The sequence below is a fragment of the Dyadobacter crusticola DSM 16708 genome, assembly GCF_000701505.1.
Lineage (GTDB): Bacteria > Bacteroidota > Bacteroidia > Cytophagales > Spirosomataceae > Dyadobacter > Dyadobacter crusticola.
In genome coordinates this window covers 172,590-230,260 of the sequence record NZ_JNJB01000008.1, presented here as the reverse complement: position 1 = coordinate 230,260, position 57,671 = coordinate 172,590, and the positions used below count along the sequence as shown (strand labels likewise).

49 protein-coding genes and 5 tRNA genes (2 of these 54 cut by a window edge) are annotated in these 57,671 nt (G+C 44.4%); 51 read left to right on the top strand and 3 right to left on the bottom strand.

The features are described 5' to 3' along the window. The 7 genes in view from murD to ftsZ are tightly spaced (at most 42 nt apart) and all read left to right on the top strand, a layout consistent with a single transcriptional unit that may run on beyond the window. Positions 1-1,067 carry the 3' portion of a UDP-N-acetylmuramoyl-L-alanine--D-glutamate ligase gene (gene murD / locus Q369_RS0113640; RefSeq protein WP_374754353.1) on the top strand. 277 nt of this gene lie to the left of the window's left edge, so only the last 1,067 of its 1,344 coding nucleotides appear in the window; its start codon lies beyond the left edge, outside the window; its stop codon occupies positions 1,065-1,067. A gap of 19 nt (positions 1,068-1,086) precedes the next feature. Continuing rightward, positions 1,087-2,256 carry an FtsW/RodA/SpoVE family cell cycle protein gene (locus Q369_RS0113635; protein WP_229206833.1) on the top strand — a complete coding sequence of 390 codons (1,170 nt, stop codon included), beginning with the start codon at positions 1,087-1,089 and terminating at the stop codon, positions 2,254-2,256. Between the two features lies 1 nt (position 2,257). Further along, on the top strand, positions 2,258-3,358 hold the full coding sequence (gene murG, locus Q369_RS0113630; RefSeq protein ID WP_031528357.1) for an undecaprenyldiphospho-muramoylpentapeptide beta-N-acetylglucosaminyltransferase: 1,101 nt from the start codon (positions 2,258-2,260) through the stop codon (positions 3,356-3,358). Positions 3,359-3,390: 32 nt separating this feature from the next. Further along, positions 3,391-4,782: a UDP-N-acetylmuramate--L-alanine ligase gene (gene murC, locus Q369_RS0113625; protein ID WP_031528356.1), complete on the top strand. Its 1,392-nt coding sequence runs from the start codon at positions 3,391-3,393 to the stop codon at positions 4,780-4,782. A gap of 25 nt (positions 4,783-4,807) precedes the next feature. Further along, the gene (locus Q369_RS0113620; RefSeq protein WP_031528355.1) at positions 4,808-5,584 is read left to right on the top strand and encodes a cell division protein FtsQ/DivIB; all 777 of its coding nucleotides are present in this window, start codon (positions 4,808-4,810) and stop codon (positions 5,582-5,584) included. A gap of 15 nt (positions 5,585-5,599) precedes the next feature. After that, positions 5,600-6,952 carry a cell division protein FtsA gene (ftsA, locus tag Q369_RS0113615; RefSeq protein WP_031528354.1) on the top strand — a complete coding sequence of 451 codons (1,353 nt, stop codon included), beginning with the start codon at positions 5,600-5,602 and terminating at the stop codon, positions 6,950-6,952. 42 nt (positions 6,953-6,994) lie between these two features. Then, entirely contained in the window at positions 6,995-8,425 is a 1,431-nt protein-coding gene (gene ftsZ, locus Q369_RS0113610; protein WP_031528353.1) for a cell division protein FtsZ, read from the top strand. Between the two features lie 40 nt (positions 8,426-8,465). Here ftsZ and Q369_RS0113605 read toward each other — a convergent pair whose 3' ends face one another. Next, positions 8,466-9,008 (bottom strand): NADPH-dependent FMN reductase, encoded by a 543-nt coding sequence (locus Q369_RS0113605; RefSeq protein ID WP_031528352.1) that lies wholly within the window; start codon positions 9,006-9,008, stop codon positions 8,466-8,468. A gap of 224 nt (positions 9,009-9,232) precedes the next feature. Here Q369_RS0113605 and accD point away from each other — a divergent pair, with 224 nt between their 5' ends. Then, positions 9,233-10,075, top strand: coding sequence for an acetyl-CoA carboxylase, carboxyltransferase subunit beta (accD, locus tag Q369_RS0113600; RefSeq protein ID WP_031528351.1), 843 nt, complete (start codon positions 9,233-9,235; stop codon positions 10,073-10,075). 1 nt (position 10,076) lies between these two features. Next, positions 10,077-11,054, top strand: coding sequence for a radical SAM protein (locus Q369_RS0113595; protein WP_031528350.1), 978 nt, complete (start codon positions 10,077-10,079; stop codon positions 11,052-11,054). 2 nt (positions 11,055-11,056) lie between these two features. Here Q369_RS0113595 and Q369_RS0113590 read toward each other — a convergent pair whose 3' ends face one another. Further along, positions 11,057-11,530: a nuclear transport factor 2 family protein gene (locus Q369_RS0113590; RefSeq protein WP_229206832.1), complete on the bottom strand. Its 474-nt coding sequence runs from the start codon at positions 11,528-11,530 to the stop codon at positions 11,057-11,059. Between the two features lie 54 nt (positions 11,531-11,584). Here Q369_RS0113590 and smpB point away from each other — a divergent pair, with 54 nt between their 5' ends. The 21 genes from smpB to Q369_RS0113485 all read left to right on the top strand — a co-directional run bounded on the left by smpB (position 11,585) and on the right by Q369_RS0113485 (position 34,406). After that, positions 11,585-12,043 carry an SsrA-binding protein SmpB gene (gene smpB, locus Q369_RS0113585; protein ID WP_031528348.1) on the top strand — a complete coding sequence of 153 codons (459 nt, stop codon included), beginning with the start codon at positions 11,585-11,587 and terminating at the stop codon, positions 12,041-12,043. A gap of 88 nt (positions 12,044-12,131) precedes the next feature. Next, a complete protein-coding gene (locus Q369_RS0113580) occupies positions 12,132-12,641 on the top strand; it encodes an HNH endonuclease (protein ID WP_031528347.1) in 510 nt (169 codons plus the stop codon). Between the two features lie 202 nt (positions 12,642-12,843). After that, a complete protein-coding gene (gene rpsA / locus Q369_RS0113575; protein WP_031528346.1) occupies positions 12,844-14,655 on the top strand; it encodes a 30S ribosomal protein S1 in 1,812 nt (603 codons plus the stop codon). A gap of 85 nt (positions 14,656-14,740) precedes the next feature. After that, positions 14,741-14,811 (top strand) — tRNA-Cys (locus tag Q369_RS0113570). 277 nt (positions 14,812-15,088) lie between these two features. Next, positions 15,089-16,378: a c-type cytochrome gene (locus Q369_RS0113565; protein WP_051664061.1), complete on the top strand. Its 1,290-nt coding sequence runs from the start codon at positions 15,089-15,091 to the stop codon at positions 16,376-16,378. A 51-nt stretch (positions 16,379-16,429) separates the two neighbouring features. After that, positions 16,430-19,528 (top strand): TAT-variant-translocated molybdopterin oxidoreductase, encoded by a 3,099-nt coding sequence (locus Q369_RS0113560; protein ID WP_031528344.1) that lies wholly within the window; start codon positions 16,430-16,432, stop codon positions 19,526-19,528. Between the two features lie 46 nt (positions 19,529-19,574). Further along, complete coding sequence (gene nrfD, locus Q369_RS0113555) at positions 19,575-21,008, top strand: NrfD/PsrC family molybdoenzyme membrane anchor subunit (RefSeq protein ID WP_031528343.1); 1,434 nt, start codon at positions 19,575-19,577, stop codon at positions 21,006-21,008. Between the two features lie 33 nt (positions 21,009-21,041). Then, positions 21,042-21,572 (top strand): DUF3341 domain-containing protein, encoded by a 531-nt coding sequence (locus tag Q369_RS0113550; RefSeq protein WP_031528342.1) that lies wholly within the window; start codon positions 21,042-21,044, stop codon positions 21,570-21,572. Continuing rightward, complete coding sequence (locus Q369_RS0113545; protein WP_031528341.1) at positions 21,572-22,195, top strand: c-type cytochrome; 624 nt, start codon at positions 21,572-21,574, stop codon at positions 22,193-22,195. Before Q369_RS0113550 ends, Q369_RS0113545 begins: the two co-directional genes overlap by 1 nt. A 33-nt stretch (positions 22,196-22,228) precedes the next feature. Then, positions 22,229-23,596 carry a hypothetical protein gene (locus tag Q369_RS0113540; protein WP_031528340.1) on the top strand — a complete coding sequence of 456 codons (1,368 nt, stop codon included), beginning with the start codon at positions 22,229-22,231 and terminating at the stop codon, positions 23,594-23,596. A gap of 21 nt (positions 23,597-23,617) precedes the next feature. After that, on the top strand, positions 23,618-24,730 hold the full coding sequence (locus Q369_RS0113535; RefSeq protein ID WP_031528339.1) for a cytochrome c oxidase subunit II: 1,113 nt from the start codon (positions 23,618-23,620) through the stop codon (positions 24,728-24,730). A gap of 28 nt (positions 24,731-24,758) precedes the next feature. After that, positions 24,759-26,642 (top strand): cytochrome c oxidase subunit I, encoded by a 1,884-nt coding sequence (locus tag Q369_RS0113530; RefSeq protein ID WP_031528338.1) that lies wholly within the window; start codon positions 24,759-24,761, stop codon positions 26,640-26,642. Next, on the top strand, positions 26,617-27,663 hold the full coding sequence (locus tag Q369_RS0113525) for a COX15/CtaA family protein (RefSeq protein ID WP_031528337.1): 1,047 nt from the start codon (positions 26,617-26,619) through the stop codon (positions 27,661-27,663). Before Q369_RS0113530 ends, Q369_RS0113525 begins: the two co-directional genes overlap by 26 nt. Continuing rightward, the gene (gene cyoE / locus Q369_RS0113520) at positions 27,660-28,553 is read left to right on the top strand and encodes a heme o synthase (RefSeq protein ID WP_031528336.1); all 894 of its coding nucleotides are present in this window, start codon (positions 27,660-27,662) and stop codon (positions 28,551-28,553) included. The genes Q369_RS0113525 and cyoE overlap by 4 nt, the downstream gene beginning before the upstream one ends. A gap of 21 nt (positions 28,554-28,574) precedes the next feature. Beyond that, positions 28,575-29,162: a cytochrome c oxidase subunit 3 gene (locus tag Q369_RS0113515; RefSeq protein WP_031528335.1), complete on the top strand. Its 588-nt coding sequence runs from the start codon at positions 28,575-28,577 to the stop codon at positions 29,160-29,162. A gap of 15 nt (positions 29,163-29,177) precedes the next feature. Then, the gene (locus Q369_RS0113510; protein WP_031528334.1) at positions 29,178-29,948 is read left to right on the top strand and encodes a cytochrome c oxidase subunit 3; all 771 of its coding nucleotides are present in this window, start codon (positions 29,178-29,180) and stop codon (positions 29,946-29,948) included. Positions 29,949-29,980: 32 nt separating this feature from the next. Beyond that, entirely contained in the window at positions 29,981-30,310 is a 330-nt protein-coding gene (locus Q369_RS0113505; protein WP_031528333.1) for a cytochrome C oxidase subunit IV family protein, read from the top strand. 9 nt (positions 30,311-30,319) lie between these two features. Then, on the top strand, positions 30,320-30,934 hold the full coding sequence (locus tag Q369_RS0113500; protein WP_031528332.1) for a hypothetical protein: 615 nt from the start codon (positions 30,320-30,322) through the stop codon (positions 30,932-30,934). 1 nt (position 30,935) lies between these two features. After that, a complete protein-coding gene (locus Q369_RS0113495; RefSeq protein ID WP_031528331.1) occupies positions 30,936-31,475 on the top strand; it encodes a DUF420 domain-containing protein in 540 nt (179 codons plus the stop codon). After that, positions 31,472-31,750: a CAMCR motif-containing small membrane protein gene (locus Q369_RS0113490; RefSeq protein ID WP_031528330.1), complete on the top strand. Its 279-nt coding sequence runs from the start codon at positions 31,472-31,474 to the stop codon at positions 31,748-31,750. The genes Q369_RS0113495 and Q369_RS0113490 overlap by 4 nt, the downstream gene beginning before the upstream one ends. Positions 31,751-31,883: 133 nt before the next feature. Continuing rightward, positions 31,884-34,406: a glycosyl hydrolase gene (locus tag Q369_RS0113485; protein ID WP_031528329.1), complete on the top strand. Its 2,523-nt coding sequence runs from the start codon at positions 31,884-31,886 to the stop codon at positions 34,404-34,406. 2 nt (positions 34,407-34,408) lie between these two features. Here the strand turns inward: Q369_RS0113485 and murI are convergent, their stop codons facing one another. Next, positions 34,409-35,218: a glutamate racemase gene (gene murI, locus Q369_RS0113480; RefSeq protein WP_031528328.1), complete on the bottom strand. Its 810-nt coding sequence runs from the start codon at positions 35,216-35,218 to the stop codon at positions 34,409-34,411. Positions 35,219-35,360: 142 nt separating this feature from the next. Between murI and Q369_RS0113475 the strand changes: the two genes are divergently transcribed. The 21 genes from Q369_RS0113475 to Q369_RS0113375 form a co-directional block, all read left to right on the top strand. Continuing rightward, positions 35,361-35,951 (top strand): RNA polymerase sigma factor, encoded by a 591-nt coding sequence (locus tag Q369_RS0113475; protein WP_031528327.1) that lies wholly within the window; start codon positions 35,361-35,363, stop codon positions 35,949-35,951. Then, on the top strand, positions 35,932-36,741 hold the full coding sequence (locus Q369_RS0113470; protein ID WP_031528326.1) for a hypothetical protein: 810 nt from the start codon (positions 35,932-35,934) through the stop codon (positions 36,739-36,741). Before Q369_RS0113475 ends, Q369_RS0113470 begins: the two co-directional genes overlap by 20 nt. An 11-nt stretch (positions 36,742-36,752) precedes the next feature. Continuing rightward, positions 36,753-37,853, top strand: a complete 1,101-nt coding sequence (locus tag Q369_RS0113465; protein ID WP_031528325.1) for a hypothetical protein — start codon at positions 36,753-36,755, stop codon at positions 37,851-37,853. A 163-nt stretch (positions 37,854-38,016) separates the two neighbouring features. Continuing rightward, positions 38,017-38,099, top strand: a tRNA-Tyr gene (locus Q369_RS0113460). Between the two features lie 56 nt (positions 38,100-38,155). Continuing rightward, positions 38,156-38,228, top strand: a tRNA-Gly gene (locus Q369_RS0113455). Between the two features lie 86 nt (positions 38,229-38,314). Continuing rightward, positions 38,315-38,386 (top strand) — tRNA-Thr (locus tag Q369_RS0113450). Positions 38,387-38,593: 207 nt separating this feature from the next. Then, entirely contained in the window at positions 38,594-39,781 is a 1,188-nt protein-coding gene (tuf, locus tag Q369_RS0113445) for an elongation factor Tu (protein WP_031528324.1), read from the top strand. 102 nt (positions 39,782-39,883) lie between these two features. Beyond that, a tRNA-Trp gene (locus Q369_RS0113440) sits at positions 39,884-39,954 on the top strand. A 17-nt stretch (positions 39,955-39,971) separates the two neighbouring features. Continuing rightward, positions 39,972-40,163: a preprotein translocase subunit SecE gene (gene secE / locus Q369_RS0113435; RefSeq protein WP_031528323.1), complete on the top strand. Its 192-nt coding sequence runs from the start codon at positions 39,972-39,974 to the stop codon at positions 40,161-40,163. A 23-nt stretch (positions 40,164-40,186) separates the two neighbouring features. Continuing rightward, positions 40,187-40,741 (top strand): transcription termination/antitermination protein NusG, encoded by a 555-nt coding sequence (gene nusG / locus Q369_RS0113430; RefSeq protein WP_031528322.1) that lies wholly within the window; start codon positions 40,187-40,189, stop codon positions 40,739-40,741. A gap of 73 nt (positions 40,742-40,814) precedes the next feature. After that, on the top strand, positions 40,815-41,264 hold the full coding sequence (gene rplK / locus Q369_RS0113425; RefSeq protein WP_026631777.1) for a 50S ribosomal protein L11: 450 nt from the start codon (positions 40,815-40,817) through the stop codon (positions 41,262-41,264). A 36-nt stretch (positions 41,265-41,300) separates the two neighbouring features. Next, entirely contained in the window at positions 41,301-41,999 is a 699-nt protein-coding gene (gene rplA / locus Q369_RS0113420) for a 50S ribosomal protein L1 (protein WP_031528321.1), read from the top strand. A gap of 1 nt (position 42,000) precedes the next feature. Then, positions 42,001-42,531, top strand: a complete 531-nt coding sequence (gene rplJ / locus Q369_RS0113415) for a 50S ribosomal protein L10 (RefSeq protein ID WP_031528320.1) — start codon at positions 42,001-42,003, stop codon at positions 42,529-42,531. An 83-nt stretch (positions 42,532-42,614) separates the two neighbouring features. Continuing rightward, on the top strand, positions 42,615-43,001 hold the full coding sequence (gene rplL, locus Q369_RS0113410) for a 50S ribosomal protein L7/L12 (protein ID WP_031528319.1): 387 nt from the start codon (positions 42,615-42,617) through the stop codon (positions 42,999-43,001). 314 nt (positions 43,002-43,315) lie between these two features. Continuing rightward, positions 43,316-47,182, top strand: a complete 3,867-nt coding sequence (rpoB, locus tag Q369_RS0113405; RefSeq protein ID WP_031528318.1) for a DNA-directed RNA polymerase subunit beta — start codon at positions 43,316-43,318, stop codon at positions 47,180-47,182. Positions 47,183-47,259: 77 nt separating this feature from the next. Continuing rightward, positions 47,260-51,582, top strand: coding sequence for a DNA-directed RNA polymerase subunit beta' (rpoC, locus tag Q369_RS0113400; RefSeq protein WP_031528317.1), 4,323 nt, complete (start codon positions 47,260-47,262; stop codon positions 51,580-51,582). Between the two features lie 122 nt (positions 51,583-51,704). Then, on the top strand, positions 51,705-52,031 hold the full coding sequence (locus Q369_RS0113395; RefSeq protein ID WP_031528316.1) for a DUF3467 domain-containing protein: 327 nt from the start codon (positions 51,705-51,707) through the stop codon (positions 52,029-52,031). 106 nt (positions 52,032-52,137) lie between these two features. Continuing rightward, entirely contained in the window at positions 52,138-52,605 is a 468-nt protein-coding gene (locus tag Q369_RS0113390) for a (2Fe-2S)-binding protein (protein WP_031528315.1), read from the top strand. Next, positions 52,602-54,746 (top strand): xanthine dehydrogenase family protein molybdopterin-binding subunit, encoded by a 2,145-nt coding sequence (locus Q369_RS0113385; RefSeq protein WP_031528314.1) that lies wholly within the window; start codon positions 52,602-52,604, stop codon positions 54,744-54,746. The genes Q369_RS0113390 and Q369_RS0113385 overlap by 4 nt, the downstream gene beginning before the upstream one ends. Positions 54,747-54,914: 168 nt before the next feature. Continuing rightward, a complete protein-coding gene (locus Q369_RS0113380) occupies positions 54,915-55,841 on the top strand; it encodes a hypothetical protein (protein WP_310588996.1) in 927 nt (308 codons plus the stop codon). Between the two features lie 44 nt (positions 55,842-55,885). Beyond that, a protein-coding gene (locus tag Q369_RS0113375; protein WP_031528312.1) for a KUP/HAK/KT family potassium transporter crosses the window boundary here: on the top strand, positions 55,886-57,671 show its 5' portion. The gene runs 155 nt beyond the window's last position; the window shows 1,786 of its 1,941 coding nt (coding positions 1-1,786); it begins with the start codon at positions 55,886-55,888; its stop codon lies off the right edge, out of view.

Genomic DNA, 57,671 nt, shown 5'->3' with positions numbered 1-57,671 from the left:
AAATTGAATTTGCGTCTCGTTACACCAATGCAAAACTGATAGCAATTACAGGAAGCAATGGGAAAACAACGACCACTTTATTAACCTACCATTTATTAAAGAATGCAGGCTTGAATGTTGGCCTGGCCGGGAATATCGGAGATAGTTTTGCCTGGCAGGTTGCGACGCGGGATTTTGATTATTATGTATTGGAAATCAGTAGTTTTCAATTAGATAATATCGTCAGTTTCCATCCTGCTGTTTCTGTATTGCTGAATATCACTCCCGATCATCTGGACCGCTACGGCTACGATTTCCAAAACTATATCGATTCCAAATTCAATATTATCCGTAATCAAACTAAGGAAGATTACTTGATCTTTTTTGAGGATAGCGAGGTAATCCAAACTGAGCTGACCAAGAGAAACCCGCTGGTTAAAAGAGCAGGAATTTCATTAAGCCGGCCGGTAAGCCCGGGTTCCTGGCTGCGTGATCACGTGATTGTTTCCCAGGTAAATGATAAAATATACGAGACCGATTTTAAGCAGTTACCGTTGAAAGGCCCGCATAATGCAGTCAATGCAATGGTGGCAATTACAGTTGCGCAGCTGTTGAACATTGATTCTGATAAAATTACAGAAGGACTTAAATCCTTCAAAAATGCGCCGCACAGACTGGAAGTCGTGGAAGTGATTGATGGCGTGACTTACGTTAATGATTCCAAAGCAACCAACGTTGATTCTGTTTTTTATGCCTTAGGCAGCTACAATCAGCCTGTGATCCTGATCGCCGGAGGTGTTGATAAAGGGAATGATTACAGTCAAATCGAAGCCCTGGTAAGTAATAAAGTGAAGGGTTTGATAGTTCTGGGTAAAGACCGCGAGAAACTTGTGAAGTATTTCTCGGGGATAGTTCCTGCAATTTTCGAAACCGGAGATATCCAGGAAGGAGTTGAAAAAGCCCGTGAATGGGCGGTGGATCAGGATATCGTGTTGTTGTCACCCGCTTGTGCCAGTTTTGATTTGTTTAAAAATTATGAAGATCGCGGGGAGCAATTCAAGGCTGCTGTAAGAAATTTGATCCGTTAACAAAAACCTGATTTATTCAATGGCATCAACCAGTATTGATATGCTGAACAAAACCAGGGAGGATACGCAAGCCTGGTTTACTAAAAATCTAAAAGGTGATCCCTGGATCTGGGGCATTTGCATTATAATGCTTCTGTGGAGCATCGTCGTAGTTTATAGTGCCAGTGTCAAGGATGCTTACAGCCAAATGGGTGGGAATACGGAATATTATCTGTATAAACATGTAGTACTCTGCGTTTTATCACTTGTAGTGATGTATTTTGTACATCGCATTCCCTACATCAAGTTTGTGTACGTGACCAGGCTGGCAGTATGGAGCTCCATTTTGCTGCTGGTTTTCACGATGTTCTTCGGGACTTCGGTCAATGATGCCTCACGGTGGATTGAAATACCTGTGATCGGTCAGCGTTTTCAGCCTTCGGAATGGGCGAAAGTGGCCTTGATCGCGCATCTGTCGCTTATCCTTGCACGACATATCAAAGGGGGCTGGAATACACGTGAGCTTTTTATGGAGCCGCTCTCATTGGTAGGCGTAGTTTGCGGACTGATTTTTACAAGCAATGTTTCCACGGCTGTTATGCTCGCCGGGATTTGCTTTTTGCTCATGTTTGTAGGTAAAGTTCCTTTGCATTATCTCGCTTTTACAGCCCTGGGATTGGTATTCTTCGCGACAATCGCCATTTTATTGAACTCTACCCAGCGCGCGGGAACCGCTCAAAACCGGATTTCTGCATTCTTTGACAAAGATGTGGTGGTGTACCAATCGCAGCAATCTTATATGGCAATGGCGCGAGGCGGATTGTATGGCGAAGGTGTCGCGAAAAGCCGGCAGCGCAGGTTTTTGCCCGAACCTCAGAAAGACTTCATTTTTGCCGTAACTGTTGAAGAATATGGCACAGTTGGCGGGACGCTGCTTATCATTTTTTACCTGATTTTACTTTACCGTGGCCTCAAAGCAATTGAAGCTACAAAGCGCCCGTTTGGTGGGCTGCTTTCCGCCGGACTTACATTTGTGGTCGTTAGTCAGGCATTTTCGGCAATGGCGGTAACCGTCGGCCTGGTGCCAGTAACGGGACAAACGCTCCCGTTTTTCAGTCAGGGCGGAACTTCTCTGTTGTTTACCGGGATGGCAATGGGCATGATCCTGAGCGTAAGCCGCGGTGAGATACTGGAAGAGAAACGCATTTAGTATGTCGAAAAAAGTAATTATTAGCGGCGGTGGCACCGGCGGACATATTTATCCGGCGATTGCGATAGCCGACGCTTTACGCAGGAAAGAGCCTGACCTGGAAGTGCTTTTCGTAGGCGCATTAGGGAAAATGGAGATGGAGAAAGTGCCACGTGCGGGCTACGAAATCGTGGGATTACCCATTGCAGGTATCAAGCGCGCAGTTTCTTTCGATAATCTTGCCTTACCATTTAAGCTGATCAACAGTTTAAGTAAAGCCAGGTCAATTATCCGCGACTTCAAACCTGATATTGCTGTGGGCGTGGGCGGCTTCGCAAGCGGACCATTGTTAATGATGGCCTCTTTACAGGGTATACCTACATTGATCCAGGAGCAAAATTCCTATGCAGGAATTACCAATAAGCTGCTGGCTAAAAGAGCGTCAAAGATCTGCGTTGCATATCCCGGAATGGAAAGCTTTTTCCCAAAAGAGAAAATTGCAATACTGGGAAATCCTGTCAGAAGCGATATTGTTGATGTTTCCTCAAAAAAGCGTGAGGCCTTCGTCCATTTTGGTCTTAATCCTGATAAGAAAACCCTTTTTGTAATGGGAGGCAGCCTTGGCGCCAGGTCCATTAACGAGAGCATTGAGGCTGGGCTTGCAAGATTCCTGGAACAAGGGTACCAAATTTTGTGGCAAACGGGCAAAAATTATATCGATACAGCAAGGACAACGATTGAGAGTTTGGGTACGAATTCGGTTAAGGCGTTTGATTTTATCTATACAATGGACCTCGCTTATGCGATCGCGGATGTGGTGGTTTCAAGAGCGGGCGCCCTTTCAGTATCAGAGTTGTGCCTGGCTGCAAAACCTTCCATTCTGGTGCCATTTCCGGCCGCCTCGGAAGACCACCAAACAAAGAATGCGCTGGCGCTGGTTGAAAAGGATGCCGCATGGATGGTAAAGGATTCGAATGCGAAAGAAGAACTCGTGGTCAATGCGCTGACATTAATGAATGATTTTCCGCAACAGGAAAACCTGAAGGCAAATATCCGGAAGCTTGCAAGGCCAACCGCAGCAGACGATATTGCTGCAGAAGTATTGAAATTAATCAGAACATAACCATTTGTCCCGTTATCAAAATGTCATCTTCAATGACCGATTGGAAGTTTATTTATTTTGTCGGAATTGGCGGAATAGGAATGAGTGCGCTGGCGCGCTGGTTTAAGGCAAATGGCTTTGAAGTAGCAGGTTATGATAAAACCAGGACAACGCTGCTTGAGAAACTGGAACAGGAAGGAATTACGATAACGCTTGAAGACTCCATTGACACAATCCCTGCTGCATTTATTCAGGATTCCGAAAAGACGCTGGTAATCTACACGCCGGCTGTACCTGTGCAGCACCAGCAGATGCTGTATTTTCGCGACAATAATTTTTTGATCCTGAAACGATCGCAGGTACTCGGCATTTTAACCAAAAATCTCAGAACAATCGGGGTAGCGGGTACGCACGGAAAAACGACCACATCTTCGTTAGTAGCACACATCCTCCGGTACGCCGGTGTAAACAGCACCGCATTTCTGGGCGGCATTACCCAGAACTACGGTACTAACCTGCTTCTAAATGAGCCAACTGACAATCTGGAAGTAGTTTTCTGCGTGGTCGAAGCAGATGAATTTGACCGTTCATTTTTGACATTATTCCCGGAGATAGCAATCGTTACTTCTACTGACGCGGACCATCTTGACATTTACGGCAAGCACGAGGCAGTACTGGAATCGTTCAGAGAATACGTTGGGCAGATTGACGAAAAAGGGGTGCTTTTCATGCGGACCGGGCTTGAACTTTCTGGTAGCACGAAAGCAGAAGTACTGTCCTACTCACTTGATTCGGGCGTTTTCCATTCCAGGAATATCGAGATCAGGAATGGAAGATTCGTATTCGACTTTGTTTATCCTGACGGGGTAATCGAAGGTATTGCGATGAAGATACCGGGTTATCATAATATTGAAAATTCCATTGCGGCAAGCGCGGTGGCTCTGCACGTCGGCGTAGCGCCGGAAAAAATTAAGGAGGCACTCGAAAGTTACGGCGGTGTCAAGAGGCGATTTGAATATCAGGTAGAAGAGGAAGGAAATGTGTACATTGACGATTATGCACACCACCCGGCAGAAATCCAGGCATTTCTTTCGTCCGTGAAAGGATTATATCCCGGCCGGCACGTAACAGCTATTTTTCAGCCTCACCTTTTTAGCAGAACGAGGGATTTTGCAGATGGTTTTGCGGAAAGCCTGTCGCTTGCCGACCGTTTACTGCTGCTTGAAATTTATCCGGCAAGAGAGTTACCGATTGAGGGAGTTAACTCAGAAATGATCCTCGAAAAAGTGACATCAGCAGATAAAAATCTGGTTCATAAAGACAAAGTACTTAGCATTTTACGTGATTTAGATACGGATATTGTGGTTACAATTGGCGCCGGAGACATCGATACTTTGGTGGATCCGATACGTAACCAGCTCAAAAATCCCTTTGCGAATAATTAATAAAAGCATTGTTAATATTACTGAGATGTTACGTAAATTTGACTATTCATGGCTTTTGTTGAAACGTAGTTTGTGGCTTCTTCTGCCTATTGCCGGAATTGGTATGGCAGAAAGCAGGCTGGGCCAACAGCGTTGTACCAACCTGACCATTTCCATTCTGGGAGATTCAGGAACACGTTTTCTCGATCAAATGGATGTCCGGATGTTACTAACCGAAAACGGTGGAGATCCTCTGCTGGGCAGTAGGCTAAGTGATGTGGCGTTGAACGATTTAGAGAACCGTGTGAAGCGGAACAAGTTGATCAAGAAGTGCCAGGTATTTCGTGACCTTAAAGGTAATATAGTTGTTGAAGTAGAACAAGAGAAGCCGTTAGCGCGCTGGATTAACACTTCTGAAAATGGAGAAACGCGGAATACGTCGGGATACTATATTAGCGATGAGGGCGTTTTTTTTCCTCTATCAGAAAGTTATTCAGCAAGAACGTTATTGGTTTCAGGCTCATTTTTCAATGATGCTAAGAAGTTACAGAGCGCAAAAGGGGCTTCTGTAATGGATTTGTTGCATTTTCTGAATTCTGATCCATTCTGGAAAGCGCAGGTTACACAGCTGGAAGCAGATAATGACGGAGAGATCAGCCTGATGACCGTGGTTGGCGATCAGCAGATTGAACTAGGAAGCGCCGAGGATTATCAGTCGAAATTCAGGAAACTCAGAATATTTTACGATAAAGTACTGAGTCAGGATTGGAGCAGATATAAAAAAATTAGTGTTAAGTTTCAAGATCAAATAGTTTGTGAATAATAATTCACCTTTAGCATGGCACACGAGAAAATTGTAGTTGGAGTTGATATTGGAAGTACTAAAATAGCCGTGATCGCAGCGCAGGGAAGTTCTTCCGGTTCACGTCAGAGCAACATAGAAATTCTGGGTTTTAGTGAAGTTCCAGTGCCTGCAGGAGCAGTTGTTAACGGTTCAGTAGAAAATATAAAACAGGTGGGCGGAGCGATTAGAGAAGCTTTGCAAGAAGCATCACTGCGCTCAGACCTGGATATCGGTATTGTGAATGTCAGCTTCAGCGGAACCCACGTAAAAGTGAGTGCGCACAGCGACGGGGTGATCAGGCCGTCTGCATCGTCGGGTGAAGAAGTAACTCAGCGTGACGTGGATCAGCTGGTGGACGATATGTACCGCGCCAAGATCGAGCCAAACTACGATGTACTCCATGTACTGCCGATGGATTTCGTGGTGGATAATTCAATCGGAGTAAAGGAGCCGGTGGGACGGACTGGTATCAAGCTAGGCGGTAACTTCCTGATCGTTTCTGCCAATAACCAATCCATTCAGCGGACAAAGAAAAGCCTTGCCGACGCAGACCAGAATTTAAGATGCGATAAGATGGTACTGGGGCCTCTGGCTACCAGTCTTGCTGTTTTGACAGATAACGAAATTAAGGCCGGAATTGCATTGGTAGATATCGGCGACCATACTACGGACCTCGTTATTTATCAGGACCGCATTATCAGGCACATTGCCACTTTCCCGGTGGGTGGAAGACATATTACAAATGATTTGGCGGTAGGCTGCGGTATTCAATACGAAAACGCAGAGCAGCTTAAAAAACAATACGGAGCGGCCATCTCCGCAGACATACCGCTCAACATTGAGATCCTGATCAATTACCTGAGCGGAAGACAACCAAAACCAGTCTTAAAGAAAAACGTAGCGCTGATCATTGAAGCAAGATTGAAGGAGATAGCAGCAATGGTATACGCTGAAATTATCAAATCCGGATATCTTGACAAACTGATCGGTGGCATTGTATTAACAGGCGGATCGGCAAATATCGACGACATTGAGCTGCTGTTTGAAAAAGTAACAGATATGTCGGTAAGGGTAGGTTACCCTGAAAATCTGGAAAGAACTGCCAAGGCAGACGCGGTAAGTAACTCGACATTCAGTACCGCAATCGGACTGGCCTGGGCTGGTCTTAAATCCATTGATCCTCGGGTGAAGTCGGTTTGTAAGCCGGCGACTGCATTCAATACGGGAGTTGTGCAAAAGGAAAAGCCGAAGGAAGTTAAAGAGCCGGTCAAAAAGACGGGTGGCACATTTTGGGATAACATCAATAATATTATCGGAAAAAAGGACGATAGTTTAGGCGACTATTGATAATCAGTAGAAATTATGACCAAATCAACCCCGGAAAAGACATTGAACAAGAGCTTGTTGCAAGCATTAGATCAGGATTATATTGTGAACGAAATCGTAAAGGATTTTCCAGTCGACGAGCAGGAGGAACCTGCCATTATTAAGGTAATCGGCGTAGGCGGTGGCGGTAGCAATGCTGTCAACTACATGTTTGAACGCAAAATCAAGGATGTAGAATTTGCGGTTTGTAATACCGACAGACAAGCGCTTGCTAATAGCCCGGTACCTGTAAAAATTCAGCTTGGCGCCACATTGACCCAGGGACTTGGAGCTGGTACAGATGCAACGAAAGGTAAAGAAGCTGCCCTCGAAACCATCGAAGAGATCAAAGGACTTTTAGGGGGATCAACGCAAATGGTATTTATCACTGCCGGTATGGGTGGTGGAACCGGAACAGGCGCAGCGCCGGTAATCGCGCAGCTTGCCAGGGAAATGGGCAAGCTTACCGTGGCGGTTGTAACTGCACCTTATACATGGGAAGGATTTGACAAGAAAGAGCAGGCGCTTGAAGGTATCGAGCAACTCAAAAAGTACTGTGACACGGTACTGGTTGTTTTGAATGATAAACTGGAAGAGCTGTTTGAAGATATGACCATCACGCAGGCATTTGCCGAAGCTGATGGAATTCTTTTGAATGCAGTAAAAAGTATTTCCGAGATCATTACGACAAACGGAAATATCAACACGGATTTTAAAGATGTTGAGAAAGTACTAAAAAAGGCAGGGCAGTCCGTAATGGGAACCTCCGAAGCAACAGGTACAGATCGCGCGCAAGTTGCCATTAAGGAAGCATTGGATTCTCCGCTTTTGAACGACAGAGATATCCGCGGGGCAAAACGTATCCTGGTAACACTTGCTACCAGCAAGAAAAAGGAGGCTACGATGAAAGAGCAGCGCGAAATTTGGAGTTACGTATTGTCCCAGGTGGGCGGCGAAGCCCGGATGTTCAAGCTGGGTACCATTATCGACGATTCGCTTGTTGATAAATTGCGCGTAACGATTGTAGCAGCAGGTTTTGACAGTATTGAGTCTCCGATCCCCGGCATCAAGTTATCACACAAATTTCCTGGAACTGTTGAAACAGCAGTCAATGGATTTGATGCAAAAGAAGAAATCTCTGCTGAACAGGAAGAGATCGTAATGACGGAAGATGTTTTCGAAAATACGCCAACCAGTTCAGTGGATTTGGTAATTGAGAAAGAAGCAATATCAACAGGTTTCGAGCCTGTTAATATATCACTGACCGAAGTCGAAGAAAATGACGATTGGTCAGAGGAAAATAATGAGGACTTAAGGATTATGATCGAGTCGTTTAAAGACGGACTTGTCAAGTTTGCTGATCTGGAAGGACCTGCATTCAGAAGAAGCCGCGCTGAACTTTGGAAAAGACCAGCGATTCCGGCTTACGAAATGGAACAGCACTGGCTGAAATAGTTGAGAAGGGAGCTAAAAGCTCCCTTTTTTATTTAGCACGTCAAAAGTGGATAATCTGACCGGCCTGCATTTCCAGCAGCTCTTTGTATAATGCATTTGACATTGCATTTTCATGAAAATGGGAGCGGATTTGTGCCAGCTTTACTCGTAATGCGAGCGTATTCATTCCGAGATAGCTGAATACATCGTTGAGATGGCTTAATGCAATTGCGGCTCCCTGCATATTAGAAGATAACCCGACCAATGCGGCTTTCTTATTTGCAAAACTGTTTGGATAAGGCAATCCGTCGATAAATGCCTTTAAAACACCGGGATAGGATCCATTGTATTCCGGAACGATAAACACGAATTTATCAGTTTGTTCCAAAAGCGATCTCAGGTTATTAAAGTCTTCATTCTTGCCTGAATTACCATACAAAGCAGAAACTGTAAAATCATCAGGCAGATTTACCAGATCCAGGATAATGCTCGGAGTGCCCAGGTGATTCAGAATGGACTGATAATAATCCGCAATTTGCCGCGACATTGAGTTGGGCCTGTTGGTTCCAACAATAATCACGATTGGTGAAGGAGCTGTACTCATTTAAATTTTAAATAAACCGTAAAACCGACCGGTTTTATAGTAACAAATAACTTTAAAAATTGTTCATACCAAGCTGGGTGCTACATCCTTCGGCTTCAGGTATAAAACTGGATACCCGCATAAAAAAACATTTATTGTTATATTTGAGTCAATTATTCAACATGAAATTAATATAAGCTGCTCGAAACGAAGCATTTATATTTAATAATCAACCCACAAGAAATATGTCCTGGTTCATTCGGAAAGAGAAAGGTATCAATACACCAACAGAAATGAAGCGCGAGGCGCCTGATGGTTTGTGGTATCAGTGTTCAAATTGCAAAAAGATTACTCCTACCAGAGAACATAAGCAAAACGCTTTCACTTGCCCGCATTGTAATTACCACGAGAAAGTAGGGTCCGATGTTTACTTCAATCTGCTTTTTGACGATAACGAATTCATTGAACTGGATGCCGATCTTACTTCCGGCGATCCATTGCATTTTGTAGATACCAAAGCTTATCCCGACCGGATCAAGTCGACCATGCAGAAAACAGGATTGAAGGATGCGGTCAGAACAGGTCACGGTAAGATGAATGAAATGGACGTTGTTATTGCCTGTATGGATTTTAATTTCATAGGCGGATCAATGGGTTCAGTAGTGGGTGAGAAAATTGCCCGGGCTATTTTCTATGCGCTTGAACATAAATTTCCGTTTTTGATGATTTCAAAATCGGGAGGTGCCAGGATGATGGAGGCGGGATTCTCATTAATGCAAATGGCAAAAACCTCCGCCCGCCTGGCTCAGCTGTCAGAAGCCAAGGTGCCTTATATTTCTTTACTCACCGATCCGACTACTGGTGGCGTTACAGCTTCCTACGCAATGCTCGGCGATTTTAATATTTCCGAGCCCGAAGCTTTGATCGGATTTGCCGGCCCGCGTGTAATCCGCGAAACAATTGGTAAAGATTTGCCAAAAGGATTTCAAAGTGCTGAATTCGTTCTGGAACATGGTTTCCTCGATTTCATCGTGGACAGAAAGGATCTGAAAGATAAATTAACAAGTCTTCTCTCTATGCTGAAATAATATGCGACTGGTCTCCCACCCGGTACTTTGCAATTATTATGTAACCTATCGTTGCAATGCTTCCTGCGGCTTTTGCGATATCTGGGAGAAGCCCTCGCCGTATATTACAGTTGAAAATCTTCGCGAGAATTTGCGGGATTTGAAGAAGCTGGGTGTCAAAGTGATTGATTTCACTGGCGGCGAGCCTTTGCTGCACAGGCAGCTTGACGTGCTTTTGAAAGAAGCAAAAGATCATGGAATGATCACGACCGTGACAAGCAATGGTCTGCTTTATCCGAAACAGGCAGAAAAGCTTCGCGGCCTGGTGGATATGCTGCACTTCTCCCTGGATTCTCCCGATCGCGACGAGCACGATAAATCCAGGGGTGTAAAGTGTTTTGACAAGGTGATGGAATCCATTGCCATTGCTAAATCCCTTGGAGAACGTCCGGATATCATCTTTACGGTGTTCGAAGATAATATCAGCAAGATCCGGCAGCTGTGGGAAGATGTTTGCATTCCCAACGATCTTGTATTAATTCTGAACCCTGTATTTGAATACGACAAAGTAGGCTCAAATCTTTCTGAAGCAGCATTGAAAGAGTTGTTGTGGTGGGCAAAGCAAAAGAATGTTTATCTAAACGAAGCTTTTGTGCAGTTGCGGCTCGATGGGGGTAATCACGTGGAAGTTCCTGTTTGCAAGGCCGCCAGTACAACAATCGTCATTTCGCCGGAAAACAAACTGGTGCTGCCTTGTTACCATTTGGGATTGAAAGATTTTGCAATCGACGGCAACTTGTTTGAGCTTTATCATTCTGATGAAGTTCAGAAACTGGTTGCGTTGGAGGGGCGCCTACCGGCTTGTGAAGGTTGCGTGATCAATTGCTATATGCAACCTTCATTTGCAGTCGAGATGAATAAATACTGGTGGAAAGCGCTGCCAAGTACAATTAAATATAACCGGCTTAAAGGTACCTGGCGGCAAATGGTCAAGTTTTAGGGTCAGGGGCAATTTTCTTTCCTTCTCGTATCGGTAATTGCATTTATTTTCCAGCCCGTTTTGGTATGTGTCAATGTAAAAACGTTGACGCCGCAGTGAGAGAAGGTTTCTCCCAGATAAAATTGATATGGGGCCCAAACGATTGCCATTGGTTCATCTATACTCACTTTTACATCGTAGATTTTCTCATCCCATTTCTCCTTATGAGGCGTGCCCACTGCCTTTATAAATCCTTGCATGCTGCTTGTGTGCACAATGACAGAGTCAGCTTTGTTTTTAGAAAATGAAGTGAGTGCGCAGTCTGCTGTAACAACACTTTTGAGAGACAGCGAATCGCCGGTACGCATTGCATCAAACATCTTATCGACGACCGCTCTCACTTCGGCAGTTTTGTCCTGCGCATTTACATCAAGCGTAGTGAGAAGCAATAACAGTCCAAATGCATTTTGCAGCCGTCGCATCAGGTTTGATTTCATGTGTTGGTATAGTTTTAACAAAAAATTAATTTTGAGCCCTTTACAATTTATGATATGTCCGAAAAAATAGTCAAAAAAGTAGATATAAAGAATCGGAGGGCTTCGTTCGAGTATTTTTTTCTGGAAGAGTTTACTGCTGGAATGGCGCTTACCGGGACGGAAATCAAGTCTATCAGACAAGGTAAGGTCAACTTTCAGGATGCATATTGCTTGTTTATGGATAATGAATTGTATATCCGGAGCCTGCACATCTCGCCTTACACAGAAGGTACCCATTACAACCACGAACCAATGCGCGATCGCAAGTTGCTGATCACGAAACGTGAGCGTCGAAAGTTAACTGAGGGATTAAAAGATCAGGGTTTGACGATTATTCCCGTGCGGATGTTTACCAATGACCGGGGGCTGGCCAAGTTGCACATTGCGCTGGCGAAAGGTAAAAAGCTCTACGATAAGCGCGATAGCATCAAAGAAAGAGATGTAAAGCGGGAGACCGACCGAGCAGGGTATTGAATTGGTGCTCAGTAATTTTTGCGCCTGTACAGAGGAATTTTACGCCGGATTTTTGTTATATTGTCGGAAATAATTACCTCAATGTGTCATGGGTAAAGTACTGGTTCTTAATCAAGATTACAGCGCATTAAGTGTTTGCACAGTTCCTAAGGCTTTTTTATTAGTCTACATGAACAAAGCCGAAATGCTGGCCGAGTCCCGAAGGCAGTATTTACGCACAGTGAACGATCAGTATCCTATGCCGGTTGTCATTCGCCTCCACCGCTACATACATATTCCGTATCGAGGTGTTGTGATGACCCGGCAAAATCTTTTTAAAAGGGATGGGAACCGCTGTCAATATTGCGGAACGCACGACAATCTCACATTAGATCATGTGATCCCAAAATCAAGGGGTGGGAAGACGACCTGGGATAATCTAGCGACAGCCTGCAAGCGTTGCAACTCAAGAAAAGGAGATCATACACCGGAGGAAATGGATATGCCGCTCAGGCAACGTCCTTTTAGGCCATCTTTCTTAATGTTTATAAGAGATTTTTCGGGGCTGGCTGATGATGAGTGGCTGCCTTACCTGGGCTCCAAGGAAAGATCATATTAAAATAATAAAGTACCAATTACCTAAGTGCCTGTGTCCTGCGGGGCTTACCCTTCTCTTTTCGTTCAAATAAAATTCCAGCATCTCTTCGGAATTTCTTTCGAAAGGCGTACTTTTGCGCTCTCATTTTCTAAAAAGCTTGTTTAACTAATTTTCAGCTAGGTAGCTCGTAAGCTGATGTATCCAAGAGCTATAATTCCTCTTTATGTCTAAGGAAAAACAAAATCAACCTCTTCCTGATTTCGATTGGGACAAAGCAGCAGACAAAGGCTTTGGTACAGGCTATTCAAGCGCTGACCGTAGCAGTCTGGAACAAATGTATGAGACTACTCTTTCTCCAGTTCAGGAAAAAGAAGTTGTTAAAGGTATAGTAGTTGGTATTACTGACCGTGAAGTGATCCTGAATATCGGTTTCAAATCTGACGGTATTGTTTCATCTAACGAATTCCGTGACTTGCCGGGAATGAAGATCGGTGACGAAGTGGAAGTTTATGTAGAAAATCAGGAGGACGCACAAGGTCAGCTTGTTCTATCTCGTAAAAAAGCGAAAGTTATCACAGCATGGGATAACATCCAGAAATCATTTGATGAGGATGTTGTTATCGATGCAAATGTTAAAAGAAGAACCAAAGGTGGTCTTATCGTTGATATCTTTGGTATCGAGGCATTCTTGCCAGGTTCTCAGATTGACGTTAAGCCGATCCGCGATTTCGACATTTTTGTTGGAAAGCGCATGGAGGTTAAAGTTGTTAAGATCAACTACGCAAATGATAACGTTGTTGTATCTCACAAGGTACTGATCGAAAAAGATCTTGAAGCACAACGTCAGCAAATCCTGAACAACCTTGAAAAAGGTCAGGTACTTGAAGGTGTGATTAAAAACATGACCAACTTCGGTGTGTTTATCGACCTTGGTGGAGTTGACGGATTGTTGCACATTACTGATATTTCGTGGGGACGTATTAATCACCCATCGGATCTGTTGTCACTTGATCAAAAACTCAATGTTGTTGTTCTTGACTTCGATGAGGAGAAGAAACGTATCTCACTTGGTCTGAAACAACTTCAATCTCATCCTTGGGACTCTCTTGATGAGGAAATCCAGGTAGGATCGAAAGTTACAGGTCGTATTGTTAATGTTGCTGATTACGGCGCATTCCTTGAGATCAAACCAGGTGTTGAAGGTTTGATCCACGTTTCTGAAATGTCATGGTCTCAGCACCTGCGCAATCCACAGGAATTCATGAATGTAAATGACGAAATCAGTGCAGTAGTATTGACACTGGATCGTCAGGAGCGTAAAATGTCACTTGGTATCAAACAATTGACAGAAGATCCTTGGACTCAAGCTTCTCTGAAAGAGAAATATGCAGTTGGAACCCGTCATAAAGGTGTTGTACGTAACCTGACAAACTTTGGTTTGTTCATCGAACTTGAAGAAGGTATTGATGGTCTGGTTCACGTTTCGGATCTTTCATGGACTAAGAAGATCAAGCATCCATCTGATTTCGTGAAAGTGAATGACGAGCTGGAAGTTGTAGTTCTTGAACTTGACGCAGATAACCGTCGTCTTGCTCTTGGTCACAAGCAATTGGAAGAAAATCCATGGGATACTTTCGAAAGCATCTTTGAAGTAGGTTCAGTACATAAATCTACAATCGTTGCAAAAGGCGATAAGTTTGCCACACTTGAACTTCCTTACGGAATTGAAGGAATTGCAGCTATCAAAAATCTTGCGAAAGAAGATGGTACACTTGCAGAAGTAGGCGAGAGCCTGGACTTCACAGTTCTTGAATTCCTGAAAGACGAGAAGAAAATCGTTCTGACGCATTCAAAAGTTAAGCACGTTCCTGCTGAGGAAAAGAAAGAAGAAAGACCTGCGAAACCTGCACAAGCGAAGGCCACTAATACTGACGCTCCTGCAAAAGACGCAGAGAAATCAACTTTCGGCGACCTTAGTGTTCTTTCTGCATTGAAAGAGCAAATGGAAGAAAGTGAAAAAAAGAGCAAAAAGTAATTAATAATGGCGAATAGCCAGAAAAATTGATACTTTTGCACCCGGATTAGCTGTAAGCCTTACAGCATGCAGCTAATCCAAATCTGGTTCCGTGGCCGAGTGGCTAGGCAGAGGTCTGCAAAACCTCGTACAGCGGTTCGAATCCGCTCGGAACCTCTCCAGAATAAGAGGTATTTGGCACTATTTTTTACGCACAAATATTTACTTAAAAAATACCATTTGGGTTCGGCAGTTAGTTATGCCTCCAAATGGTATTTTTTTTTGCTAATAACCTGAAAATGAGAGGGGACTTTGTAAGGTTTGATGTTGAAAAATGGTTAATAAATTAGACAAATTATAAATAAGATGGTGGTTCAAAATATCCCTTAAATACTTTTGTGGATAAAAAATCGTAAGCTAGTTTTGTCTGTTGAAGAATAATGAATAGTTGATTATGAATATATCATTCCGTAAGAACGCTAAGTTTTGTTCCTACTTTAGTTACTCAAGAATCCTTTTCACAATCGCCGTTGGGCTCCTTTTGAGTGTGCAAAATCCAGCTGTTGCGCAGGATAGTACAGCGACGGCGGCAGCTCCTGCGGGTGGTGGTGATGCTGCTAAGGGAGAAGCACTTTTCAAAAACAACTGTGCGCAATGTCATGCCGTAACGGATGAACGCGTTGTAGGTCCGGGTCTGAAAGGTGCCAGCTCTCGTCATGATTTTGCATGGCTGTCAAAGTGGGTGCGTAACTCACAGGCGATGATCGCAGCAGGCGATCCTTATGCTGTTAAGATTTACAACGAATATTCTAAAGCGCAAATGACAAGTTTTCCCAACTTGTCTGATGACGATATTAAAGGGATCTTCGCTTATGTAGATCAGGCTTCAACTGCCGCTCCGGCTGCAGCTGCTCCAGGCGGTGCGCCTGCGGCAGGTGGAGGTGGTGAGTCTGGCGGTGAAGGGCCTTCCGGCCTATTTATGGTAGTTCTCGGCGCACTCGTTGTTGTAATGATTCTTGTGCTTGGCGTTCTGCTTGTAATTGTGTCTCTTCTTTCAAAAGCAGTTGGCGGAGAAGTGGAGTCGGATAACAAGCCAGACTTCATGACACGACTAGGGAGCTCATTGAAGAAAATTTCTGCTGATCCTGCGATCAGGTCTGCAACACTTTGGATTTTTGTTCTTCTTGTGTTGAAAGCAACGATTGATGGTGCGTATAGTGTAGGTGTTCAGCAAGGATATGCGCCAAAGCAGCCCATTGCATTCTCTCACAAGCTGCATGCAGGGGAGTATAAGATTGATTGTAACTACTGTCACACAGGTGTCAACAGAGGAAAGTCTGCGCACATTCCGTCTGCCAATATCTGTATGAACTGTCACGGAGTGATCAAAAAAGAGTCTCCTGAAATTCAAAAGATTTATACTTCTATTGAGAACAACCAGCCTATCGAATGGGTGAGGGTGCATAACCTTCCTGATCTGGCTTACTTTAACCATGCACAGCACGTAAATGTAGGCGGGTTAGAGTGTCAAAACTGCCATGGCGAGGTTGAGAAAATGGAAGTTATTCAACAGCGCTCATCTCTGACGATGGGATGGTGTATTGATTGTCACCGTAAAACAGAAGTAAATACCAAGGACAATCAATACTATGATAAGCTGGTTCAGCTGCACGCCTCAGAAAGCAAGGAAGCATTAAAAGTAGCTGATATAGGTGGCTTGGAATGTTCTAAATGCCACTATTAATCAATAAGAAAATAATACCCGAGAATACGACTCATTGTATTGAATAGTTTTATGGAAAACAATAGTAAGAGATACTGGCGGGGACTTGAGGAGTTGCGTAACGACGAGAAGTTTGTAAAGGACGCAAGTTCAGAGTTTGCTGGTGAGCCAACCGAAAGCCAATATGAGAGTTTGGTGGACGGAGCTGGTACGCATCGTCGCGATTTTTTGAAAGTCCTTGGCTTTGGTATGGCAGCGGTATCTTTGGCTGCTTGTGAAGCGCCAGTGAAGAAGGCAATTCCATACGTGAACAAACCGGAGGGTGAATTTCCGACAATCGCGAACTGGTATGCTTCAACTTATGCTGAAGGCGGAGATTATGTAAGTATTTTAGTAAAGACCCGTGAGGGAAGACCTGTAAAAATTGAGGGTAACTCTCTTTCAAAAGTTTCGTACGGTGTAAGTTCAAGAGCACATGCTTCTTTACTCGGATTGTACGACAATGAAAAATTAAGAGGCCCGAAAAAAGGAGAAGATACAAAAGTTAGCTGGGAGACGGTAGATAAGGAGATTCAGGAGCAGCTTTCGCAAATTTCATCAAGAGGCGGAGCTATTCGCATTCTTACATCAACCGTGCTGAGCCCATCGACAAAGGCGGTTATCGCAGACTTTACAGCTAAATATCCTACTACCAGTCACGTAGTTTATGACGCAAATTCTTCTTATGGGATTGTAAAAGCTAATGAAACATCGTTTGGCAAAGCGGTACTCCCTTCTTACGATTTTAGTAAAGCAAAAGTAATTGTAGGGATTGATGCAGATTTTCTGGGCACTTGGCTAGCACCGGATCTCTATTCAGCCCAGTTTGCTGAAACACGTCGCGTAAGCAGCGATAAGGGCGGAAAGAAGGATATGTCTCGCCTTTATCAATTTGAATCAATCCTGTCTTTGACAGGATCTAATGCAGATTATCGCACTGCGGTAAAACCTTCCCAGCTGGGTCTGGTTGCCGCTGCATTATATAATAGGGTTGCGGCAAAGCTAGGCGGGTCACCGGTTTCAGTTGCTGCTATCAATGTTCCTAACCTTGATAAAGCGGCAGATGATTTAGTAGCTGCAAAAGGCCAGGCTCTGGTCGTTTGCGGTATTAATGATCCTTCGGTACAAGTGGTTGTTAATGCATTGAACAGCCTATTAGGCGCCTATGGAGGTTTAATCAACCTGGACAAGCCTGCTTATTATCGTCAGGGGAATGATGTTGCGATGAACCAGTTTGTCGACGAAGTAAAAGGCGGTAAAGTTTCAGCAGTTATTTTATGGGGCGCGAACCCGGTTTACGATCACCCACGTGGTGCTGAACTGGCAGCAGCTCTTCCAAAAGTTTCACTAAGCGTATCGTTTAACGATCGCGCTGATGAAACATCATCTCTCTTCAAATACATTCTTCCTGCTCCCCATTACTTGGAGTCATGGAACGATGCTGAGCCTGTCGCTGGATCATACAGCTTGGCTCAGCCTGCGATCAGTTTGATTTTCAACACGAGACAAGGACAATCAAGTCTATTGAAATGGGCTGGTTTACCCACAGACTACCACGAATACGTCAAATCCTACTGGAGGAAGAATATTTTCGCTCAGGGTGGAACCGGTAGTTTCGAGCAGTTCTGGGTTAAATCTTTGCACGACGGCGTATTTGATTCAAATGCCGCAGCTGCTTCTGGCGGGACTGCCGCATTCAATGGGAATTTGAGTGCTGCTGCTTCGGCAATATCTAAAAACTACAAAGCGTCAACATCTGGTATCGAGCTTGCCATTTTTGAGAATGTTGGTGTTGGGAATGGCGCATCTGCAAACAATCCTTGGTTGCAAGAATTGCCAGATCCGATTACAAAAGCTTGCTGGGATAACCATGCAGGTATTTCTCAGAAAACTGCCACAGATCTGAGCCTCGCGCAAGGAGATGTTGTTAAGGTAGAATATAAAGGAAAGTCAGTTGAGCTTCCTGTGATTGTTCAACCGGGACTAGCAAATGGAACTGTTGCAGTTTCCATAGGTTATGGTCGCGAAAAAGCGGGTAAGTCTGCCAATGGAGTTGGTAAAAATATTTATCCATTTGCCACATTTACCGATGGCTACCTTTCCTTCACACCAGGAGAAGTAACGCTGTCTAAGACAGGTGATACTCGGGAGATTGCTCAAACGCAGACACATAGTACTGTGATGAACCGGAAATCAGTTCTTCAGGAAACAGTACTTTCGCATTTCCAAAAAGATCCAATGGCGGGCAGATTTGCACCAACTATCCCAACTTCGGAGGGAACGGTTGACGCGACAGATCTTACACTTTGGAACGGACACAAATACAAGAATCACTCATGGGGAATGGTGATTGACCTAAACACTTGTTTTGGTTGTGGTTCCTGTGTGATTAGCTGTCAGAATGAAAATAACGTGCCTGTTGTGGGTCGTCAGGAAGTAATCAATAGTCGCGAAATGCACTGGTTGCGAATCGACCGCTACTACAGCAGCGACGCAGATGTGGACGATTTGAGGGGCTTGGAAGTTGCTTCGGAAAATCCGGAGGTTACATTCCAGCCAATGCTTTGCCAGCACTGCAACAATGCACCTTGCGAAACTGTTTGTCCTGTTTTGGCAACTACGCATAGTTCGGAAGGATTGAATCAGATGACGTACAACCGTTGCGTGGGAACAAGATATTGTGCAAATAACTGTCCCTACAAAGTACGTCGTTTCAATTGGTTCAAATATTTTGATAACGATAACTACGACTACCACTTCAACAATGATCTAGGGAAGATGGTCATTAACCCCGATGTAACTGTACGTTCAAGAGGGGTAATTGAGAAGTGCTCACTTTGCGTTCACAGAATCCAGGAAGCTAAACTTACTGCGAGAAAAGAAAGAAGGCGAATTGTGGATGGTGAGGTTAATGTTGCTTGTGCGTCTTCATGCCCGACCAATGCAATCACATTTGGTGACATGAATGATCCTGAAAGTAGAATATCCAAGATTCTGGAAGTAGAGAAAGAGGGACGGGCATTCCATATTTTGGAAGAAATCAACACAAGACCACAGCTGTCTTATCTGACGAAAATCCGTAATAAGGATCTGGCTGCCGCGAAGCCTGCAAGTGAGAAAGAACACGCGTAAGTTTAAGCTAAGTTTTTGAAGATAAATCATTATAAAACATAATAGTATGCATGTTACATCACCTGTAAGAGAACCCCTGATCCAAGGTGGGAAGACGTACGCAGACGTAACGGAAGATATATGCCGCCACGTAGAAAGTGCTCCTACCAAGGAGTGGAAGATTGCGTTCGGCTTGTCGCTTGTAGTTTTGGCATACGGAACTGTCTGCCTGGCCTGGACGTGGTGGGAAGGTCTTGGTGTCTGGGGTTTGAATAAAACTGTCGGCTGGGCCTGGGATATCACCAACTTCGTGTGGTGGGTTGGTATAGGTCACGCGGGCACATTGATCTCGGCGATTCTTTTATTGTTCCGCCAGAAGTGGAGAACCTCAATCAACCGGGCAGCAGAAGCGATGACGATCTTTGCGGTTATTTGCGCAGCGTCGTTTATCCTAATGCACATGGGACGTCCTTGGTTAGCATATTGGGCTTTGCCGCTCCCTAATGCATTTGGCTCGCTTTGGGTAAACTTTAACTCGCCACTTGTTTGGGACGTATTTGCAATTAGTACCTATTTCTCAGTTTCTCTGGTATTCTGGTACATTGGTTTGATACCTGATCTAGCCACGATCCGGGACCGCGCTACAAGCAAAATCTCCCGATTTATGTATGGAACGTTTGCAATGGGCTGGGATGGTTCAGCTAAGACCTGGGCTCGTTATGAATACATCAGCTTAATTCTTGCTGGTCTGTCTACTCCACTTGTACTTTCAGTTCACACGATTGTAAGTATGGACTTTGCCACCTCGGTGATTCCAGGTTGGCATACAACCATCTTCCCGCCATACTTCGTTGCAGGTGCGATTTTCTCCGGCTTTGCTATGGTTCAAAACCTAATGCTTATCACGAGAGTTGTTTACAAGCTTGAAGATTACATCACGCTTGAGCACATTGAAACGATGAACAAGGTGATCACACTTACTGGGTCGGTTGTTGGTGTAGCTTATATAACTGAGTTCTTTATTGCTTGGTACGGTGGTGTTGAATATGAGTATTATGCTTTCTTTAACCGTATGACGGGACCTTACTGGTGGGCATACTGGGCGATGATGACTTGTAATGTAATATCTCCGCAGTTGTTCTGGTCAAGGAAATTGCGCCGCAGTATCACTTTTACATTCTTTATTTCTGTAGTTGTGAACATCGGTATGTGGTTTGAACGATTCGTAATTATCGTCACATCACTGCACCGCGATTACATTCCGTCAAGCTGGGCAATGTTCTCGCCAACGCGCTATGATATTGGTGACTACATTTTCTCTTTCGGGTTGTTCTTCACTTTGTTCCTATTGTTTTCAAAGTATTTGCCTGTTGTGAATATGGCGGAGGTTAAAGCGGTATTGCGCTCAACATCGGCTCAATTGCCTGCTAAAATTTCCGGGGTTGCGAAGGTAAGGCAACGTGGTACAGCTGAACCGGCTTACAACAAAGACAAAGAGTAAGAGACTTTCTGATATTTAATTTAAGGTTATAGTATGGCAGAATTATCTGGTAAATATTTGGTCGGAGTTTATGACGATGACGATACTGTGCTTCACGCAGTTCCGAGGCTCAGAAAGGCGGGTGTGAAAATCAAAGAGGTTTATTCTCCGTTTCCTATCCACGGAATGGATGAAGCGCTTGGGCATCCACGAACAAGAATTGGTATAGCAGCGTTTATGTTTGGTGTAACTGGATGTATTTGTGCGCTTACCTTGATGATTTGGACAATGGGTATTGACTGGCCAATGATTGTGGGTGGTAAAGATCCAATCTCTATTCCAAACTACATTCCAATTACTTTCGAATTAACAGTGCTTTTTACAGCATTTGGAATGGTAACTACCTTTTTCATTTCGAATGGTCTTGGACCTGGTAGTCACTCTCATCCACGTTTCGATCTTCGCTCGACAGATAATAAGTTCGTAATGGCTATTGATCTTGGAAGAAATGCAATGACTGTGGACGAGATATCAAGAGCATTAAAGGATAGCGGAGCTGAGGAGGTCAACATCAAGCAATATTAATGAAGTTTGAGACGATGAAATTTAAAAGTTTATATAAAGGTCTGTTTGTTGCTGCGGTATTCCTATCGGCTGTCTCAGGCTGCAAGAAGGATCCAAGTGATCCCGGAAAGGAATTTGCTCCCAATATGTACTTGCCTGTTGGTTATGAACCTTACAAGCAGGAAAAAGCGAATCCGATTAATCCCATGGGCCTAACAATGCGCTTGCCTGTTGCAGGTACGGTTGCCAGGAGAAATTATCAGACTACTTTCGGTAAGACCGATTCTGCAACGGTTGATCTAATGGTTTATAACATACCCTCAGATAGTATTTCGATTGCAGAAAAAATACTTAAAAACCCTATTCCATTGAATGAGGGCACTTTGGCGGAGGGTAAGGTTCTGTACGAAAGGTATTGCCAGCATTGTCATGGCGCAACTGGTGCCGGAGATGGTAAAGTGGGTGCCATGTATAAAGGGGTACCTAATTATGCCAGTGATGCTTACAAGAATATGAACGAGGGGCATGTTTTCCACGTAATTACGTACGGCAGAGCTCGTATGTGGCCACATGGATCTCAGATTGATCCTGCTGAGCGCTGGAAAATTGTACACTATGTACAGAAGCTACAGAAGGGAGCATAATATCAAATTGATTAACAGAAATATAATTATATAATGGCATCAGCACATTCGATTCCTTCTATTGAAGAACGGTTTGAATTTACATCGGGAGCTAAGAGGAATTTACTTATAGGCGGTGGTGTGGGATTAGCCCTGATAGCTTTGGGAGCATATTTAGCAGCTACTGGCGGTGGCGGACATGAAGCTGCAGCACATGGCGCAGAACATGCGGCAGCCGCAGTAGGTCACGGAGCTGCTGAGCATGGGGCTTCTGGCCACGAAGCTGTTAGTGCCGCCGCCGCAGGCAGTCACCATGAGAAAAGCTGGGTTGCCAGGATCTGGGCTAATTTGTGGGTAAATGGTGTGTATTTCACAGGTATGTCGGTGATTGGAATGTTCTTCATTTCTTATAACTACCTGGCACAGGCAGGATGGTCAGCTGTTTTTAAGAGAGTACCTGAAGCTTTACCGGCATTTCTTCCATTTACAGGAGTTGTATTGTTGCTTACGTTTATCTTTGGCGGACATGATCTTTTCCATTGGACGCACGAAGGTCTATATGAAGTTGGTGGTCCCGAATACGACCGCATTATCGCTGGTAAAAGAGGCTTTTTGAATACTCCATTTTTCCTGATCAGACTTGTTATTTATTTCGTTGTTTGGTACGGTTTGTGGCGGGTGATTCGTAATCTGTCTTTGCAGGAAGATGAAATTGGTGGTACTGAATTTTATGAGAAGTCAATTCGTTTTGGTACAGCTTTCCTCGTTGTATTTGGTGTGACATCTTCTACCTCTGCCTGGGATTTTGTAATGTCGATCGATACGCACTGGTTCAGTACTATGTTTGGCTGGTACACTTTGGCGAGCTGGCACGTAGCAGGTTTAGCTGTCATCACGTTGACAGTAGTTATGCTGAGAGAAAGAGGTTATTTGCGGGCAGTTAACTCGAGCCATATGCGTGACCTTGGTAAATTTGTCTTTGCATTCAGCATTTTCTGGACATACGTTTGGTTTGCACAATTCCTTTTGATCTACTACGCTAACCTTCCGGAAGAGACGATTTATTTTATTGAGCGTTTCAGAGGATACGGCGGGTTTTATAAGGCACCGTTCTTCATTACATTGTTTCTGAACTTCTTTTTCCCGTTTCTCGTCTTAATGACGCGCGACGCAAAGTATACACATTCCATTTTGAAGGTGGCTTGCTGGAGCGTGATCATCGGGCACTACATGGATTTTTACACGAACATTATGCCTGGCTCGGTAGGAGCAGGTGCTGAGCTCGGAGCTTTAGAGTGGGGCTTCTTCCTTTTGTTCCTTTGTGCATTTGCATATACCATTGCAACTCAATTGGAGAAGGCTAATTTGATCCCGCGTAACCACCCTATGTTGGAGGAATCATTGCATCACGATATTGCCTAATTGCAAAACCAGTCTATTATCATGTATATCATCATAGCGTTAGTTGCTCTTCTTTTTATAGTACTTGTAGGTGTCGTTGTTTCGAAACTGCAAGGTGTATTGAAGGGCATTAATAAAGCAGAGTCAACGGAAGTTGATACATCTGGAAATAAGATAAACGGTGCAATGTTTATCATCGTTCTTCTAATTGGAGCCGTTTCAATCACGTGGTCATATCTTCATGCCCGCGAGTTCTTCTTGCCTGAGGCTTCTTCTATACACGGACGGAGAACTGATGATTTGTTCTGGTTCTCAATGGGAATTTTAACGATTCCTTTTATTCTTGTTAACTTCCTTATCTTCTTTTTTGCCTGGAAGTATCAGCATAAGAAAAATCACCGCGCAACATTTTATCCAGAGAATCATAGGCTTGAATTAATCTGGACGATCGTTCCTGCGATTGTCATGGCGTTGTTAGTTTTTACAGGTTGGAAAGCATGGTCTGATATTACTTCGGATGCGCCGAGAGATGCAGAAGTTATTGAGATCACTGGCAAGCAATTCAACTGGATTGCCAGGTATTCAGGTGTGAGTGATAACAAGCTTGGTAACTACAATTACAAGCTTATCGATCCACAGAATGAGGTAGGTATAGATCTTTCTGACGAAAATTCTTTTGATGACTTTACCAACCCTAGCGAGCTGCACATTCCTGTGAACCGTCCGGTCCTATTGAAGATTCGTGCTCGTGATGTTTTGCACAGCGTTTTCATTCCTCACATGCGGGTGAAAATGGATGCGGTACCAGGTATGCCAACGAAGTTCTGGTTTGTTCCGGATAAAACGACTGCGGAAATGCGCGCAGAGTTGGGTGATCCCAAGTTTGACTATGAAATTGCCTGTGCAGAAGTTTGCGGGCAAGGTCACTTTTCTATGAAAATGCGTTTAGTAGTTGAGGATGAGACTTCTTATAAAAAGTGGTGTGCGGAACAAGCCACGTTCCTTCAGACTTATCCTGAGTACCTAGCGAAAGTGCCTGAAAACCTAAAAGCTAAGGCAATGAAGTATGTACCTGCAGAGGCTGCTGCTCCTGCAGCGCCTGCAGATAGTGCTACGTCGGGAGGAGGAGTTGGAACAAGTGCTAGTCTACGCTAATTAGTAAATTTAAATACATTAAAAGTATATGTCAGCTATTGAAGGATTGGAGACAGCTCACCATCACGCAGAGGAGCATGAGCACCATCATGAAGCACAAAACTTTTGGCAGAAATATGTATTTTCTGAGGACCATAAAGTTATAGCAAAACAATACCTAATTACTGGAATCCTTTGGGCGGTGATAGGTATTACAATGTCCGTTATATTCCGTATACAGCTCGGTTTGCCTGATTCTAATTTGTCATGGCTAAAACCTGTCCTGGGAGGATGGATCAGCGAAGCAGGTAAACTTGATCCTAATTTTTACCTGGCTCTTGTTACAATGCACGGTACCATTATGGTATTCTTCGTATTGACAGCAGGGTTGAGCGGTACTTTCAGTAATTTCTTGATACCGCTTCAAATCGGAGCCCGTGATATGGCGTCCGGTTTTATGAACATGCTTTCTTACTGGTTCTTCTTTCTGGCCAGTGTGATTATGTTCGCTTCATTGTTCCTGCAGAGCGGACCGGCAGCGGGAGGTTGGGTTATTTATCCTCCTTTAAGTGCATTGCCGCAGGCACACCCAGGTTCGGGAATGGGGATGACACTTTGGTTGGCAAGTATGGCATTTTTTATTGTATCGCAGCTGTTAGGTGGTATTAACTACATTACTACTGTTATCAACTTGCGTACAAGAGGAATGTCTTTCGATCGCCTTCCACTTACGATCTGGTCGTTCCTTATCACAGCTGTCCTGGGCCTGATCTCGTTCCCTGTACTCCTGTCTTCTGTATTGCTCCTTATTTTCGACAGGCATTTTGGTACCAGCTTTTACTTATCTGATATCTATATCAATGGTGAAGCATTGCCAAATGTTGGTGGTAGCCCAATCTTGTTTCAGCACTTGTTCTGGTTCCTAGGACACCCAGAGGTTTACATCGTATTGCTTCCAGGTTTGGGAATTACTTCCGAGGTGATTGCCACTAACTCACGCAAGCCGATCTTTGGATATCGTGCCATGATCGCCTCCATGCTTGGTATCGCTTTCCTTGCGTTCATCGTTTGGGCTCACCACATGTTTGTAACAGGTATGAATCCTTTCCTTGGATCCGTGTTCATGTTCCTTACATTGATCATTGCGGTTCCTTCGGCAGTTAAGGGCTTTAACTATATCACAACGTTGTGGAAAGGTAACATCGTTTTCACGCCGGGTATGTTGTTCTCGATTGGTCTGGTATCCCTGTTTGTATCTGGTGGTTTGACAGGTATTATTCTGGGAAACAGTGCACTTGATATTCAATTGCACGATACCTACTTCGTAGTTGCCCACTTTCACTTGGTAATGGGTGCGGCATCCGCGTTCGGACTATTTGCGGGTGTATACCACTGGTTCCCTAAGATGTTCGGAAGAATGATGAGTACTACACTGGGACAGATCCACTTCTGGCTGACTTTTGTTGGTATCTACATGGTGTTTATCCCAATGCACTATGTTGGAATCGCAGGATTCCCACGCAGGTACTATCAGTTTACTAGCTACGATTTCACGCATAAGTTCATGGATATGAACATGTTCATATCAATAGCTGCGATCCTGACATTCCTTGCACAGTTCATATTCTTGTGGAACTTCTTTTACAGTATTTTCAAAGGTAGAAGAGCTCCTCAAAACCCATGGCGTTCAAATACTTTGGAATGGACTGCTCCAATTAACCCTGGTCATGGAAACTGGGAAGGGGAAATTCCAGCAGTGTATCGTTGGTCTTATGATTATAGCAAGCCGGGTGCGAAGGAGGATTTTATTCCTCAGAATATACCGTATTCTCAAACGCTTGAATCAAACTTCCCTCATGAGAATGAGTTGATCTCGATGGAAAAAACTATTGAGTCGCAAAATTTTAATGACCAATTTAACTCAGCACATTAATTCGAAAGCCAACCGACGTTTTCGTCGGTTGGCTTTAAATACAGTCATCACACTTTATCTCCTGATAATAGCGGGAGGAGTTGTGCGGAGTACCGGTTCTGGTATGGGTTGCCCCGACTGGCCCAAGTGCTTTGGAAAGTGGGTTCCACCAACTGAAGCTTCACAATTACCGCCAGATTACAAGGAAATCTACGGCGCAAAGTTGAAAGGCCAAGTAGAATTTAATCCAGTTAAAACCTGGACAGAATATGTGAACCGGCTTCTGGGAGCATTTACCGGAATAATGATTTTTCTGACTCTGCTTGCTTCCCTACCGTTTTTAAGATCGGGAAATAAGCAGATTTTTTATTTGAGCCTTGCAGCATTCATTTTGGTAGGGTTTCAAGGCTGGCTTGGAGCAAAGGTTGTTTCTTTTGAGTTAAAGCCAGTGGTTGTGACACTGCATATGCTGTTTGCCATTGTGATAGTGTTTATGCTGCTCTACTTGCTGACTTGGTCAGGATATGTAGATAGGCTGCTCATGATTAATGAAAGTAGCAAAGGCAGCTTGAACGCTCTGGGAGTTTTTGTACTAGTCTTGTCTCTTGTTCAAATTTTGCTTGGAACTCAGGTTCGTGAGGCGATCGATCATGTGATCTTTGAACTAGGTTATACAGCCAGGAGCGAGTGGATCGACCAGTTGGGAAGCGAATTTTACATCCACCGGTCTTTCTCAATCATAGTGCTTTTGTTGAATGCATTATGGATCAAGAGGATCTGGAAGCTGGAAGGCAGATCGAGTTTCGCTGGAAGGGTAGCTCTTGGATGTGCTTGGGTATTGGTGGCGGAGATTGCAACTGGGATTTTGATGGCGTATCTTGGAGTTCCACCTTATGCTCAGCCTTTACACCTGACATTCGCAATTGTTTTGATTGGGTTGCAATTTGTAAGCTGGCTTGTAGTAAATGGAAGAGCTTATTTAAAGTATAATGACAATGCAGGCGCGCAGCCGCATTCAGTTGATAAAACAGTTATAAGATGATTTCAGTAGAGGAGAGGGTAAGTGGTATAGATAGATTGAGAGAGCGGCTGGGCGTGTTGTTCGAGCTGCTGAAGTTTCGGTTAGCTTCTTTAATCGCTTTTTCGGGTGCAATGGGGTATTGCCTTGGAGCAAGGAACGTTAAGCCTGGAGAGCTGATTTTGTTTATTCTCGCTTCGATCGGAATTACAGGTGCCGCAAATATTATTAATCAGATTCTTGAAAAAGACTTTGATAAGTTGATGAAAAGAACCGCCGGAAGGCCATTGCCAAGTGGTCGCATTAGTGTACAACAAGCAGCGATCTGGGCGGTTGTTCTCGGAGTTACGTCACTGGTCATTTTCGTTGGCACTTTCAATCTAAGCACCGGACTGATCTCACTCTTGTCTCTTGTGCTGTATGGATTTGTTTATACTCCATTGAAGCGCGTAGGACCAATTGCAGTCTTTGTTGGTGCATTCCCAGGTGCATTTCCGCCGATGATAGGATGGGTTGCGGCTACTAATCACTTCGGGCTAGAACCGGGAATCTTGTTTGCTATTCAATTCTTCTGGCAATTCCCGCATTTCTGGGCAATTGCCTGGGTTCTGGATGAAGATTACAAAAGAGCTGGATTTAAGCTGCTGCCGGCAAACGGGCTGAAGGATTCTGACACGACATTGCAGATCATGATATATACTTTGTTCCTGCTTCCTATTGGCTGGTTGCCTTACGAGTTGGGAATGACTGGGATCAACTCTGCTTTCGTTGCGACAATTTTTGGTGTATTGTTCCTTGCTCAGACTTTTCACCTGATGCGTACCTGCACGGACAAGACAGCGAAGCAGCTCATGTTCGGTTCGTTTATATACTTGCCGATTGTACAAATCGCGTTTTTGTTGGATAAATTGTGAAATTGAATTTAGTGTAGAAAAATGGAAAATGTTCAGCAATTCAAAATAGAGAAAGAACCCCAGGAGACATTGTCAATGGATCCGATCAAATTTATATTGTGGTTGTTCCTGGTGACGATTATTATGCTTTTTGCTTCTCAAACAAGTGCATACCTGGTAAGGAGAGCAGAGGGTAACTGGCTAGAATTCGAAATGCCACGTATTTTTTGGTATAGCACGGGAGTTCTGTTAATAAGCAGTATGGCAATGCAATGGGCCTATATATCGGCAAAAAAAGATCAGTTCAAACAATTGAAAATAGCAATTTCTATTACTTTTGTACTCGGCCTGCTTTTCCTTTGGATGCAGTTTGAAGGGTGGAGAAAGCTGGTCGAAATGAACGTTTATTTCGTTGGAAACCCTTCGGGATCGTTTTTTTATGTGTTTACCGGATTGCACGGATTTCACATTATTACGGGTCTGATTGTGTTATTCGTTTCGCTGACTGCGGCATTTAAAATGAGAGTACACAAGAAGAATCTAAGGAGAATTCAGATTTGTGCGACTTACTGGCATTTTTTAGATATCCTCTGGTTATACCTTTTTGTATTTTTATTGACTTTTAATTAATTATATTATTTACCAATGGCTGCAAATGTAACAACACCTGGTGCTGTGGAACCCAAAATGTGGTTGGGGGGGATAGAGCCCATGAAAGCAAGTTACGGAAAACTGATGATGTGGTTTTTCCTCATCTCCGATACCTTTACTTTCTCCGCCCTCTTGGTGGCTTATGGTACAGCCCGGTTTAGTTTTCCGGCATTCGAGGGAAACAGAGAGGATTTTACATTCTCGAATATGTACTGGCCAGTTCCAGAAAGAGTATACGAAGCGGTACCCTTCCTGCACGGGATATCGCTGCCTTTGGTGTTTGTTGGTATAATGACCTTTATCCTAATTGCAAGTAGTGTTACTATGGTGCTTGCGGTTGAAGCAGGCCATAGAATGGACAAAGCGAATGTCGAAAAGTACATGCTTTGGACAATTTTAGGCGGTTTTACCTTCTTGGGGTGCCAGGCTTGGGAATGGTCTCACTTTATCCACGGAACAGATACAGGAAGTGTGATGAAAGTAATTGAGAACGGAACCTGGGTAGAGAAAACGATATTTGGGGCTAATTTGCATGAAAACCAATATGGTCCTCCTGCATTTGCGGACTTCTTCTTCTTCATCACCGGTTTCCACGGAACACACGTTTTTAGTGGTGTTATATTGAACATTCTAATTTTCTTCCGGGCTGCTACTGGTTTTTATGACAAAAGAGGAAGCTACGAAATGGTCGAAAAAGTAGGTCTTTACTGGCACTTTGTAGATCTGGTTTGGGTGTTTGTGTTTACATTCTTCTATCTGGTTTAGTTTAAAATCTTCTTTAATTATTTAAGATAAAAATGGCGGACGCACATCATATCCATAATCAGGATCCAAACGCAGGCGCAGAGCAACGCAAAGCGATCATGAAGACATTCTGGATCCTGTTAATTCTGACAGCTCTGGAGTTCTTGATCGCATTCACAGTTCCTCACGGAATTTTGAAAGTGTCGATCTTCATTGTCATGACCATCGTTAAGGCTTTCTATATCGTAGGCGAATTCATGCACTTAAAGCATGAGACAAAGTCTTTGATCTGGTCCATCCTCGTTCCGATCCTGTTTGTTATGTGGCTTATCCTTGCCCTCCTTCTTGAAGGAAACGCAATTTTTGAAGCTGTATTTAGTTAAGAATTTCTAATGAAAAATTTTTCCAAAGCCGGATTACTGATTATCACATTAGTAATACCGGCTTTGATTTTTATCTTTTTGAAGTTCTTTGCGCGTAACCATTATGACCTGCCTTACTTCAACGCGGAATACGATAGCGCAGGTACTGTAGTTAAACAAAATGGAGATACAGTTTTCCATGCAGTTTCTGATCAGATTTTTGTAGGGAAGCAGGTGGGGTTTGCTGGTAAGCTCACTATAATCCACTATCTGCCGGAGAACTGCGGCGACTCTTGTAAGTTGGCAATTTCACAGCTTCAGCGAATCGCCGCATTGCATTCCGAAATCCCGGAACTGAATGTTATGACACTAGCGGGGGATTTGGATAAACAGAGTACGGCGTTACGGGGCGCCAATGGAAAGGATTGGAGCATGTTGCGTTACCCTGGAAGTGAGATCACTACTTTCTTGGAAGATGAACTGGGTGTGAATGCATCAGAACTTCTTAATTACCAGGATCTCATTGTCTTGGTTGACTCAAAGAGATACGTGAGAGGATATTACAGAGGTGCTGATCCCGAGGAAATAGATCGCCTGATGGCGGAAATCAAGATTCTTGCCTATGAAGGCAAGCCAAATCAATAATATGGCAACTTTAATCATAGAAAAAAAGCCGAAATACGAGCGTATAATTAACATCCTGGCAGTTGCAATTCCCGTAGCGGTAGCAATTTTGCTGGGAATTCGTCAGAAAATTGACTTAGGTACCTGGACTAAGGTGCTTCCCCATGTAATTGGAATGATCAATACGATAACGTCCATTTTACTGATTGCAGGATTTTACTTCATCAAACAAGGAAATGTAACAGGCCACAGAAGATCCATGACCGCTGCTTTTTTGCTGGGTGCCGTCTTTCTGGTTTGCTATATTCTGTATCACGTATCTAATGAAGCAACACCATACGGCGGACAAGGATTTTTTAGACCAGTGTATTATTTTTTATTGATTTCGCATATAGTGCTTTCAATAGTGGTCGTTTGGTTTGTATTGCGTGCGATTTATTTTGGGTATACAAACGACATTTTACAACATCGCAAAGCTGTAAAATGGGCTATGCCGATTTGGTTGTATGTGAGTGTTTCAGGAGTTATCGTTTACCTCATGATAAGCCCTTATTACGTATGAAAAGGTTCTTAATAGTATTTGCTTTTATTCTTTTATTTGTTGCATTGACCAATGATACCTGGGCACAATGCGCTATGTGCCGGGGTTCGGTTGAAAGCTCAATGGGTAACGGAAGAAATAATGTAGGCGTAGGTTTGAACACAGGCATAATGTACCTCTTTGTAATGCCTTACCTGCTAGTTGCTGCGATCGGATATTTCTGGTACAAAAGCAGCAAGCGCGCCAGAGAGGAGAGACAGTTTGTTACTTCCCGGGTGAAGCAGGCTTTTCAATAGATACTAAAACTTACCACATATCGAGAAGGCGAAGCCAATCAGGTCTCGCTTTTTTTTGTTTCTCAGGGTGTTAAAACCTTCTTCTGAGTTGCGTAGAAAACGGCTTCTTCGCCTTTAATCAGAAAAGTCACTCATGCGAAAGTTCGTTTTTCTACTTATTATATTAACAAGTCTGGGTGCGCAGGCGCAATCTCTATCAACGGCTAAGCCTTGGACCTACTGGTGGTGGATGGGCAGTACGGTCACAAAAAAGGATATAGCTGCACAGCTTCAGTACTTTAAGAATTCTGGCATTGGAGGCGTTCACATTATTCCTATTTACGGAGTAAAAGGACGGGAACAGCAGGCAATTCCATTCTTGTCGCCGGACTGGCTCGATGCAATGCAATTTACGGTTAACGAAGGAAGGCGGCTCGGCTTAGGTGTGGACCTGACCACAGGTACGGGCTGGCCATTTGGAGGGCCTAACGTTGACCTGGCGCTCGCAGCTAAAAATATGTCGGTTGTTGACGGCAGGATGAGAGTGGTGCCTACCGGCCAAAAAGTAAAGCGCGCTGCACCTGGCGGTGAAGGCTATGTTCTGGATCCATTTCACGCCGACGCAATGCCGCGATATCTGACGAGGTTTGATTCTGCTTTCAAGAATATCAAAGCGCTTCCCCGGTCTATGTACATGGACTCATACGAAGCTTATGGAGCTAATTGGACAGATGATCTTGCAGATCAGTTTACAAAAAGGCGGGGATATAATTTGAATTCACATTTAACTGCAATATCTGACTCAACGAATAATGTTGACAGTACATTAATCCGCATTGATTATCATCAAACCCTGGCAGAATTGCTGCTGGAGAGATATGCATTGCCCTGGACGAAATGGAGCCGGGAGCATGGATTTTTTACTCGGTACCAGGCACACGGATCACCAGGAAATTTGCTCGACTTGTACGCCGCTGCAGACATTCCGGAAACAGAATCATTCGGGACCAGTCGCTTTGACATTCCTGGCGTGCGCATTGATCCCGATTATTCCATTGAACAATTCGGAACGCCAAATCCGCTCGCAATGAAATTTGCATCCTCTGCTGCCCATTTGAATGGAAAGCAGCTGGTTAGCTCCGAAACTGGCACCTGGCTTGCGAATCACTTCAAAGTATCCCTATCTCAGATCAAACCGCAAATCGACGAGCTGTTTACTGCGGGGATTAACCATGTTTTTTATCACGGAACCAACTATTCACCTCAAAATGAACCCTACCCGGGCTGGCTATTCTATGCATCAACCAACTTTGGCCCAAGTTCTCATTTCGTTGGTGAATTCCCTCTACTAAATCATTATGTAGAGAAATGTCAAAGTATTCTCCAAAATACGAAGCCGGACAATGATCTGCTGGTCTATTTTCCCATTCATGATTTGTGGGCTACAAAGTCAAAGTCTTCAGGTAATGTACATTTATTGGAAGTTCATCACGTTGATCGCTGGCTGCTTGGTCTGCCTTTTGGCCAATTGTCTGAAAAACTCTGGAAAGAAGGCTACTCCTTTGACTTTGTTTCTGATCTTCAACTGCAACAGCTGAAAATAACAGCATCAGGCACATTATCATCCGGAAATGCGGAGTACAAGGCAATTGTAGTTCCGGCAAGTACTTATATGCCGGAATCGACACTCTTAAAATTACAACGACTAGCGGAGGCGGGGGCTAAAATTGTTTTCGAAAAGCAGCTCCCTGCCACAGCTACGGGGTTTCAGGATCACAATAATGTACAGTCAAACTTCCAGAAGATTTTAGTTAAGCTTAAAGACGTCAAAACCGTACAGATTGCAACAAATCTGAATCGTTCATTAGCTGAAATCGGCATTGTTCCGGAAGAAATGGCGCAGAAGGGTTTGACGTTTATTAAAAAGAAAAACCAAAATGGACAGCCGGTTTACTTTGTAGCAAACCTGTCTAACATATTTCAGGAAGGATGGTTGAAACTAAACGCAAGCGGGCCGTTTCAAAAATTTGATCCTATGAATGGCCGCTCTGCGCTTGTGCAAAGGGGCTCAGGTGAACAAGCCGAGATATACCTGAAGTTATTGCCGGGGCAATCCTGCTTCCTGGAAGCGGGCAGCCAGTTAGTTGCGCATGTTGTGCCAAACAAGCCAGCTCGCACTTTTGAAATAAAAGGAAACTGGGAACTAACATTCGTTACAGGGAAACCAACCGTGCCCGCTGCTGCAAAACTTACAGAACTGAACTCCTGGACAAGTTTGCCAGATTCTGCTGAATATTTTTCAGGTAAAGCCAGATACCAGATCGATTTCAATTTACCAGCCGAAGTGCTGAGGAGCGAGTCGCTTGAACTCGACTTGGGAGATGTGCGGGAGTCGGCCCGTGTAAAAATCAATGGGAAGGATCTCGGTACATTTTGGTCTGTTCCGTTTATAGCAGTAATTCCATCGGGTGTTTTAAAAGCGAAGCGTAACGTTCTTGAAATTGAAGTAACCAACCTTTCATCAAATTACATGCGGCTCCGCGATACGCAGCAGCCTGATTGGAAGAAATTTCAGGATATCAATATCGTCGACATTACTTATAAGAAATTTGACGCAAAAAGCTGGAAACCAATGCCGTCAGGCTTACTTACACCTGTTCGACTATTTTACAGATAATGCTATTCCCAAAGCGGGTAGTGTTCGAGCTGAATCTGTTTTCCGAAGAAAATAGATGTTGATTGCTCAAATGATAAAGTATAATCGGACACATAGAACTGGCGATTCCCGCTTCCTTTTTCATTGACAAGATAATGTTGTTCCAGCCACGCACGAAGTGAATGGGCTACGATTTCAGAAGTATCGAGAATTTCCACACCTTCTCCATAGAATTTGCTGATCTGATTTTTGATTAGCGGATAATGCGTACAGCCCAGAATCAAAGCTTCAATAGAAGAAATCGCAGGGTCGGATAAGTAGCTTGAAACTATGCTCTCGCTTATATTATTATCGAAAAATCCTTCTTCGATCATCGGAGCCAGCAGCGGTGTTGCGAGGGATTTTAAATGGATATTCTTCCCAATTGCGTCTACCTTTTTCTTGTACACATTGGAAGATACTGTCTGCTTAGTTCCTATCAGACCGATTGTTTTCCCATCATAATGCTCTTTAATGTAGTCTACAACGGGATCAATCACATTCAACACTTTCGCTTTGCTTCCCACATATTCGCGTACCAGCTCGTAAGCAGCAGCAGAGGCAGAATTGCAGGCAATCAATATCAACTTGCAGTTTTGCTGCAGCAGCATATTGCAGATCTTGATCGAATAGGCCTGGATCGCAGCAGTTGATTTGTCGCCATACGGAAGATGCGCGGTGTCACCAAAATAAATGGTGTTCTCCTGGGGCAAGAGCTTGGTAACCGCGCTGGCCACGGTCATTCCGCCTATTCCACTATCAAAAATTCCTATCGGTGCAGCTGAATCGAGCATGTTAAAGCTATCAAGTAGATCAATGCGCCAAAGCTATAAGAAGCTGACAGAATATTTTTTATAAAAATCCGGAAAAAGTTAATTGGCACGTGCAACCTCGTCCGGAGGAATAAGCATCTTGTAGTCGAAACCACCAGTTAGAATGGGTAAAATTTTAGCACTATTTAGCCAGGAAGCACAACTTGTTAAGGCGCTTAAACGGGAAGATCCCAAGGCGCAGCAGCAAGTTTACAGTAAATACAGCACTCGCATGCTGGGTTTATGCTTTCGGTATATATGTGATGAAATGGCGGCTGAGGATGTGATGGTTGAAGGGTTTTTAAAGGTTTTTGGGAAAATTGATCAGTTCAATAGTGAGGGAAGTTTTGAAGGCTGGATCCGCCGGATAATGGTTAATGAGTCGCTGGGCTATCTCCGGAAGCAGAAAAGAATCCTGGAAGATAATCTCTCAGATGAGGCCAATAACATACCCGATTACATTCAGGCTGATCAGAATTTGCAAGCCCAGGAACTGTTGGAGTTAATCGAGCGCCTGCCGGCGGGCTATCGGACAGTTTTCAACTTATATGCAATTGAAGGTTATGCGCACACCGAGATTGCAGAAATGTTGGGCATTACTGAGAGTACTTCGAAGTCGCAGTTGCATAGAGCAAGAGCTTTGTTACAGAAAATGGTTTTGGAGTGGGAGAATGATTTTAAAAAAAAAGTAGACTATGAAAAAGCATCCTGTTGATGATCTTTTCAAACGCAAACTGACTGACTTAGAAAAAGAGCCTTCGGCAAATGCCTGGGCCAGAATTCAGGAAAAACAGCAACCAAAACGTCTGGTTCTTGGCTGGATGAGGTATGTGGCAGCCAGCATCGTAGTAGGGATGCTCGGGGGATACTTGGTCTGGCAAAATGATCGGCTAACAGTTGATAAGCCGGTTATCAACCGACTAGTAGCTGTCAAGCCGCAGCAAACGGATGAAGTGCTACCGGATAAATCCATCGCAAATGTGGCAGCTGATGACCCTCAGATCGCATTAAAGCCTAAAAAGAAGCTTTCAGAAGAAGTTTTGCCTGCTGTATTAAATTCTCGGAAAACTCAAAAGATGCAGCCTGATGCACAGGAAACATCCACTGGCAATAAAGATCTGGAACTAGCAAAGCTGGAAACTGAGCAACCCCGGGAAGAACAGTTTCAAAACGATTCTCCATTAACACCCAGAATGTCCGAGCCAGGCAATTTGAAATCTGCAATGCCGCAAATAGGTACACCTTCAATTGCGAGCTTGGAGGCGGAGCCCACGCGCACCATTGTGGTAGCTGTTGAATCTGAATCGGATAATGAAGAGTACAGACCCAAAGTGTCAAAATTCTCAAAAGTATTCCGCCAGTTAAAAAATGCGAGGGCTGGTGAAAGGGTCGATTGGGATGAAGTTGGCTTTAATCCCAAAACGCTGGTCGCAAGAGTTGATGATCGGCTTCGTAATAAAGAAGAGAAAACGGAAAAGTATCAGAACCCCAGAACAAAATTATAATCTAGTTAGCTATGAAAAATAGAGTAATTGCCTCGCTAATAATGATTTTTTCGCTCGTCTCTTTCGGAGCGATTGCAGAAGATAATGAGTCAAATAACATGTCTGAGAAAGACTCCATTATTGTAACATTCGGTAATAAAACGCGGCTGATCATTTTTGGTGAAAACCGGAAGGAACTGGAAAAGATCATGAAGTACGATCTTAATGCGCTTTTGAAAGATTTGAAGGTACGTCTAGACAGTACAGATGCAGATACGACTTATCTGCGGGAGGAATTTAATGGAGTGGATTATCTCAAGGATCCGGCTGCTAAGGATGAAAAAGATTATGTCCGAATAGGACTGCGCGGTATTCATGTAAAAGACGGAGACACCAGGGTTACTATCAACAGCAAGGGAGTTGAGGTTAGAGACGGCGACGATGTAGTATCTACTGATTCAACCTACAGGAGAACTGGTAAGCGCTTTTACAGACCAAGCAGGGGAAGTAGTCCAAGAAAGGGTTTCAATGTAGCAATTGGACTTAATACATACGGAACCAATGAAGCTACGGCAGGTTATAACAAGACGAGCTATGAGCTAAAACCATTCGGCTCACGATTTGTCAGTCTGGGCTATGTAGCAAGTGCCACTCTGGCCCGGGGCAAGCATGCAGGTTTTCATTTGGACTTTGGCGCAGACTTCTCCTGGTACAATCTCATGTTTGACAACAACAATACGGTAGTTAAGAACACGAACTTTGTAGAATTCCTGCCGGTCCTGGAAGATGGGAGAGAGGTTGAGATGAAAAAGAGCAAACTGGTTGTTCCCTATGTTAATCTCACTCTGATGCCGACGGTCAGTTTTTCCCGCTCCTTTATTTCTTATCTGAGTGCAGGAGTTTACGGAGGGTATAGGCTGGGTAGTTATACCAAGTTGCGGGAAGTCGGCAGTAAAGACGTAGATCATGTTCGTAAAAACTTTTATATCGAAGATCTGCGGTATGGGCTAGCTGCCGAAATTGGTATAAGAAAATTCCCTGACATTTTCGTCAATTACGATTTGAACAATTTGTATGAGAAGAATAGAGGGCCCGCAGTCCGGATGTTGAGCTTTGGTGTGAGACTATTTTAAATGAAAAAACTTCCAATACGGGCCGAAATCGCAGTTTTTCGATTTCTCCCGTATTTTTATTTGTTTTTTTTTCGAAAGAATTTGAGAATTTAAGAAAAGGCCATAATTTTGCGACTCCAAAAAGTGAGACAAACGGTTTCGCGGTAAAGTTGAAATGATGTATGGGGGTGTACCAGAGTGGCCAAATGGGGCAGACTGTAAATCTGCTGGTGTATGCCTACGGTGGTTCGAATCCATCCGCCCCCACAGTTAATGCCAAAACAATCCTGTATATTTACCAGTCGGGATTGGGCATAACAGATGCGGAAGTAGCTCAGCTGGTAGAGCGATAGCCTTCCAAGCTATAGGTCGCGAGTTCGAACCTCGTCTTCCGCTCATTTAGAAGCACCGTCGAAGCGATTAGCGAAAACATTCAATTGTAACTTTTTCGCTAGTCGCTTTTTGGTTCTTACAAGGGTTTTGCTTTTGTAGCTCAGGGGTAGAGCACTTCCTTGGTAAGGAAGAGGTCAGGGGTTCAAATCCCCTCAAAAGCTCGGTGAGATTTAGGGGTACATCCTTGGTAAGGAAGAGGTCAGGGCCGGGCGGCCGGTGTCGTTCAAATCCCCTCAAAAGCTCGGTGAGATTTTGATTCTGTACTTAGTTGATTGGTTTGAAGCGCTTGGATTTTGTAAGCTGAACAGGATCAATCATTAGTGTTAAATAAATTCGTAATAACTTTTAATTTTAAGCGTACTTAAGTCATGGCAAAAGAGACGTTTGACCGCTCGAAACCCCACGTAAATATCGGTACTATCGGGCACGTTGACCACGGTAAAACCACCCTTACAGCAGCAATTACCACTGTACTTGCTGACAAAGGTTTCGCACAAAAACGCGATTTCTCATCAATCGACAATGCTCCTGAAGAGAAAGAGCGTGGTATCACCATCAATACTTCACACGTAGAATACCAAACAGCCAATCGTCACTATGCGCACGTTGACTGTCCAGGTCACGCTGACTATGTGAAGAACATGGTAACTGGTGCTGCTCAGATGGATGGCGCGATCATCGTAGTTGCTGCTACTGATGGGCCGATGCCACAAACTCGTGAGCACATCCTTCTTGCTCGTCAGGTAGGTGTTCCTCAACTTGTAGTATTCATGAACAAAGTGGATATGGTTGATGATCCTGAGCTTCTTGAGCTTGTCGAAATGGAAATTCGTGAGCTTTTGAGCTTCTACGAATATGATGGAGACAACATTCCTGTAATTCAAGGTTCTGCTTTGGGTGGTTTGAATGGTGAGCCGAAATGGGTAAAAACTATCGAAGATCTGATGGATGCTGTTGATAGCTATATTCCAATTCCTCCACGTATGACAGATCTTCCATTCTTGATGCCTGTTGAAGACGTATTCTCGATCACTGGTCGTGGTACTGTTGCAACTGGTCGTATCGAGCGTGGCGTGATCAACTCTGGTGATCCTGTTGATATCTTGGGTATGGGTGCAGAAGGTCTTAAATCTACCGTTACTGGTGTTGAGATGTTCCGTAAAATTCTTGACCGTGGAGAAGCTGGTGACAACGTTGGTCTTCTTCTACGTGGTATTAACAAAGAGGATATCCGTCGCGGAATGGTAATTTGCAAGCCAGGTTCAGTTAAGCCTCACGCTGCATTTAAAGGTGAAGTTTACGTTCTTTCTAAAGAAGAAGGTGGTCGTCACACTCCATTCTTTAACAAATACCGCCCTCAGTTTTACTTCCGTACCACGGACGTAACAGGTGAAATTACCCTTCCAGCTGGTGTTGAAATGGTAATGCCTGGTGATAACATCACAATTGAAGTGAAATTGATCAACAAGATTGCTATGGAAAAAGGTCTTCGTTTCGCGATTCGTGAAGGTGGACGTACCGTGGGTGCTGGTCAGGTAACTGAAATTCTTGACTAATCAAGAAAGCAATAATAGCAAGTGCATTTCCTACCGGAGTGCACTTGTTTTTTGTAAAAAAAATCGTATCTTTGCAGCCCGAAAGTTTGGGTTAGGTGATAAACGGGTGTAGTTCAAGGGTAGAATAGCGGTCTCCAAAACCGTTGATGGGAGTTCGAATCTCTCCACCCGTGCATATTTAAAAGGAACAATGGAAAAGTTTACTTCTTTTTTGAAGGCTTCCTGGGAAGAGATCACCCAGCATGTTACATGGCCTCCTTTCAACGAATTGCAGGCAAATACAACTTTGGTTCTGGTGGGTTCACTCATTTTTGCTTTTGTTGTTGGTGTGATGGATTTCGTGTTCGAAAATGCATTAAAACTGTTTTACCAGTCTTTCTAAGGCTATTTTAATCCCTAAATGGTATGAGTAGTCTAAATTGGTTTGTGTTAAGAGCGGTGTCTGGACAAGAGAAAAAGATCAAGTCCTACATCGAAAATGAGATAACACGACAGAAATTAACCGAGTTTGTTCCGCAAATCCTGATACCTTCTGAGAAGATATACGAGATGCGTAACGGTAAGAAACGTGTCAGAGAGAAAAATTTTTTTCCTGGCTACATTATCATTTCAGCGGATCTGTCAAAAGGAGAAGTTCTCCACATCATTACGAGCATTCCAGGTGTTATTGGTTTTCTTGGAAATGCAGAAGGCAACTCAAAAGTACCTGTTCCTCTGAGACAATCCGAGATCAACAGGATCTTGGGTAAAGTGGATGAAGCCGAGCAGCACGAAGAAGCTCCCAGTATGTCCTTTATCAAGGGCGAGACAGTCAAAGTGGTTGACGGTCCTTTCAGTGGCTTTATCGGCCTTGTTGAAGAGGTATTCGACGAAAAGAAAAAACTCAATGTAGTTGTTAAGATATTCGGGCGTAATACACCCGTGGAACTCAGTTACGCACAAGTAGAAAAGGATAGTTGAAAGAAAACGGGCAGGTAAGCTTCCACTTGCATTAGAACCGTGATTGATCAATGACCCAACAAATTCCAAAACAATGGCAAAAGAAATAGGTGGATACGTCAAACTACAGGTGAAAGGCGGCCAAGCCAATCCTTCACCTCCGATTGGTCCTGCATTAGGATCGAAGGGTTTGAATATCATGGAGTTTTGCAAGCAATTCAATGGCCGTACCCAGGATAAAATGGGTGTGGTATTGCCGGTAGTTATTACATACTATAAGGATAAGTCTTTTGACTTTGTCATTAAGACCCCCCCGGCCGCGATTTTGCTTCTGGAAGCATCAAAAGTAAAGACCGGTTCGGCTCAGCCAAACCGTTTGAAGGTAGGTTCGGTTTCTTGGGATCAGGTTCGTACGATCGCTGAGACAAAGATGCCAGATTTGAACTGCTTTACAATTGATTCTGCCATGAAAATGATAGCGGGAACGGCTCGTAGTATGGGTATCACCGTGGCAGGCAAAGCCCCATGGGAAGAAAACAACTAAGCGTAGGTTTTAAATTACGCTAACGAAACAAAGAACATGGGAAAACTGACCAAAAAGCAAAAAGAAGCGCTTTCGAAATACGACCCAAATCAAGCTTACTCTTTGGAGCAGGCGGCGGACGTTCTTAAAACGATTTCTTACACCAAATTTGATTCTTCTGTAGACATCGATGTTCGCTTGGGCGTTGATCCTCGGAAAGCTGATCAAATGGTACGTGGCGTGGTAACATTGCCACACGGAACCGGAAAAGAAGTGCGTGTTTTGGTACTTTGTACTCCAGATAAGGAGGCAGAGGCGAAAGAAGCAGGAGCAGATTTTGTTGGTCTTGACGAGTATATCCAAAAGATAGAACAAGGCTGGACTGACATTGACGTAATCATCACTATGCCGAGTGTAATGGCAAAAGTGGGACGTTTAGGTAAAGTATTAGGTCCTCGCGGATTAATGCCAAACCCTAAATCGGGAACGGTAACCCCTGAAGTAGGCAAAGCTGTTAAAGAAGTGAAAGCAGGTAAGATTGATTTTAAGGTTGATAAAACAGGAATCATCCACACCAGCGTAGGTAAAGTTTCTTTCGGAACTGACCAGCTTGCACAGAATGCTCAGGAAGTTATCAACACCTTGGTACGCCTTAAACCATCTTCGGCAAAAGGTACTTACGTGAAAAGCATTCACTTGTCTAGTACGATGAGCCCGGGTGTTGTTATTGATAAAAACACGATTCCAGGATTATAATATGACAAGGGAAGAGAAAGCAGTAATTATAGACGAGTTAAGTCAGAAATTCGCTAGCACTCCGTACTTCTATATTACAAGCGCGAGTGGAATGTCTGTTAGCGAGGTTAACCAGCTAAGAGGATTGTGCTTTGAGCGCGGTATTGAGTATCGTGTTGTTAAGAATACATTGATTAGAAAAGCGCTCGAAACATTAGATACAGACTATTCATCATTCAACGAAGTGTTGAAAGGATTTTCTGGAGTGATGTTTCATCCGGAGTCAGGCAAAGTTCCTGCACAACTGATAAAAGAATTCAAGAAGAAATCAGGTAGCGACAAGCTTAAATTTAAAGGAGCTTCTGTTGATACCGCGGTTTTTGTTGGTGAAAGCCAGCTTGACGTTCTAATCTCTCTCAAATCGAAACAAGAAATGATTGGAGAAGTTATTGGATTGTTGCAGTCACCTGCTAAAAATGTTATCGGTGCTCTTTCAAGCGGCGGCAACAAATTGGCTGGTATCCTTAAAACTTTGTCTGAAAAAGAAGACTAATAGTAGCCAGGCTTAGCTCTCCGGGTTTAATAAATCAGAGCTTTTTAATCATCTTATTGTATAATCAAAAAATCAAAAATAAAATGGCAGATTTGAAAGCTTTCGCAGAACAGCTTGTTAACCTAACGGTTAAAGAAGTGAACGAATTGGCTACAATTCTTAAAGATGAGTACGGTATTGAGCCTGCAGCGGCTGGTGCAGTAATGGTAGCAGGTCCTGCTGCTGGTGGCGGATCAGATGCTCCTGCTGCTGAGGAGAAAACATCTTTTGATGTGATCTTGAAATCAGCTGGCGCAAGCAAACTTGCTGTTGTGAAATTGGTTAAAGACCTTACTGGTCTTGGACTGAAAGAAGCGAAAGAACTAGTTGACGGTGCTCCAAAGCCTGTTAAAGAAGGAGTTGCTAAAGACGAAGCAGAAGCTTTGAAAAAACAACTTGAAGAAGCAGGTGCAGAAGTTGAAGTGAAGTAATTTGCTCTTTAACGGCATCCTATAATTCCAGGAAACAGGCCTGACAATCGTCAGGTCTTTTCCTATTTTGTGTAGATACCAAACGAAAACGTTATTTTCAACGTTCTCTACAGAGGCGGCGGCGACTTGCTGCTTCCTGTCAATTTCTTCTTCGATAATTCGCCCGAAACACTTCTTTACTCGTAGAAAAGACAGAAAAGGGGCCATTATCTATTCTCTACGAGGCATTAGATTAGGTTTAAAACTAATTAATACCATACTCGACACGCAGTTCGGCGTACTGGTTTTTCTTCTAACCCAAATCAAACATAGCCTTGGCTACAATTAAAGCAACAACACCTAGAAAGAACTTCTCAAGGATTAATCAGATTATTGATTATCCGGATCTGCTAGGAATCCAGGTACAATCGTTCCGGGATTTTTTCAGTTTGGATACATCAGTGGAAGATCGTTCAGGAGAAGGATTGTACAAAGTTTTCGCAGAAAACTTTCCGATTGCGGATTCACGCGACAACTTCGTTTTGGAGTTCATTGATTATCTTCTTGAACCACCAAAATATTCAGTTGATGAATCTATCGATCGCGGACTTACCTACGCAGTTCCGCTGAAAGCGAAGCTTCGTCTGATCTGTAATGACGCTGATCATGAAGAATTTGAAACCATTGAACAGGAGGTTTTCTTAGGAAACATTCCTTATATGACCGAAAGAGGTTCATTCGTAATCAATGGTGCTGAGCGTGTAATCGTCTCTCAGCTTCACCGCTCGCCAGGCGTGTTCTTCTCGATGAGTAAGCACACAAATGGTTCTAAATTATATTCTGCACGTATTATTCCGTTCAAAGGATCGTGGATTGAATTCTCGACCGACGTGAATAATGTGATGTATGCTTACATCGATCGTAAGAAGAAGTTTCCTGTTACTACTCTTTTGAGAGCAATTGGATTCGGATCTGATAAAGACATTCTGGACCTGTTTGGATTGTCGGAAGAAATCAGCGCTACTCCTGCTAACCTCAAGAAAGCAGTGGGCCGCCGCTTGGCAGCGCGGGTTCTTCGTACCTGGACTGAGGATTTCGTGGATGAAGATACTGGTGAAGTAGTTTCTATTCAGCGTAATGAAGTTTTGCTGGAACGGGACTCTACTATTTCTGCTGATGATATCGATGTGATCACCGAGTCAGGTCAGAAGTCAGTTATTCTTCATAAGGAAGATATGAATGTGGCGGATTATAATATCATTTATAATACCCTGCAAAAAGATAGCTCAAACTCCGATAAAGAGGCAGTTGAGCAGATCTATCGCCAATTGCGTAATGCTGAGGCACCGGACGAACAAACAGCAAGGGACGTTATCCAGAGCTTGTTCTTCAGTGATAAACGTTATGACTTAGGTGATGTTGGTCGTTACCGTATTAACAAAAAGTTAGGTTCTGATACAAGTCTGGACGTTCGCGTTCTGACAACCGGAGACATCGTCTCTATCGTGAAGTACCTAATTGGTTTGATCAATGCAAAAGCGGTTGTCGATGATATTGACCACCTTTCGAACCGTCGTGTAAGGACTGTGGGCGAGCAGCTTTATGCTCAGTTCGGAGTTGGTTTGGCGCGTATGGCGCGTACTATTAAGGAACGTATGAACGTACGTGACAATGAAGATTTCAAGCCTGTTGATTTGATCAATGCGCGGACCCTTTCTTCTGTTATCAATTCCTTCTTTGGTACCAACCAGTTGTCTCAATTCATGGATCAAACGAATCCATTGGCTGAGATTACCCACAAGCGTCGTATGTCTGCACTTGGACCTGGTGGTCTTTCTCGTGAAAGAGCTGGTTTCGAGGTGCGTGACGTTCACTACACGCACTATGGTCGTCTTTGTACCATTGAAACTCCGGAAGGACCAAATATCGGTTTGATTTCTTCACTTTGCGTATTCGCGAAAGTGAACGGAATGGGCTTTATCGAAACACCTTATCGCGTTATTGATGGCGCAGGTAAGCTGACAGATGAGCTTATATATATGACTGCCGAAGAAGAGGATTCTAAATATATCGCGCAGGCAAATGCGTCTGTCGATAAAGAAGGGAACTTTACGGTAGAAAAAATTAAGACCCGTTTTGAAGGCGACTTCCCGATGGTAGATCCTTCTCAGGCATCTTACATGGACGTTGCTGCGAACCAGATTGTATCTGTTGCCGCTTCGCTGATTCCATTCCTTGAACACGATGATGCAAACCGTGCCTTGATGGGATCCAACATGCAGCGCCAGGGTGTTCCTTTACTTCGCCCACAAGCGCCTATCGTAGGAACCGGTTTAGAGAAACGTGTTGCAATGGATTCGCGCGCATTGGTTGTTGCAGAAGGCGACGGTGTGATTGAATTTGTTGATGCTAAGAAAATCGTAGTTAAATACGATAGAACAGATGAAGATCGTCTGGTTAGCTTCATAGAAGACAGCGTTTCCTATGACCTTGTGAAATTCCGTCGTACCAACCAGGATACCTGCCTTAACCTTCAACCAATGGTTCTGAAAGGCCAGAAAGTGAAGAAAGGTGAGGCACTTTGCCAGGGATATGGTACGGAAGGTGGTGAACTTGCATTAGGACGTAACCTTTTGGTTGCATTCATGCCTTGGCAAGGATACAACTTCGAGGATGCGATCGTGATTTCCGAAAAAGTTGTCCGTGACGACATTTTCACCTCGATCCACATTGAAGAATTCGAGCTTGAAGTTCGGGATACGAAACGTGGTGAAGAGGAATTAACAGCTGAAATTCCAAACGTAAGTGAGGAGACTGTTAAGAATTTGGACGAAAATGGTATCGTCCAGGTTGGTACTGAGGTTAAAGAAGGTGATATCCTGATCGGTAAAATTACTCCCAAGGGAGAATCTGACCCTACTCCGGAAGAAAAATTGCTTCGTGCGATCTTCGGTGATAAGGCTGGTGATGTGAAAGATGCTTCTAAGAAGGCGCCGCCATCAATGAAAGGTGTGGTTATTGATACCAAACTTTTCTCCCGCCCTACCAAAGAAGAGCGTGCTAAACATAAAGACGAGCTGCGCCTTTTGATGAAAAAGTATAGCCGTGACCTGACTGCATTACGCAGCCGGATTATCGACAAGCTTGTTCAATTGACAGACGGTAAAACTACTCAGGGTGTTAAGCACAAATTCGGAGATGAGCTGATCAGCAAAGGAATGAAGTTTAATGTGAGAAATATCTCTGAGAACTTGTTCCCAGCCAACAACCCATATCGTGATGAGAGCCAATACGCGGTTCCTGAGGAAGTGAACCTGATTGGTGATGTATTGACAGACTCATGGACGGAAGATCCGGATACAAATCGCCAGATCTCTCTTGTTTTGAAAAACTATCTCAATGCAAGAAGTGAAATCATGGGACGCTTCAAACGCGATCGTTTTGCGCTTGAAGTTGGTGATGAATTACCAGCCGGTATCGTGAAACTTGCAAAAGTATATATCGCGAAGAAACGTAAGCTGAAAGTTGGAGATAAAATGGCTGGTCGCCACGGTAACAAGGGGGTTGTTGCCCGTATCGTTCGTGACGAAGATATGCCATTCCTTGAAGACGGAACGCCAGTTGATATCGTGTTGAACCCGCTGGGGGTACCTTCACGTATGAACATCGGTCAGATTTACGAAACCATTCTTGCATGGGCAGGTCTGAAATTGGGTCGTCGCTATGCAACGCCTATTTTCGACGGCGCAACAGAAGCAGAGGTAGCAGCGGAACTGAAAGAAGCCGGGTTACCAGATTGGGGACGTACTTATCTGTACAATGGGTTGACGGGCGAGCAATTTGATCAGCCTGTAACTGTTGGTCTGATGTACATGATGAAACTTGGCCACTTGGTTGATGATAAGATGCACGCCCGTTCAATCGGACCGTACTCGCTTATCACACAGCAACCATTGGGTGGTAAAGCACAATTCGGAGGTCAGCGTTTTGGAGAGATGGAAGTGTGGGCTTTGGAAGCATTCGGTGCGTCACATATTCTTCAAGAGATCCTTACTGTGAAATCTGATGACGTGGTTGGCCGTGCAAAAGCTTATGAAGCAATCGTGAAAGGTGAGAACCTTCCAAAACCAAATATTCCGGAGTCATTCAACGTACTTGTTCACGAGCTTCGCGGACTAGCATTGGAGATTACACTGGACTAATTTCTAGTCGTGGCGCCGAAAGGCGCCATCAATGGAATCAGATTAGTTTTTGACTAACAGACAAACGACTTTTTATTATGTCTTTCAAAAAGAACAAAAAATTAAATAGTGACTTTTCCAGAATGACCATCAGTCTGGCGTCACCGGAGTCTATCCTAGAAAGCTCTTTCGGTGAAGTTACCCAGCCTGAAACCATCAACTACCGGACTTACAAGCCGGAAATGGGTGGGTTGTTCTGTGAGCGTATTTTCGGGCCTGTGAAGGACTGGGAATGTCACTGCGGAAAATATAAACGCATTCGCTACAAAGGCATTATTTGCGATCGTTGCGGTGTGGAGGTGACTGAGAAAAAAGTACGTCGTGAGCGTATGGGACACATCGAGCTGGTTGTTCCTGTTGCGCACATTTGGTACTTCCGCTCATTGCCAAACAAAATCGGTTACCTGCTTGGACTTTCTACCAAGAAGCTTGACCAGATCATTTACTACGAGCGATATGCAGTTGTTCAGCCGGGTGTCAAAGAAGAAGATGGCGTAGGATATCTTGACTTCCTTACCGAAGACGAGTACCTCGATATCATCGACAAACTGCCTCGCGAAAATCAATTGCTTCCAGATACAGATCCCAATAAATTCATTGCGAAAATGGGAGCTGATGCATTGGAAATGCTTTTGAGCCGCATTAAGCTGGACGAGCTATCCTACGAGCTACGCCACCAGGCTGCAACCGACACTTCGCAGCAACGTAAAGCGGAAGCTTTAAAACGTCTGAAAGTGGTTGAAGCTTTCCGTGATGCAAATACCCGCATCGAAAACCGCCCTGAATGGATGGTGATTAAAATGGTACCGGTTATTCCACCAGAATTGCGTCCATTGGTACCTCTTGATGGTGGCCGTTTCGCAACTTCGGATTTGAATGACCTTTATCGTCGTGTGATTATCCGGAACAACCGTCTGAAACGTCTGATCGAGATCAAAGCGCCGGAAGTAATCTTGCGTAACGAAAAGAGGATGTTGCAGGAAGCGGTTGACTCGCTTTTCGATAACAGCCGTAAGGTGAATGCAGTACGTTCAGAAGGTAACCGTGCATTGAAATCACTTTCAGATATGCTGAAAGGAAAGCAAGGCCGTTTCCGTCAGAACTTGCTTGGTAAGCGTGTCGATTATTCTGGTCGTTCGGTAATCGTAGTAGGTCCTGAATTGAAACTGCACGAATGCGGTTTGCCAAAAGATATGGCGGCAGAATTATTCAAGCCATTTATTATCCGTAAGCTGATCGAGCGGGGAATTGTTAAGACTGTAAAATCAGCGAAGAAGATCGTAGACCGCAAGGATCCTGTGATCTGGGATATTTTGGAAAACGTTTTGAAAGGACACCCTGTTCTGCTTAACCGAGCTCCAACATTGCACCGCTTGGGTATCCAGGCATTCCAACCTAAGCTGATCGAAGGAAAAGCGATCCAGTTGCACCCATTGGTTTGTACGGCATTCAACGCTGACTTTGACGGTGACCAGATGGCGGTACACGTACCACTTGGTCAGGAAGCTGTTTTGGAAGCATCTATGCTGATGTTGTCATCGCACAACATTTTGAACCCTGCAAACGGAGCTCCCATTACTGTACCTTCTCAGGACATGGTTTTGGGTCTGTATTATGTAACGAAAGGGCGCGTAAGCACACCGGAATATCCGATTATCGGCGAAGGCAAAATTTTCTACGGTCCTGATGAAGTTATCATTGCGATCAACGAAGGCAAGCTTTCGAAGCATGCAAATATTAAATGCCGCGTAAGTGTTCGTAATGACGACGGAACTTTCGAGGTTAAATTGATCGATACAGTTGCTGGCCGCTTATTGTTCAACCAGGCAGTTCCTGCTGAAGTTGGCTACATCAATGAACTGTTGACTAAGAAGAAATTGCAACAAATTATTGGTCTGGTATTCAAACAAGCTGGTGTGGCACGTACAGCTCAATTCCTGGATGAAATCAAAGAACTTGGTTTCCAAATGGCCTTCAAAGGCGGTTTGTCAATGGGATTGGACGACGTAATGGTTCCGGAAGAAAAGGAAAAGCTCATCGAGCAGGCCAAAGCGGATGTTGAAAACGTTTGGAACAACTACCTGATGGGTCTTATCACCGAGAACGAACGTTACAACCAGGTTATTGATATCTGGACGCGTGTTAACTCCCGCATTACTGAGACTTTGATGAAGCAGCTGGAAACAGACAAAGGCGGATTCAACTCTATCTATATGATGATGCACTCAGGTGCACGTGGTTCGCGCGAGCAGATCCGTCAGCTGGGTGGAATGAGGGGTTTGATGGCGAAACCGCAGAAAAACATTGCTGGTGGTGCCGGTGAAATCATCGAAAACCCAATCCTTTCAAACTTTAAAGAAGGTTTGGACGTACTCGAATACTTTATCTCAACCCACGGTGCGCGTAAAGGTCTTGCCGATACAGCCTTGAAAACTGCGGATGCAGGTTACCTGACTCGTCGTTTGCATGACGTTGCACAAGATGTGGTTGTTGTTGAGGAAGACTGCGGATCACTTCGTGGTATCGCAATCTCTGCTCTGAAAGACAACGAAGATATTGTTGAGCCACTTTCCGAGCGTATTTTGGGCCGTGTAAGTGTTCATGATGTATTTGATCCGCTTTCTAATGAGATGATCCTAGCTTCCGGCCAGGAAATCACTGAGGAAATTGCTTCCTATATCGACGAAACCAGCATTGAAACTGTTGAGATCCGCTCGGTACTGACTTGCGAAACGCGCAATGGAGTATGTGCGAAATGCTACGGACGTTCTCTGGCTTCGGCGCACATGGTGAATATCGGTGAAGCTGTGGGTGTAATTGCATCACAGTCAATCGGTGAGCCAGGTACGCAGCTGACACTTCGTACATTCCACGTCGGTGGTACTGCTTCCAACATTTCTGTTGAAGCAAATATCAAGGCGAAATTTGACGGTGTGATTGGTTTTGAAGATTTGCGTCTTGTACAGTCTGTTAACTCAGAAGGTGACGAAGTAACAGTAGTGATGGGACGTTCAGGTGAAGTTAAAATTACTAACCCTGAAACCGGCCAACTGCTGATCTCCAACAACGTACCTTACGGTGCGCACCTGCTGGTAAAAGACGGTGAGAAGGTTTCCAAAGGACAAGAACTTTGTACATGGGATCCATATCACGCGGTAATCCTTTCTGAATTCACGGGAGCAGTTTCTTTCGATGCAATTGAGGAAGGTATCACATACCGTGAAGAATTTGATGAGCAAACAGGCTTCCAGGAGTCAGTGATCATTGAAACACGTGATAAAACTAAAAACCCGGCGATCGTGGTAAAAGGTAAGTCTACGTTGTTGAAAGATCAGACTGAAAAAGGCTATAACCTTCCTGTTGGAGCGCGTTTGGTTGTAAAAGCCGGAACGCAGATCAAAGCGGGACAACCGCTTGCTAAAATACCTCGCGTGGTTGGTAAGACCCGCGACATTACCGGTGGTCTTCCACGTGTAACCGAGCTTTTCGAAGCACGTAACCCATCTAACCCTGCTACCGTTTCAGAAATCGACGGTGTGGTATCTTATGGTGGCGTTAAGCGCGGTAACCGTGAAATTCACATCGAATCAAAGGACGGAACGCAGCGTCGTTACATGGTAGCACTTTCGAAACACATTCTGGTTCAGGATGGTGACTTCGTAAGAGCTGGTGACCCGCTTTCTGATGGTGCAATTACGCCTGCGGACATCCTTTCTATCAAAGGACCGACCGCGGTTCAGGAGTACCTTGTGAATGAAATCCAGGAAGTATACCGTCTGCAAGGTGTGAAGATCAACGATAAGCATATCGAATGTATCGTGCGCCAGATGATGCAGAAAGTAGAAATTCTGGATGCAGGTGATACAAACTTCCTCGAAATGCAGGCTGTTGACCGTGTTCTTTTCCGTGAAGAAAATGACAAGATCCTTGACCTGAAAGTAGTGGAAGACGCTGGTAGCTCCGAGACTTTGAAACCTGGTATGATCGTTTCAGTTCGCCGTTTGCGTGATGAAAATTCAAGCTTGAAACGTCGCGATCTTAAACTGGTTGTTGCTCGTGATGCGCAGGCAGCTGTGGCGAAACCAACTTTGATGGGTATCACACAAGCTTCTCTGGGTACTGAAAGCTTCGTTTCTGCGGCATCATTCCAGGAAACAACCAAGGTACTGAGCGAAGCAGCTGTTCGTGGAAAACGCGATGAACTGAAAGGCCTGAAGGAGAACGTGATCGTAGGTCACCTGATCCCGGCTGGTACTGGTATGCGTCAATACGAAAGCCTGATCGTTGGATCCAAGGAAGAGTTCGATGCATTGACCGATTCTCGTGACAGACAGTCACGTAAGAAAAAAGAATTGGCATAGTATATTAAAACAAGTAAAAGGCCGGCTCGCAGTAATGTGAGCCGGCTTTTTTGCTTTTGGTGCTGCAATTTTTTAGTAATTTCCGTGATCCATTTTAGCTCCGGCTATATCCAAATCAACCAATGAAAGAAGAAAAGGAAAGCGAACAACAAATCAATGTAGAATTGTCTGAGGAAATGGCTGAGGGTGTTTACTCGAATCTGGCCATGATAGCACATTCAAACAGCGAATTTATTCTGGATTTTATCCGGCTGATGCCAGGTGTGCCACGTGCAAAAGTCAAAGCGCGGATCATTGTCACACCTGAACACGCCAAGCGTTTGATTGCCGCATTGAAAGATAATATACAGAAGTACGAAGACCAGTACGGTCCGATCCCAAGCTCTCAGGACAATGATCCTTCGTTCAACTTTCCGATCAGCTTCGGAGGCCCGGGCGGCGAAGCATAAATTTCGTCGCCAGATAAAATGCTACTATCCAGCATCTTTTTGAGATTTTTTGTAATTTCGGAAAGTTCTCTGCTCAGCGAACATCGTAAGATTCAACCTATTCACCATGGCTTTATTCAAACTTTCAATTAACAACCGCACTGTCGACGCGGATGTGGAGCAGGATACTCCGCTTCTGTGGGTGCTGCGGGACAATCTCGGACTAGTCGGTACAAAATACGGCTGTGGTATCGCACAATGCGGTGCATGTACGGTGCATTTGGACGGAAAAGCCGTCAGGTCTTGCGTACTGCCAGTATCAGCAGTGGGGAAGTCCAAAGTGACAACTATCGAAGGCCTCTCTGAAAAAGGCGATCACCCGGTTCAGAAAGCCTGGGATGAAGTGGATGTGGCGCAGTGCGGCTATTGCCAGGCTGGCCAGATTATGACAGCAGCGGCTCTTTTGAAGGCAAAGCCAAAGCCAACTGACGAAGAAATTGTAGCAACGATGAGCGGCAATTTGTGCCGTTGCGGTACTTACCACCGCATTAAAGAAGCAGTGAAAGTAGCAGCCTCTAAATCCAATCAACCATGAAGACACTAGATCAGACTTCCAGGCGTGACTTTATGAAAGTCGCAGCTGCGGCAGGTGGCGGACTGTTCCTTGGATTTAGCTGGTCCAACTCCAATGCACTTCCCGTTGTTGTTGACGCGAAGTCCATTGCTGCCGGAACAATTAATTTCAATGCATACCTGTCAATTGGCACTGATAACATTATCACCATTGTTTCGCCAAATCCAGAAATCGGACAGGGGATCAAAACCGCTTTTCCAATGGTAGTAGCCGAAGAGCTCGATGCCGACTGGAAGCAGGTAAAAACGGTACAGGGAAATTTAGATACCAACATTTTCGAAAGGCAACTCACAGGAGGAAGCGGCGCGGTACCGCATTCGTGGGAAAGGCTGCGTAAAGCCGGGGCAACTGCCAGGTATATGCTAGTGGAAGCAGCTGCATCCACATGGAAAGTCCCCGCTGCGGAATGCACAACTGACGATGGAAAAGTAATACATAAAGCATCCGGCAAATCGTTGACCTACGGTCAGCTTGCGGAAGCGGCCTCCAAGCTTGAAGCACCTAAGGAGGTCAAACTAAAAGATGAAAAAAGCTTCAAACTGATCGGGAAATCAATCAGGAATGTCGATAACGGAGACATAGCTACTGGTAAGCCGCTTTTCGGACTTGATTTCTACCGTGAAGGAATGCTGTTTGCATTGGTTCAACGTCCCAAAGCTTTTGGATTAAAATTGAAATCCGTCAATGCAGACGCTGCCAAGGCGATGCCGGGGATAGTTGATGTGGTCACATTTGAAAACAGCGTTGCGGTGGTGGGTAAATCTACCTGGCAGGTGAAAAAGGCGCGGGAAGCTTTGAAAATCGAGTACGAAAAAGGTGCCGACCTGGAAAGCTCTGCTGATCACAACCGCATTTTCTCACAGCTAATGGACAATGGAGAAGCTACTGTCCGGAGAAAAAACGGGGATGTGGAAGCTGCATTCAAAGGTGCTGCGAAAGTAATTAAGGCGGAGTACCAATGCCCGTTCCTGCCTCACAGCCCACTCGAACCTATGAATTTCTTTGCGCACGTGCGGGAGGATGGCGTAGAGCTGGTCGGACCAACCCAAACACCCGACCGTGCCCGCGCAGAGGTAGCAAAACTCACAGGTATCGCACCGGAAAAGATATCAGTTGAAATTACACGCCAGGGCGGAGGTTTCGGAAGAAGGCTAGCAGCTGACTTCGTGCTCGAAGCAGCCCACGTTTCCAAGCTGGTAAAAGCGCCGGTGAAAGTGATCTGGACTCGCGAGGATGATATGACAGGCGGTATTTACCGCCCCGCAGTAAGATACCGGTTTGAAGCTGCATTAGACAAGAATGGCGAGATGATCGGATATAAGTTGCGCGGAGTAGGTATCAACTCCGGTAACCCGACCAGAGAAGATAATTTCCCTTCCGGGTCAGTGGATAACCTGCTCATTGATTCGGTTGAGCATAAATCGCCGATTACAACAGGTCCGTGGAGAGCTCCGATTACTAACTTCCTGGCTTATGCAGAACAATCTTTTCTCGACGAAGTAGCCGAGGCTGCGGGCAAAGATCCCGTTGCATTCAGACTTGCGCTTCTTGAAAAAGCTAAGAAATCGCCCGCAGGAGAAGTGAAATATGATGTTGACAGGATGATTGGTGTTATAAAACTGGCAGCTGAAAAAAGTAACTGGGGCAAAAAGAAAGGAATTCATCAGGGTTTCAGCGTCTATTTCTCGCACCGGTCCTACGTGGCGCAGGTAGGCGAAGTAGTAGTTGAAAAAGGCAAGCCTGTTCTCAAAAATGTGATTGCTGCTGTGGACTGCGGTATCGTGATCAACAAAAGCGGCTCACTGCAGCAGGTACGGGGGGGCGTAGTCGACGGTCTGGGTCACGCGATGTATGGAAACATGACTTTCAAGGAAGGCACGCCGGATCAGAGCAATTTTAATGGTTTCAGGCTGATCCGCATGAATGAAATCCCGGAAGTGGAAGTTCATTTTGTTGAGAATGGAATATCGCCGACAGGCCTGGGTGAACCTGCATTACCACCAACCGGAGGCGCAGTAGCCAATGCGTTTTACAAAGCAACCAAGCAGCGCCTGAGAAATCAGCCGTTTATTAACGAAGAAGCTTTTAAAGGAATATCATAAGATTGTTAACGATTATTTGAAAAGACAGTAAGAAGAAATGTAACATTGCATTTCTATCTTACTGTCTTTTTTTACGACCGCATTTTCCTCAAATACCCACCAATCAAGTATTGCCCGAATTCAATGAAAAATCATGTTCTAGTCTTAGCCGCATTCATTTGTATATGCGTGAGCGCTTTCAAAGTGGCGGATCATCCGGGTGCTGAAATATCAAATGGAATTATCCAAGCCAAACTATACCTGCCAGACAATGAAACGGGTTACTATCGCGGGAAGCGGTTTGACTGGGCCGGTGTAATCCCTAGTCTGGAATATAAAGGTCACTCCTACTTCGGCAAATGGAACCAGGCTCCTTATAATCCCGAGCTGCACGACGCCATTATGGGGCCAGTTGAAGAGTTCGTCGCATTGGATTTCGATGAGGTTAAGCCCGGGGATACTTTCGTGAAAATAGGCGTGGGCACATTGGTGAAGCCCGACGATAAAAAGTATGCTTTTGCTACAAACTATAAGCTTGAAAACGGAGGTAAATGGACAGTGAAGAAGGGAAAAGATCAGGTAGCATTTACCCATGAGCTGAAAGATAAATCCGGCTACGGATACATTTACACGAAAACCGTGCGCCTCGTACCTGGCAAACCGGAACTGGTGCTGGAACACAGCCTTAAAAACACCGGCACAAAGGCGATCGCTACAAGCACTTACAATCATAATTTTTTCATGATTGACAATGAGCGTTCCAATGAAAATATCCGGATCGTTTTCCCGTTTGATGTATCCGGTGAAGGCACCGGATTTGGCAGTATCATCAATGCAAATGGCAAGCAACTCACTTATGCGAGAGAAGTGAAGCCGGGTGATCAGGTATTCAGCAGCGGCTTGAAGGGATTTGGATCTTCGGCAAAAGACTATGATATCCGCATTGAAAATACGAAAAGCCGGGCCGGGGTAAGAATAACCTGTGACAAGCCACTTGAAAAGCTTGTTTACTGGGCTTGCCCTACCACTTCCTGTCCTGAGCCTTACATACGCATCGCCGCAGAGCCCGGTAAGGAGGTAAACTGGAAAGTCAACTACGAATTTTATACACTTTAAAATGTCTGAGGATTTTCGCAATCCTCATTTTTTTGTAAAAACCAATGGGTTCTCATAAGCATCTTGACAAAGCCTCTGCTGCGGGGTTACTGGTCGCATTAGGAATTATTTTCGGAGATATAGGCACTTCGCCTTTGTATGTAATGCAGGCGATTATCGGGACAAGCGCGATTTCCGACGAGGTGGTGTACGGGGCGGTTTCCTGTATTTTTTGGACACTTACTCTGCAAACGACCGTTAAGTACGTGATCCTGATTCTCCGGGCCGACAATAAAGGAGAAGGCGGGATTTTGGCGTTGTTTGCATTGGTGCGGAAAAATGCTTCCTGGCTGGCGGTTCCGGCGATTATCGGTGCAAGTACCTTGCTGGCTGATGGTATTATCACTCCTCCCATTTCCGTTTCGTCAGCCGTAGAAGGTTTGCGGATCCTGTATCCGGATATCCAAACTATTCCGATCGTTATCGGGATACTTACGTTGCTTTTTATCATTCAGATATTCGGTACTACCATTGTGGGCCGCGCATTTGGTCCGGTCATGCTGATCTGGTTTCTGATGCTGGCAGTACTCGGATTATCGCAGGTAATCGGCCATATGGAGATCCTCAAATCGCTCAATCCTTATTACGGTTACCAGCTCCTCGCCAATCATCCCGGTGGTTTCTGGATGTTGGGCGCGGTATTTCTTTGTACGACAGGTGCCGAAGCGCTTTACAGCGATCTTGGGCATTGCGGGCGCGGAAATATACGGATCAGCTGGATTTTTGTTAAAACCTGTTTGATCCTCAACTACTTCGGCCAGGGAGCCTGGCTTATCGTTCATTCCGGAGATTACCTGAACGGGCGCAAGCCATTTTTCGCGATTATGCCGGAGTGGTGGCTGCTGCCGGGTATCGCCATTGCGACTATGGCGACCATTATTGCCAGCCAGGCCTTGATCAGCGGATCATTTACATTGATTTCAGAAGCAATTCGTCTCAATTTCTGGCCAAAAGTTCGATTGATTTATCCAAGTGATCAGAAAGGACAATTGTACGTTCCAAGTGTGAACTGGCTTTTGTGGGCTGGCTGCGTAGGTATCGTGCTTTATTTCAAGGAATCGTCGCACATGGAAGCGGCTTACGGTCTGGCGATTACGCTAACAATGATCATGACGACGATCCTGATGTCCGTGTACCTTTATGTGCATAAAGTACAGAAATGGCTGCTTGCTGTATTCCTGGTCGTATATCTCGCTATCGAAGGCTCGTTCCTGGCGGCCAACCTGCTGAAATTTATGCATGGCGGCTGGGTATCGCTGTTGCTTGCCAGTGTGATCGCATTTGTAATTACAGTTTGGTTGAAAGCCTATTACATCAAACTCAGGTTGACTGAATTTGACAGTCTTGAAAAATACATTGCACCCCTACGGGAGCTCAGCAATGATATCAGCATTCCGAAGTATTCTACGCACCTGATTTTCATGTCCAATGCGTCGCATGAATCGGAGATTGAAACCAAGATTATTTACTCCATTTTCTACAAACGTCCGAAACGCGCCGATATCTACTGGTTTGTGCACGTGGAAACCACCGATGAGCCTTACACAATGGATTATCATGTCAACATCCTGGCCGAGGACGATGTGATCAAAGTTACGTTCCGTCTGGGTTTCAGGATTGAGCAGCGCATAAACCTCTTTTTCAGGAAAGTCGTAGAGGATATGGTGATGAATAAAGAGGTGGATATTACCAGCCGCTATGAATCTCTAAACAGGCAGAATATTACCGGCGATTTCAGGTTTGTTGTATTGGAACGATACCTCTCTCTCGAAAATAACCTGCCTTTTAGGG

Bases quoted from the DNA above. Each gene is read 5' to 3' on its own strand.
- Q369_RS0113545 (WP_031528341.1), top strand. From the start codon at position 21,572: ATGAAGTTTGAGACGATGAAATTTAAAAGTTTATATAAAGGTCTGTTT.
- secE (WP_031528323.1), top strand. From the start codon at position 39,972: ATGGAAAAGTTTACTTCTTTTTTGAAGGCTTCCTGGGAAGAGATCACC.
- Q369_RS0113565 (WP_051664061.1), top strand. From the start codon at position 15,089: ATGAATATATCATTCCGTAAGAACGCTAAGTTTTGTTCCTACTTTAGT.
- Q369_RS0113495 (WP_031528331.1), top strand. From the start codon at position 30,936: ATGGCAACTTTAATCATAGAAAAAAAGCCGAAATACGAGCGTATAATT.
- Q369_RS0113620 (WP_031528355.1), top strand. From the start codon at position 4,808: ATGTTACGTAAATTTGACTATTCATGGCTTTTGTTGAAACGTAGTTTG.
- Q369_RS0113500 (WP_031528332.1), top strand. From the start codon at position 30,320: ATGAAAAATTTTTCCAAAGCCGGATTACTGATTATCACATTAGTAATA.
- smpB (WP_031528348.1), top strand. From the start codon at position 11,585: ATGTCCGAAAAAATAGTCAAAAAAGTAGATATAAAGAATCGGAGGGCT.
- ftsA (WP_031528354.1), top strand. From the start codon at position 5,600: ATGGCACACGAGAAAATTGTAGTTGGAGTTGATATTGGAAGTACTAAA.
- Q369_RS0113510 (WP_031528334.1), top strand. From the start codon at position 29,178: ATGGCTGCAAATGTAACAACACCTGGTGCTGTGGAACCCAAAATGTGG.
- Q369_RS0113590 (WP_229206832.1), bottom strand. From the start codon at position 11,530: ATGAAATCAAACCTGATGCGACGGCTGCAAAATGCATTTGGACTGTTA.
- Q369_RS0113550 (WP_031528342.1), top strand. From the start codon at position 21,042: ATGGCAGAATTATCTGGTAAATATTTGGTCGGAGTTTATGACGATGAC.
- murC (WP_031528356.1), top strand. From the start codon at position 3,391: ATGACCGATTGGAAGTTTATTTATTTTGTCGGAATTGGCGGAATAGGA.
- Q369_RS0113505 (WP_031528333.1), top strand. From the start codon at position 29,981: ATGGCGGACGCACATCATATCCATAATCAGGATCCAAACGCAGGCGCA.
- cyoE (WP_031528336.1), top strand. From the start codon at position 27,660: ATGATTTCAGTAGAGGAGAGGGTAAGTGGTATAGATAGATTGAGAGAG.
- murI (WP_031528328.1), bottom strand. From the start codon at position 35,218: ATGCTCGATTCAGCTGCACCGATAGGAATTTTTGATAGTGGAATAGGC.
- Q369_RS0113465 (WP_031528325.1), top strand. From the start codon at position 36,753: ATGAAAAATAGAGTAATTGCCTCGCTAATAATGATTTTTTCGCTCGTC.
- Q369_RS0113515 (WP_031528335.1), top strand. From the start codon at position 28,575: ATGGAAAATGTTCAGCAATTCAAAATAGAGAAAGAACCCCAGGAGACA.
- rpoC (WP_031528317.1), top strand. From the start codon at position 47,260: ATGTCTTTCAAAAAGAACAAAAAATTAAATAGTGACTTTTCCAGAATG.
- rplA (WP_031528321.1), top strand. From the start codon at position 41,301: ATGGGAAAACTGACCAAAAAGCAAAAAGAAGCGCTTTCGAAATACGAC.
- rplK (WP_026631777.1), top strand. From the start codon at position 40,815: ATGGCAAAAGAAATAGGTGGATACGTCAAACTACAGGTGAAAGGCGGC.
- Q369_RS0113490 (WP_031528330.1), top strand. From the start codon at position 31,472: ATGAAAAGGTTCTTAATAGTATTTGCTTTTATTCTTTTATTTGTTGCA.
- Q369_RS0113390 (WP_031528315.1), top strand. From the start codon at position 52,138: ATGGCTTTATTCAAACTTTCAATTAACAACCGCACTGTCGACGCGGAT.
- Q369_RS0113385 (WP_031528314.1), top strand. From the start codon at position 52,602: ATGAAGACACTAGATCAGACTTCCAGGCGTGACTTTATGAAAGTCGCA.
- Q369_RS0113595 (WP_031528350.1), top strand. From the start codon at position 10,077: ATGCGACTGGTCTCCCACCCGGTACTTTGCAATTATTATGTAACCTAT.
- Q369_RS0113470 (WP_031528326.1), top strand. From the start codon at position 35,932: ATGAAAAAGCATCCTGTTGATGATCTTTTCAAACGCAAACTGACTGAC.
- Q369_RS0113580 (WP_031528347.1), top strand. From the start codon at position 12,132: ATGGGTAAAGTACTGGTTCTTAATCAAGATTACAGCGCATTAAGTGTT.
- Q369_RS0113525 (WP_031528337.1), top strand. From the start codon at position 26,617: ATGACCAATTTAACTCAGCACATTAATTCGAAAGCCAACCGACGTTTT.
- Q369_RS0113540 (WP_031528340.1), top strand. From the start codon at position 22,229: ATGGCATCAGCACATTCGATTCCTTCTATTGAAGAACGGTTTGAATTT.
- rplJ (WP_031528320.1), top strand. From the start codon at position 42,001: ATGACAAGGGAAGAGAAAGCAGTAATTATAGACGAGTTAAGTCAGAAA.
- nrfD (WP_031528343.1), top strand. From the start codon at position 19,575: ATGCATGTTACATCACCTGTAAGAGAACCCCTGATCCAAGGTGGGAAG.
- tuf (WP_031528324.1), top strand. From the start codon at position 38,594: ATGGCAAAAGAGACGTTTGACCGCTCGAAACCCCACGTAAATATCGGT.
- Q369_RS0113635 (WP_229206833.1), top strand. From the start codon at position 1,087: ATGGCATCAACCAGTATTGATATGCTGAACAAAACCAGGGAGGATACG.
- Q369_RS0113395 (WP_031528316.1), top strand. From the start codon at position 51,705: ATGAAAGAAGAAAAGGAAAGCGAACAACAAATCAATGTAGAATTGTCT.
- rpsA (WP_031528346.1), top strand. From the start codon at position 12,844: ATGTCTAAGGAAAAACAAAATCAACCTCTTCCTGATTTCGATTGGGAC.
- Q369_RS0113475 (WP_031528327.1), top strand. From the start codon at position 35,361: ATGGGTAAAATTTTAGCACTATTTAGCCAGGAAGCACAACTTGTTAAG.
- Q369_RS0113560 (WP_031528344.1), top strand. From the start codon at position 16,430: ATGGAAAACAATAGTAAGAGATACTGGCGGGGACTTGAGGAGTTGCGT.
- nusG (WP_031528322.1), top strand. From the start codon at position 40,187: ATGAGTAGTCTAAATTGGTTTGTGTTAAGAGCGGTGTCTGGACAAGAG.
- accD (WP_031528351.1), top strand. From the start codon at position 9,233: ATGTCCTGGTTCATTCGGAAAGAGAAAGGTATCAATACACCAACAGAA.
- Q369_RS0113605 (WP_031528352.1), bottom strand. From the start codon at position 9,008: ATGAGTACAGCTCCTTCACCAATCGTGATTATTGTTGGAACCAACAGG.
- rplL (WP_031528319.1), top strand. From the start codon at position 42,615: ATGGCAGATTTGAAAGCTTTCGCAGAACAGCTTGTTAACCTAACGGTT.
- Q369_RS0113535 (WP_031528339.1), top strand. From the start codon at position 23,618: ATGTATATCATCATAGCGTTAGTTGCTCTTCTTTTTATAGTACTTGTA.
- Q369_RS0113485 (WP_031528329.1), top strand. From the start codon at position 31,884: ATGCGAAAGTTCGTTTTTCTACTTATTATATTAACAAGTCTGGGTGCG.
- murG (WP_031528357.1), top strand. From the start codon at position 2,258: ATGTCGAAAAAAGTAATTATTAGCGGCGGTGGCACCGGCGGACATATT.
- Q369_RS0113530 (WP_031528338.1), top strand. From the start codon at position 24,759: ATGTCAGCTATTGAAGGATTGGAGACAGCTCACCATCACGCAGAGGAG.